55 protein-coding genes, 1 tRNA gene and 1 pseudogene (1 of these 57 cut by a window edge) are annotated in these 53,689 nt (G+C 70.1%); 31 read left to right on the forward strand and 26 right to left on the reverse strand.

The window, feature by feature from the left end; all coding sequences use genetic code 11:
• Positions 1-47: 47 nt before the first annotated feature.
• Positions 48-356 carry a ferritin family protein gene (locus AC1U89_RS06990; protein WP_479898997.1) on the reverse strand — a complete coding sequence of 103 codons (309 nt, stop codon included), beginning with the start codon at positions 354-356 and terminating at the stop codon, positions 48-50.
• A gap of 80 nt (positions 357-436) precedes the next feature.
• Between AC1U89_RS06990 and AC1U89_RS06995 the strand changes: the two genes are divergently transcribed.
• Entirely contained in the window at positions 437-2,146 is a 1,710-nt protein-coding gene (locus tag AC1U89_RS06995) for an alkaline phosphatase D family protein (RefSeq protein ID WP_479898998.1), read from the forward strand.
• Positions 2,147-2,294: 148 nt separating this feature from the next.
• Here the strand turns inward: AC1U89_RS06995 and AC1U89_RS07000 are convergent, their stop codons facing one another.
• The 3 genes from AC1U89_RS07000 to hisI form a co-directional block, all read right to left on the reverse strand.
• Complete coding sequence (locus AC1U89_RS07000) at positions 2,295-2,924, reverse strand: LysE family translocator (protein WP_479898999.1); 630 nt, start codon at positions 2,922-2,924, stop codon at positions 2,295-2,297.
• Between the two features lie 39 nt (positions 2,925-2,963).
• The gene (locus tag AC1U89_RS07005) at positions 2,964-3,770 is read right to left on the reverse strand and encodes a hypothetical protein (protein ID WP_479899000.1); all 807 of its coding nucleotides are present in this window, start codon (positions 3,768-3,770) and stop codon (positions 2,964-2,966) included.
• 161 nt (positions 3,771-3,931) lie between these two features.
• Positions 3,932-4,333, reverse strand: coding sequence for a phosphoribosyl-AMP cyclohydrolase (gene hisI, locus AC1U89_RS07010; protein WP_479899001.1), 402 nt, complete (start codon positions 4,331-4,333; stop codon positions 3,932-3,934).
• A gap of 63 nt (positions 4,334-4,396) precedes the next feature.
• On the opposite strand from hisI, the gene AC1U89_RS07015 reads away from it, so the two are divergent.
• Positions 4,397-5,242 carry a DUF817 domain-containing protein gene (locus tag AC1U89_RS07015; protein WP_479899058.1) on the forward strand — a complete coding sequence of 282 codons (846 nt, stop codon included), beginning with the start codon at positions 4,397-4,399 and terminating at the stop codon, positions 5,240-5,242.
• Between the two features lie 74 nt (positions 5,243-5,316).
• Here the strand turns inward: AC1U89_RS07015 and AC1U89_RS07020 are convergent, their stop codons facing one another.
• The gene (locus tag AC1U89_RS07020; protein WP_479899002.1) at positions 5,317-6,855 is read right to left on the reverse strand and encodes a UbiD family decarboxylase; all 1,539 of its coding nucleotides are present in this window, start codon (positions 6,853-6,855) and stop codon (positions 5,317-5,319) included.
• A gap of 131 nt (positions 6,856-6,986) precedes the next feature.
• Between AC1U89_RS07020 and AC1U89_RS07025 the strand changes: the two genes are divergently transcribed.
• Positions 6,987-8,843, forward strand: a complete 1,857-nt coding sequence (locus AC1U89_RS07025; protein WP_479899003.1) for a DUF4153 domain-containing protein — start codon at positions 6,987-6,989, stop codon at positions 8,841-8,843.
• A gap of 21 nt (positions 8,844-8,864) precedes the next feature.
• On the opposite strand, the gene AC1U89_RS07030 is transcribed toward AC1U89_RS07025, so the two are convergent.
• Together AC1U89_RS07030 and AC1U89_RS07035 are read right to left on the reverse strand one after the other, a co-directional pair.
• Entirely contained in the window at positions 8,865-10,655 is a 1,791-nt protein-coding gene (locus AC1U89_RS07030; protein WP_479899004.1) for an ABC transporter ATP-binding protein, read from the reverse strand.
• 46 nt (positions 10,656-10,701) lie between these two features.
• On the reverse strand, positions 10,702-10,992 hold the full coding sequence (locus AC1U89_RS07035; RefSeq protein WP_479899005.1) for a DUF454 family protein: 291 nt from the start codon (positions 10,990-10,992) through the stop codon (positions 10,702-10,704).
• A gap of 158 nt (positions 10,993-11,150) precedes the next feature.
• On the opposite strand from AC1U89_RS07035, the gene AC1U89_RS07040 reads away from it, so the two are divergent.
• Positions 11,151-11,279, forward strand: coding sequence for a hypothetical protein (locus tag AC1U89_RS07040; RefSeq protein ID WP_479899006.1), 129 nt, complete (start codon positions 11,151-11,153; stop codon positions 11,277-11,279).
• On the opposite strand, the gene AC1U89_RS07045 is transcribed toward AC1U89_RS07040, so the two are convergent.
• On the reverse strand, positions 11,276-11,509 hold the full coding sequence (locus AC1U89_RS07045) for a hypothetical protein (protein WP_479899007.1): 234 nt from the start codon (positions 11,507-11,509) through the stop codon (positions 11,276-11,278). The genes AC1U89_RS07040 and AC1U89_RS07045 overlap by 4 nt on opposite strands.
• A 228-nt stretch (positions 11,510-11,737) precedes the next feature.
• Here AC1U89_RS07045 and ubiA point away from each other — a divergent pair, with 228 nt between their 5' ends.
• Positions 11,738-12,745 carry a 4-hydroxybenzoate octaprenyltransferase gene (ubiA, locus tag AC1U89_RS07050; RefSeq protein WP_479899008.1) on the forward strand — a complete coding sequence of 336 codons (1,008 nt, stop codon included), beginning with the start codon at positions 11,738-11,740 and terminating at the stop codon, positions 12,743-12,745.
• A 57-nt stretch (positions 12,746-12,802) separates the two neighbouring features.
• On the opposite strand, the gene AC1U89_RS07055 is transcribed toward ubiA, so the two are convergent.
• Positions 12,803-13,153, reverse strand: coding sequence for a lysozyme inhibitor LprI family protein (locus tag AC1U89_RS07055; RefSeq protein ID WP_479899009.1), 351 nt, complete (start codon positions 13,151-13,153; stop codon positions 12,803-12,805).
• 81 nt (positions 13,154-13,234) lie between these two features.
• Here AC1U89_RS07055 and AC1U89_RS07060 point away from each other — a divergent pair, with 81 nt between their 5' ends.
• The 5 genes from AC1U89_RS07060 to AC1U89_RS07080 all read left to right on the forward strand — a co-directional run bounded on the left by AC1U89_RS07060 (position 13,235) and on the right by AC1U89_RS07080 (position 16,460).
• The gene (locus AC1U89_RS07060; protein WP_479899010.1) at positions 13,235-14,182 is read left to right on the forward strand and encodes a fatty acid desaturase family protein; all 948 of its coding nucleotides are present in this window, start codon (positions 13,235-13,237) and stop codon (positions 14,180-14,182) included.
• Positions 14,183-14,224: 42 nt separating this feature from the next.
• Positions 14,225-14,884 (forward strand): class I SAM-dependent methyltransferase, encoded by a 660-nt coding sequence (locus AC1U89_RS07065; protein ID WP_479899011.1) that lies wholly within the window; start codon positions 14,225-14,227, stop codon positions 14,882-14,884.
• A gap of 42 nt (positions 14,885-14,926) precedes the next feature.
• Positions 14,927-15,271 (forward strand): VOC family protein, encoded by a 345-nt coding sequence (locus AC1U89_RS07070; protein ID WP_479899012.1) that lies wholly within the window; start codon positions 14,927-14,929, stop codon positions 15,269-15,271.
• A gap of 206 nt (positions 15,272-15,477) precedes the next feature.
• Positions 15,478-15,918 (forward strand): YkgJ family cysteine cluster protein, encoded by a 441-nt coding sequence (locus tag AC1U89_RS07075; protein ID WP_479899013.1) that lies wholly within the window; start codon positions 15,478-15,480, stop codon positions 15,916-15,918.
• A complete protein-coding gene (locus AC1U89_RS07080) occupies positions 15,915-16,460 on the forward strand; it encodes a YkgJ family cysteine cluster protein (RefSeq protein WP_479899014.1) in 546 nt (181 codons plus the stop codon). Before AC1U89_RS07075 ends, AC1U89_RS07080 begins: the two co-directional genes overlap by 4 nt.
• On the opposite strand, the gene AC1U89_RS07085 is transcribed toward AC1U89_RS07080, so the two are convergent.
• The gene (locus tag AC1U89_RS07085) at positions 16,457-17,329 is read right to left on the reverse strand and encodes an NAD-dependent epimerase/dehydratase family protein (protein ID WP_479899015.1); all 873 of its coding nucleotides are present in this window, start codon (positions 17,327-17,329) and stop codon (positions 16,457-16,459) included. The genes AC1U89_RS07080 and AC1U89_RS07085 overlap by 4 nt on opposite strands.
• A gap of 46 nt (positions 17,330-17,375) precedes the next feature.
• Here AC1U89_RS07085 and AC1U89_RS07090 point away from each other — a divergent pair, with 46 nt between their 5' ends.
• Positions 17,376-17,720: an MmcQ/YjbR family DNA-binding protein gene (locus tag AC1U89_RS07090; RefSeq protein ID WP_479899016.1), complete on the forward strand. Its 345-nt coding sequence runs from the start codon at positions 17,376-17,378 to the stop codon at positions 17,718-17,720.
• Positions 17,721-17,785: 65 nt separating this feature from the next.
• Positions 17,786-18,625: an aldo/keto reductase gene (locus AC1U89_RS07095; protein WP_479899017.1), complete on the forward strand. Its 840-nt coding sequence runs from the start codon at positions 17,786-17,788 to the stop codon at positions 18,623-18,625.
• A 7-nt stretch (positions 18,626-18,632) separates the two neighbouring features.
• Here the strand turns inward: AC1U89_RS07095 and AC1U89_RS07100 are convergent, their stop codons facing one another.
• Positions 18,633-19,481, reverse strand: a complete 849-nt coding sequence (locus AC1U89_RS07100; RefSeq protein ID WP_479899018.1) for an alpha/beta hydrolase family protein — start codon at positions 19,479-19,481, stop codon at positions 18,633-18,635.
• Positions 19,482-19,522: 41 nt separating this feature from the next.
• The gene (gene ppk2 / locus AC1U89_RS07105; RefSeq protein ID WP_479899019.1) at positions 19,523-20,284 is read right to left on the reverse strand and encodes a polyphosphate kinase 2; all 762 of its coding nucleotides are present in this window, start codon (positions 20,282-20,284) and stop codon (positions 19,523-19,525) included.
• 46 nt (positions 20,285-20,330) lie between these two features.
• On the opposite strand from ppk2, the gene AC1U89_RS07110 reads away from it, so the two are divergent.
• Complete coding sequence (locus AC1U89_RS07110) at positions 20,331-21,047, forward strand: 16S rRNA (uracil(1498)-N(3))-methyltransferase (RefSeq protein ID WP_479899020.1); 717 nt, start codon at positions 20,331-20,333, stop codon at positions 21,045-21,047.
• A 39-nt stretch (positions 21,048-21,086) separates the two neighbouring features.
• On the opposite strand, the gene AC1U89_RS07115 is transcribed toward AC1U89_RS07110, so the two are convergent.
• Entirely contained in the window at positions 21,087-24,068 is a 2,982-nt protein-coding gene (locus tag AC1U89_RS07115; protein WP_479899021.1) for an autotransporter outer membrane beta-barrel domain-containing protein, read from the reverse strand.
• 259 nt (positions 24,069-24,327) lie between these two features.
• On the opposite strand from AC1U89_RS07115, the gene AC1U89_RS07120 reads away from it, so the two are divergent.
• Positions 24,328-25,686 (forward strand): glutamate--cysteine ligase, encoded by a 1,359-nt coding sequence (locus AC1U89_RS07120; RefSeq protein ID WP_479899022.1) that lies wholly within the window; start codon positions 24,328-24,330, stop codon positions 25,684-25,686.
• A 33-nt stretch (positions 25,687-25,719) separates the two neighbouring features.
• On the opposite strand, the gene AC1U89_RS07125 is transcribed toward AC1U89_RS07120, so the two are convergent.
• Positions 25,720-25,878: a hypothetical protein gene (locus AC1U89_RS07125; RefSeq protein ID WP_479899023.1), complete on the reverse strand. Its 159-nt coding sequence runs from the start codon at positions 25,876-25,878 to the stop codon at positions 25,720-25,722.
• Positions 25,879-25,991: 113 nt separating this feature from the next.
• Positions 25,992-26,546 (reverse strand): DUF427 domain-containing protein, encoded by a 555-nt coding sequence (locus AC1U89_RS07130; RefSeq protein ID WP_479899024.1) that lies wholly within the window; start codon positions 26,544-26,546, stop codon positions 25,992-25,994.
• 183 nt (positions 26,547-26,729) lie between these two features.
• Here AC1U89_RS07130 and AC1U89_RS07135 point away from each other — a divergent pair, with 183 nt between their 5' ends.
• Entirely contained in the window at positions 26,730-28,628 is a 1,899-nt protein-coding gene (locus AC1U89_RS07135; protein WP_479899025.1) for a peptide MFS transporter, read from the forward strand.
• A gap of 154 nt (positions 28,629-28,782) precedes the next feature.
• Positions 28,783-30,531 (forward strand): flavin monoamine oxidase family protein, encoded by a 1,749-nt coding sequence (locus tag AC1U89_RS07140; RefSeq protein ID WP_479899026.1) that lies wholly within the window; start codon positions 28,783-28,785, stop codon positions 30,529-30,531.
• Here AC1U89_RS07140 and AC1U89_RS07145 read toward each other — a convergent pair whose 3' ends face one another.
• On the reverse strand, positions 30,532-30,999 hold the full coding sequence (locus AC1U89_RS07145) for a cupin domain-containing protein (RefSeq protein WP_479899027.1): 468 nt from the start codon (positions 30,997-30,999) through the stop codon (positions 30,532-30,534).
• Positions 31,000-31,001: 2 nt separating this feature from the next.
• Positions 31,002-31,748: a hydroxyacylglutathione hydrolase gene (gene gloB, locus AC1U89_RS07150; protein WP_479899028.1), complete on the reverse strand. Its 747-nt coding sequence runs from the start codon at positions 31,746-31,748 to the stop codon at positions 31,002-31,004.
• A gap of 82 nt (positions 31,749-31,830) precedes the next feature.
• On the opposite strand from gloB, the gene AC1U89_RS07155 reads away from it, so the two are divergent.
• On the forward strand, positions 31,831-32,652 hold the full coding sequence (locus AC1U89_RS07155; protein ID WP_479899029.1) for a class I SAM-dependent methyltransferase: 822 nt from the start codon (positions 31,831-31,833) through the stop codon (positions 32,650-32,652).
• 28 nt (positions 32,653-32,680) lie between these two features.
• Positions 32,681-33,025 carry a P-II family nitrogen regulator gene (locus AC1U89_RS07160; RefSeq protein ID WP_029911471.1) on the forward strand — a complete coding sequence of 115 codons (345 nt, stop codon included), beginning with the start codon at positions 32,681-32,683 and terminating at the stop codon, positions 33,023-33,025.
• Between the two features lie 8 nt (positions 33,026-33,033).
• Here AC1U89_RS07160 and AC1U89_RS07165 read toward each other — a convergent pair whose 3' ends face one another.
• Together AC1U89_RS07165 and AC1U89_RS07170 are read right to left on the reverse strand one after the other, a co-directional pair.
• Positions 33,034-33,444: a GFA family protein gene (locus AC1U89_RS07165; RefSeq protein WP_479899030.1), complete on the reverse strand. Its 411-nt coding sequence runs from the start codon at positions 33,442-33,444 to the stop codon at positions 33,034-33,036.
• Between the two features lie 43 nt (positions 33,445-33,487).
• The gene (locus tag AC1U89_RS07170) at positions 33,488-35,044 is read right to left on the reverse strand and encodes an MFS transporter (protein ID WP_479899031.1); all 1,557 of its coding nucleotides are present in this window, start codon (positions 35,042-35,044) and stop codon (positions 33,488-33,490) included.
• 92 nt (positions 35,045-35,136) lie between these two features.
• Between AC1U89_RS07170 and AC1U89_RS07175 the strand changes: the two genes are divergently transcribed.
• Positions 35,137-36,669: a phospholipase D-like domain-containing protein gene (locus AC1U89_RS07175; protein WP_479899032.1), complete on the forward strand. Its 1,533-nt coding sequence runs from the start codon at positions 35,137-35,139 to the stop codon at positions 36,667-36,669.
• A gap of 21 nt (positions 36,670-36,690) precedes the next feature.
• Here the strand turns inward: AC1U89_RS07175 and AC1U89_RS07180 are convergent, their stop codons facing one another.
• The 3 genes from AC1U89_RS07180 to metX are packed head-to-tail and all read right to left on the reverse strand — an operon-like array spanning position 36,691 to position 39,253.
• On the reverse strand, positions 36,691-37,437 hold the full coding sequence (locus tag AC1U89_RS07180; protein WP_479899033.1) for an endonuclease/exonuclease/phosphatase family protein: 747 nt from the start codon (positions 37,435-37,437) through the stop codon (positions 36,691-36,693).
• Positions 37,434-38,099, reverse strand: a complete 666-nt coding sequence (metW, locus tag AC1U89_RS07185; protein ID WP_479899034.1) for a methionine biosynthesis protein MetW — start codon at positions 38,097-38,099, stop codon at positions 37,434-37,436. The genes AC1U89_RS07180 and metW overlap by 4 nt, the downstream gene beginning before the upstream one ends.
• Positions 38,096-39,253, reverse strand: a complete 1,158-nt coding sequence (metX, locus tag AC1U89_RS07190) for a homoserine O-acetyltransferase MetX (protein ID WP_479899035.1) — start codon at positions 39,251-39,253, stop codon at positions 38,096-38,098. The genes metW and metX overlap by 4 nt, the downstream gene beginning before the upstream one ends.
• 92 nt (positions 39,254-39,345) lie before the next feature.
• Here metX and AC1U89_RS07195 point away from each other — a divergent pair, with 92 nt between their 5' ends.
• Genes AC1U89_RS07195 through AC1U89_RS07215 form a run of 5 tightly spaced genes read left to right on the forward strand, consistent with a single transcriptional unit; the run spans position 39,346 to position 43,530 of the window.
• Complete coding sequence (locus AC1U89_RS07195; RefSeq protein WP_479899036.1) at positions 39,346-39,858, forward strand: SixA phosphatase family protein; 513 nt, start codon at positions 39,346-39,348, stop codon at positions 39,856-39,858.
• Positions 39,855-40,199, forward strand: coding sequence for a DUF952 domain-containing protein (locus AC1U89_RS07200; protein WP_479899037.1), 345 nt, complete (start codon positions 39,855-39,857; stop codon positions 40,197-40,199). The genes AC1U89_RS07195 and AC1U89_RS07200 overlap by 4 nt, the downstream gene beginning before the upstream one ends.
• Complete coding sequence (locus AC1U89_RS07205; RefSeq protein ID WP_479899038.1) at positions 40,196-41,272, forward strand: quinone-dependent dihydroorotate dehydrogenase; 1,077 nt, start codon at positions 40,196-40,198, stop codon at positions 41,270-41,272. Before AC1U89_RS07200 ends, AC1U89_RS07205 begins: the two co-directional genes overlap by 4 nt.
• The gene (locus AC1U89_RS07210) at positions 41,269-42,006 is read left to right on the forward strand and encodes a TVP38/TMEM64 family protein (protein ID WP_479899039.1); all 738 of its coding nucleotides are present in this window, start codon (positions 41,269-41,271) and stop codon (positions 42,004-42,006) included. Before AC1U89_RS07205 ends, AC1U89_RS07210 begins: the two co-directional genes overlap by 4 nt.
• Before the next feature lie 9 nt (positions 42,007-42,015).
• A complete protein-coding gene (locus tag AC1U89_RS07215; protein WP_479899040.1) occupies positions 42,016-43,530 on the forward strand; it encodes a sensor histidine kinase in 1,515 nt (504 codons plus the stop codon).
• Positions 43,531-43,670: 140 nt separating this feature from the next.
• Here the strand turns inward: AC1U89_RS07215 and ggt are convergent, their stop codons facing one another.
• The gene (gene ggt, locus AC1U89_RS07220) at positions 43,671-45,395 is read right to left on the reverse strand and encodes a gamma-glutamyltransferase (protein WP_479899041.1); all 1,725 of its coding nucleotides are present in this window, start codon (positions 45,393-45,395) and stop codon (positions 43,671-43,673) included.
• Positions 45,396-45,624: 229 nt separating this feature from the next.
• Here ggt and AC1U89_RS07225 point away from each other — a divergent pair.
• A tRNA-Arg gene (locus AC1U89_RS07225) sits at positions 45,625-45,701 on the forward strand.
• A 149-nt stretch (positions 45,702-45,850) separates the two neighbouring features.
• A pseudogene (locus AC1U89_RS07230) lies at positions 45,851-46,156 on the forward strand (DUF1244 domain-containing protein); the annotation flags it as partial.
• A 74-nt stretch (positions 46,157-46,230) separates the two neighbouring features.
• On the opposite strand, the gene AC1U89_RS07235 reads toward AC1U89_RS07230, so the two are convergent.
• Positions 46,231-47,070 (reverse strand): outer membrane beta-barrel protein, encoded by an 840-nt coding sequence (locus AC1U89_RS07235; protein WP_479899042.1) that lies wholly within the window; start codon positions 47,068-47,070, stop codon positions 46,231-46,233.
• Positions 47,071-47,212: 142 nt separating this feature from the next.
• Complete coding sequence (locus AC1U89_RS07240; RefSeq protein WP_479899043.1) at positions 47,213-48,226, reverse strand: SMP-30/gluconolactonase/LRE family protein; 1,014 nt, start codon at positions 48,224-48,226, stop codon at positions 47,213-47,215.
• Between the two features lie 243 nt (positions 48,227-48,469).
• Between AC1U89_RS07240 and AC1U89_RS07245 the strand changes: the two genes are divergently transcribed.
• From AC1U89_RS07245 to AC1U89_RS07265, 5 genes are read left to right on the forward strand one after another with little or no spacing between them, the layout of a single operon-like run.
• A complete protein-coding gene (locus AC1U89_RS07245; protein WP_479899059.1) occupies positions 48,470-48,823 on the forward strand; it encodes a MarR family winged helix-turn-helix transcriptional regulator in 354 nt (117 codons plus the stop codon).
• Between the two features lie 12 nt (positions 48,824-48,835).
• On the forward strand, positions 48,836-50,848 hold the full coding sequence (locus tag AC1U89_RS07250) for an FUSC family protein (protein WP_479899044.1): 2,013 nt from the start codon (positions 48,836-48,838) through the stop codon (positions 50,846-50,848).
• Positions 50,845-51,054, forward strand: a complete 210-nt coding sequence (locus tag AC1U89_RS07255; RefSeq protein ID WP_029911945.1) for a DUF1656 domain-containing protein — start codon at positions 50,845-50,847, stop codon at positions 51,052-51,054. Before AC1U89_RS07250 ends, AC1U89_RS07255 begins: the two co-directional genes overlap by 4 nt.
• Before the next feature lie 2 nt (positions 51,055-51,056).
• Positions 51,057-51,965, forward strand: a complete 909-nt coding sequence (locus AC1U89_RS07260) for an efflux RND transporter periplasmic adaptor subunit (protein ID WP_479899045.1) — start codon at positions 51,057-51,059, stop codon at positions 51,963-51,965.
• Positions 51,962-53,413 carry an efflux transporter outer membrane subunit gene (locus AC1U89_RS07265; RefSeq protein WP_479899046.1) on the forward strand — a complete coding sequence of 484 codons (1,452 nt, stop codon included), beginning with the start codon at positions 51,962-51,964 and terminating at the stop codon, positions 53,411-53,413. The genes AC1U89_RS07260 and AC1U89_RS07265 overlap by 4 nt, the downstream gene beginning before the upstream one ends.
• 161 nt (positions 53,414-53,574) lie before the next feature.
• Here AC1U89_RS07265 and AC1U89_RS07270 read toward each other — a convergent pair whose 3' ends face one another.
• On the reverse strand, positions 53,575-53,689 hold the 3' portion of the coding sequence (locus tag AC1U89_RS07270) for a CaiB/BaiF CoA transferase family protein (RefSeq protein ID WP_479899047.1). The gene runs 998 nt beyond the window's last position; 115 of the gene's 1,113 nt are visible here — the last part of the coding sequence; its start codon lies off the right edge, out of view; it ends in the stop codon at positions 53,575-53,577.

The following is a 53,689-nucleotide window of genomic DNA, read 5'->3' on the forward strand; positions in this document are numbered from 1 at the left end:
CACGGGTCCCGGGCACAAGGCCCGGGATGACGGTTGAAAGGGAGGAGCTATTTGCCCTCCGCCTCTTCCTCGCGCCCCGTGATCGAGCCGTCCTTGAACAGATATTCCCGCAGCTGCGCGTCGGTCTCCGGATCGCTGCGGCGCAGCCATTCCAGCACCATGGCCGCGTGCTCCAGCTCCTCACGGGCGTTGTGCAGCAGGATCTTGCGCAGTTCCTCGTCGTCGCAGTCGTCGGCCCGCTGGCGGTACCAGTCCACCGCCTCCAGCTCCTCGATCAGCGAGGTGATGGCGTAATGCTGGTTGAGCGTCTTGCCACGCAGCTTTTCGCGCGGGACGTGGAGGCCTTCGCTGGACATGCACCGTCATCCTACTGTTGTCTCCAGGGGCTAACGCACGAGAAGTCCAAGCGGCGCCGTGAACCTTCGGGGAGTTGAGCATGACCATCGACAGACGCCGGGCCCTGGCTCTCTTCGGCCTGGGCGGCGCGGGCGCGGCGGGCGAGGCGATGGCGGCGACGCCGCGCGCCCTGTTCGCGGGCCGGGCAGAGTTCCTGCACGGCGCGGCCTCGGGCGATCCGCTGGACGACCGGGTGGTGCTGTGGACCCGGATCACGGCCGAGGCGACGACCGCCCCGATCGCCGTGCGCTGGGAGGTGTCGACCGATCCCCGCTTCAAGACGCTGGTCCACAAGGGCGACGCCCGGGCGACGGCGTCCCGCGACTACACGGTCAAGGTCGACGTCACGGGCCTCAAGCCGGCGACCGACTATTTCTACCGCTTCCAGTACCTGCGGAACGGCAAGCCTTTCGGCAAGTCCGTCGGCGGCCGCACCCGCACCCTGCCCAAGGGCGCGGTCAAGGATGTCGTCCTGGCCGTGGCCTCGTGCAGCCTCTATCCGAACGGCTATTTCAACGCCTACGACGCCATCGCCAAGCTGCCGCGCGTCGACGCCGTGCTGCACCTGGGCGACTACATCTACGAATACGGCGCCGCGCCGGACGACTACGGCATGGCCTCGCCCACCGCCAAGACCCGCGTGCCCGATCCGCCGCGCGAGCTGCTGAGCCTGGAGGACTATCGCCGTCGCCACGCCCTCTACAAGACCGACCCCGCCTTGCAGGCCGCCCACGCCCGCGCCCCCTGGATCGTGGTCTGGGACGACCACGAGACCGCCGACAACAGCTGGATCGGCGGAGCCGAGAACCACCAGCCGGCGACCGAGGGCGACTGGGTCAAGCGCAAGGCGGCCGGCATCAAGGCCTATTACGAGTGGATGCCGATCCGTGAGCCGGCGGCCGGAACCCTGCCCGAGGCCGCCTGGCGCCGGTTCCAGTTCGGCGACGTGGCCACCCTGCTGATGACCGAGACGCGGCTGACGGCCCGCAGCCACCAGCTGGACTATGGCCGCGACCTGCCGGTCGTCGACGGCAAGCCCGACTTCGCCGCCTTCACCGCCAAGCTCAAGGATCCGGACCGCCGGATGATGGGCCAGGGCCAGGAGCAGTGGCTGGCCCGCGAGGTCGACGCCTCGATGCAGGCCGGCACGGCCTGGCAGGTGCTGGGCAACCAGGTGGTCATGGCCCGGGTGGTCCCGCCCGACCTGAAGGCGGCCATGGGCGACCAGGCCTACGCCGCCCTGCTGGCCCGGCTGCCGGCCTATGTGGCCAAGCCCGTCGAGGAGAGCCGGACCCTGGCGCAGGTCGGCGCGCCCGGCAACCTGGACGCCTGGGACGGCTATCCGGCCGACCGCGCGCGGGTCTACGACATCTTCAAGGCCAGCCAGGCCCGGCCGATCGTGCTGGCCGGCGACAGCCACGCCTTCTGGGCCAACGAGCTGTGGGACGATGCCGGGACCACCCGCGTGGCGGCCGAGTTCGGCGTCACCTCGGTGACCTCGCCCGGCTACAGCGACTACCTGCCTGGCGCGCCGCTGGGCCAGGCCTATGTGGCGGCCAACAAGGAGGTGAAGTTCACCGACCAGGGCGCCAAGGGCTTCCTGCTGCTGACCCTCGAGCACGGCCGGGCGACAGGCGAGCTGATCGCCGTCTCGACGATCCTGGACCCCAAGTACCAGACCCGGACGCTCAAGCGCTTCGTGATCACGCCGGGCGACAAGGGCGGGGTGAAAGCGCTGGCGGAGGGGTAGGCCCTCTTATTTTCCGCTCATCCCGGCGAATGCCGGGACCCAGATGGAATAGCGGTGTGTCTGACGCCAAGGGCGCTGAGCTCTTCCAATCAGCCCCTCAGATTTGGGATCTGGGTCCCGGCATTCGCCGGGATGAGCGGAGTTCCAATTACCGACGCTCGAAGGCCAATCGCACGCCGAAGGCCACGAAGACCCCGCCGGTCACCCGGTCCAGCGACTTGACCACGCCGGGCCGGCGCAGCGCCTTGGCGATCGGGGCGGTAGCCAGGATCAGGCCGCCGGCCCAGGCCAGGCCCAGGACCACGTGGATCGCCGCCAGCAACAGGCCGAAGGCGGCGGGGTTGGCGCCGGTCGGGATGAACTGGGGCAGGAACGACACGTAGAACACCCCGACCTTGGGGTTCAGCAGGTTGTTCCACAGGCCCTTGGCCAGGGCCGCGCCCAGGCCGCCCGACGGGGGACCTTCGCCCGCGCCGGCGTCGAAGCGCTCGCGCGGCTTGCGCAGCAGGTTGACGCCCAGCCGGACCAGATAGGCCGCGCCCGCCCATTTCAGGATCGTGTAGGCGGCGTGCGAGGCCACCAGCAGCGCCCCGGCCCCGAACGCCGCGGCCGCGCCCCAGACCAGGCAGCCCAGGCCGATCCCCACCGACACGGCCAGCGCGCGGCGCCAGCCCTCGGCGGCGGCCGTGCGCAGGATCAGGGCGGTGTCCAGCCCGGGCGTGATGGTCAGCAGGCCGGCGGCGATCCCGAAGGCGATCAGGGCTTGGAAGGTGGTCATGCGGGCTTTGTCCGCCGCCTCCCGGCCCGGCGCAAGCGGTCAGCCCGCGATGCGGCCGATCGCGGCGGCCACCGCCTGCCAGGCGGGCGATTCCGCGACCTGGACCTGGGTGGCGTGCAGCAGCACCATCAGTCCGCCGCCGATCAGATAGACCGGGTGGGGCTTGCCCCGGGTGCGCCAGTCCACCCAGAGGGCGATCAGCAGCAGCAGGTCGCCGATCAGGGCCGGCGGGACGGCGACGAACACCGGCGGGGCGAACACCGCGGGCAGGCCGGCCGGCGGGGCCGGAAGCGGCGGGGCGTGCGGCGCCAGGAGCGTCAGGAACCAGCGGGCGATCGGCGCGCCCAGCAGCGAGATCGTGGCCACCAGCAGCAGGCGTTTGTGGATCTCCGGCCGCTTCACGTAGACGATCGCCAGGGCGAACGCCCCGATGAAGAAGGCGATCTCGCCCATGCTCACCCAGGCGAAGGCCCGCACCCCGTGCGCCACGCCCGCCGGCTGGCCGGGCAGCGAGGCCTGGGCGATCCGCAGCGAGACGACGGCGGTCACCACGAACAGCATGGCGGTGGCGATGGCCACGCCGAGCACGCCCCAGGTGCGGTGGGACAGGGTCTTGCCCTGGGCCACCAGCCAGGTCTGGGTGCAGAAGAACGCCATCCAGGCGAACAGGACCAGGCCGTGGATGTGCACCAGCGGCGGCGCCTTGAACCTGCCCTGGACCATCGGCGCGAAATAGGTCGGCACGAAGCCGAGCACCGCGATGACCAGGCAGGTCAGCGCCATGAAGAAATAGAATTGCCGCGAGACGTTCGCCCGCGCGCCGGTCTGCAAGGCCGCTTCGGCCATGTGTCGCCCCCCTCAGGTCCCCGGATCAGGATGCCACAGGCCTGAGGGTTTGCAACTTTGGCAAAACGACGTTCGACAATGCGGAATCTTGACGCGATCTGCACGTCTTCCTGGCCGCCGGCTCCATGCGGGCGGCCCAGGCTGGCGCGATGAGAAGAGCCCTACGCCTCGCGCTCGACCAGCGCCCCGTTCTCCCAGACGCGGTAGAAGCACGAGCGGAAGCCCACGTGGCAGGCGCCGCCGTCGCCTTGCGGCCGGACCTTGATCAGCACGGCGTCCTGGTCGCAGTCGATCCGCAGCTCGGTCACGACCTGCAGCTGGCCGCTGGTCTCGCCCTTCTTCCAGAGGCTGTTCCGCGAGCGGCTGAAATAGTGAGCGATCCCGGTGTCGAGGGTCAGCTTCAGGGCCTCGTCGTTCATCCAGGCGAACATCAGGATCTCGCCCGTGTCGGCGTGCTGGGCGATGGCGGCGACCAGGCCGTTGGCGTCGAAACGCGGCGTGACGGCGGTTCCGCGCTCGAGCGCGGTCTTGTCGGCGGCGGGCGGGAAGATCGAGGAGGTCATGCAGCGACATATGGCGCCCTCTCGCCGGGCGTCAAAGACTGGATCAAGGCGCGGGTCGCGGCGCTGGACGGCTGGGCGCGGCCCTGGGCCGAGCGCGGGCGGCTGAACGGGTGGGCCTACGAGTTCCTGCTGTTCGGCCTGAAGCAGGCCTGGGCGTGCCTGTTCGGCGGGCTGATGCTGGCCCTGATCGTCGGCACGCATCTGGTCTGGCCGCCCGGCGCGCCGCTGGCTCGCTACGACTTCCTGGTGCTCGCCTCGGTGGCCATCCAGGCCGCCCTGCTGGTCCTGAAGCTGGAACGCCGGGACGAGGCCGTGGTGATCCTGGTCTTCCACGTCGTCGGCACGGTGATGGAGGTGTTCAAGACCGCCCACGGGTCCTGGATCTATCCTGAGCCGGGCCTGCTGAAGATCGCCGGCGTGCCCCTGTTCAGCGGCTTCATGTACGCCTGCATCGGCAGCTATATCGCCCGGATCTGGCGGCTGATGGACTTCCGGTTCGTGCGCTATCCGCCGGTCTGGACCACCTGGACGCTGGCGATCCTGGCCTATCTGAACTTCTTCACCCACCACTACGGACCGGACATCCGCCTGGGCCTGTTCGCCGCCTCGGCCGCTCTGTTCGGCCGGACCTGGGTGGTGTTCACGGTCGACCGCACGCCGCGCCGCATGCCGCTGCTGGTCGGCTTCGGACTGGTGGCCCTGTTCATCTGGCTGGCCGAGAACCTCGGCACCCTGGCCGGGGCCTGGACCTATCCCAGCCAGCGCCACGGCTGGTCGATGGTGCCGATCGGCAAGTTGGGGGCGTGGTACCTGCTGATGCTGCTCAGCTACGTGCTGGTGACGGCGGTGCACGCTCCCAGGCCCTCCCCCTGTGGGGGAGGTGGCGCGAAGCGCCGGTGGGGGGAGTGATGCGGCGGAGGCCCTATCCTCCCCCCTCCGTCGGCTGCGCCGACACCTCCCCCACAGGGGGAGGGGCTGGCGCTTCAGCCCTTCGCCTTCCAGATCGGCTTGCCGTCCCCCGGCAGGCCCAGCCGGGCCCACTTCTCGCTGACCGTATCGATCACCGCCTGGTCCATGCGGATCTCCTCGCCCCATTCGCGGTGCGTCTCGGGGGGCAGCTTGTCGGTGGCGTCCAGGCCGATCTTGCTGCCAAGACCGCTCTCGGGGCTGGCGAAGTCGAGATAGTCGATGGGCGTCGACTCGATCACCGTGATGTCCCGCGCCGGGTCCATCTTGGTGCTGATCGCCCACATCACGTCCTTCCAGTCGCGGGCGTTGATGTCGTGGTCCACGACGATCACCCACTTGGTGTACATGAACTGGCGCAGATAGCTCCACACACCCAGCATCACCCGCTTGGCGTGGCCCGGATAGGCCTTCTTCATCGACACCACGGCGATGCGGTAGCTGCAGCCCTCGGGCGGCAGCCAGAAGTCGACGATCTCGGGGAACTGCTGGCGGATCAGCGGGATGAACACCTCGTTCAGCGCCTCGCCCAGCACCGACGGCTCGTCCGGCGGACGGCCGGTGAAGGTGGTCAGGTAGATCGGCTGCTTGCGCATGGTGATCGCCGTCACCTGGAAGACCGGGAACTTCTCGACGCTGTTGTAGTAGCCGGTGTGGTCGCCGTAGGGGCCCTCGTCGGCGTATTCGTCGAGCAGGACATGGCCCTCGATGACGATCTCGGCGTGGGCCGGCACCATCAGCGGCACGGTCTTGGCGGGCACGAGGTCGACCTTGGCGCCGCGCAGCAGGCCGGCGAACTGGTATTCGCTCAGTGTGTCGGGCACCGGGGTCACGGCGGCCAGGATGGTGCCCGGATCGGCGCCCAGCACGGCGCAGGCGGGCAGGGGCTCGCGCTTCCCGGCCTTCTTGTGGCGGGCGTAATGCTGGGCCCCGCCGCGGTGGGCCAGCCAGCGCATGATGCAGCGGTCCTTGCCCAGCACCTGCATGCGGTAGATGCCCAGGTTGAAGTCGTCCTCGCGGTCCTTGCCCGGGCCCTTGGTGACCACCAATGGCCAGGTGATCAGCGGCGCCGGCTCGCCCGGCCAGCAGGTCTGGACCGGCAGCTGGGTCAGGTCGATGTCGCCGCCGGTCAGGACCACCTCCTGCACCGGGGCCTTCTTCACCGTGCCCGGCCGCATGGCCATCACGGTCTTGGCCAGGGGCAGCATGTCCAGGGCGTCCTTCAGGCCCTTGGGCGGCTGGGGCTGGCGCAGGAAGGCCAGGAGCTCGCCCACTTCGCGCAGTTCGCCGGCGGTGGTGCGCGGCTCGCCGCCCAGGGTGACGCCCATGGCCACGCGCTTGACCGTGCCGAACAGGTTGGCCAGGGCCGGCATCGGCGAGCGCGAGCCGTCGGGCAGGATCACGTTCTCGAACAGCACCGCCGGCCCGCCCGTGGCCAGCAGGCGCGTCTGGATCTCGGTCATCTCCAGCACGGTCGACACCGGCTCGGTCACCCGCACCAGCTCGCCCTTCGCCTCGAGGACGTCGATGAATTCGCGAAGCGAGCGATAGGCCATGCGGGACTCCTGGACGGCGCGGAACCTAGAGGCCGCCCCGCGTCGCGGCAAGCATGGCTCCGTAAGCTTCACCCTAGGCGCCGCGCGTTCGGCGTGATCTCTGGCTCCACGACATTCGAGGTTGCAGCAAGATGACCGACTTTCTCCGCGAGGCCGACCCCGTCGACGCCCGCGCCGTCCGCCGGGCGACGATCGTCCGCCTGGCCACGGGCCTGGTCCAGGGGCTGCTGCTGTACGGCCTCTGGCAGGCCGACAAGTCCAAGGTCTGGCCGGCCACCCAGCGCGAGGTCTACGCCGCCTTCCTGATGATCGCGCTGTTCGTGCCGTTCGTCGGGCTGGCCGGTATCTCGGCCTTGCGCCTGCGCACCCTGGCGGTCTGGAAGGCCGTGGTCGCCTTGACGGTCGCGGGCCTGGCCGCCTACGGCGTCTGGAGCGGCGATCCCGAGGCGCAAGGCGTCAACGGCATGGGACCGCAGACCTTCCTGGCCATCGCCGCCCTGGTCTTCATCGGCCACCACCTGGTCCAGCCGGCCGACATGGAGCGGCGACGGATCGCCCGCTTCCCGACCTATTTCGACGTCACCTGGAAGCACGGGGTGCAGGGGGCGCTGTCGGTGGGCTTCACCGGGGCCTTCTGGCTGCTGCTGTTCCTGGCCTCGGCGCTGTTCAAGCTGATCGGCGTCGACGCCATCGAGAAGCTGATCCGGCACGAGTGGTTCGCCTTCCCCGCCACCGCCGTGATGTTCGCCGCCGCCGTCCAACTGACCGACGTGCGCGCCAATCTGGTGCGCGGCGTGCGCACGGTGGCCCTGACCCTGCTGTCGTGGCTGCTGCCGCTGATGGCCCTGATCGCCGCGGCCTTCCTGCTGACCCTGCCGTTCACCGGTCTCGAGCCGCTATGGAAGACCAAGAGCGCCACGGCCATCCTGCTGACCGCCGACGCCTTCCTGATCCTGCTGACCAACGCCGCCTACCAGGACGGGACCGAGAAGACCGCCGTGGTGCTGAAATGGGCCGCGAGGCTGGCGGGCGTGCTGCTGGTCCCGGTCACGGTGCTGGCGGCCTATGGCCTGTCCCTGCGGATCGGCCAGTACGGCCTCAGCCCCGACCGGATCATCGCCGCCGCCTGTGTGCTGGTCGCGGCGGGCTACGCCGTCGGCTACACGGTCGCCGCCGCGCGGCCGGGCGCCTGGATGAAGGCGCTGGAAGCGACCAACATCGCCATGGCCTTCGTCGTGATCGCCGTGCTGCTGGCCCTGTTCACGCCGCTGGCAGATCCGCGCCGGCTGTCAGTGGAGGACCAGGTGGCGCGGTTGGAGAGCGGCAAGGTGAAGGCCAAGGACTTCGACTATCTCGCCCTGCGCTTCGACGACGGCCGCTACGGCCTGAAGGCGCTGGACAAGCTGAAAACCAACCCGGACCCGGCCGTCCGCGCCATGGCCGCCACGACCTCGAAGTACAAGGGGCGCTGGGAGGCGGTGGATGTCGAACCGGCCGCGCCGGCCAAGATCGACAATCGGCCCGAGAACGCCAAGCAGCTGAAGGCGGTGATCGTCTATCCGAAGGGATCGGTCCTGCCCGCCAGCTTCCAGCAGCAGTATCTCAAGCCCGACGCCATGCGCATCCCGTTCTGCGAGCCCGGCGACCGCTGCGTGGCGCTGCTGCGCGACGTCGATGGTCAGGCCGGGCCGGAGGTGCTGATCACCGGCGAGGGCGGCGACGACCACCGCATCGCCGTCTATCGCCTGCGTCCGGTCCAGAACGATTGGGAGGAGTACGGCTACTTCCTGCTGCCGGGCTGTCAGGGCGCGAGCGCCAGCGAGGTCTTCGCCTCGGGCGATCTCCAGGCCGTGCCGTCCTACATCAAGGACCTGGAGATCCGGGGGCGGCGCTTCCACCTGTCGTTCGAGCAGACCAACTGCGGTTGGTACGAGCCCGGGCAGGAAACCCTGGGGACGCCCGATCCGGTCTGGTCGAAGAAGAAGTGACGGCATGTCCCCGGCCGGGGTCTAGCCCACGCCCTCGCTGACCGCGTTCAGTCGCGCGTACACGCCCCCGGCCGCCTTCAGCTCGCCGTGGCGGCCTTCCTCGACGACGCGGCCGTTCTGGAAGACCAGGATGCGGTCGGCGCCGCGCACGGTCGACAGGCGGTGGGCGATGACGATGGTCGTGCGGCCGTGCATCAGGGCCTCGGCGGCGGCCTGCACCTGGCCCTCGGTCTCGACGTCGAGCGACGAGGTGGCCTCGTCCAGCACCAGGATCGGGGCGTCGGTCAGGAAGGCCCGGGCGATGGCCACGCGCTGGCGCTCGCCGCCCGACAGCTTGATCCCGCGCTCGCCCACCAGGGTGTCGTAGCCCTGGGGCAGGCGCAGGATGAAGTCGTGGGCGCGGGCCTTCTTGGCGGCGCTGACGATCTCCTCGTCGGTCGCGTCGGGGCGGCCGTAGGCGATGTTCTCCCGCAGAGTGCGGTGGAACAGGGCCGGGTCCTGAGGCACCACGGCGATGGCGCGGCGCAGGGAGCGTTGGGTCACCTTGGCCACGTCCTGGCCGTCGATCAGGATCCGCCCGCCCTGCAGGTCGTGCAGGCGCTGGACCAGCTTGACGAAGGTCGACTTGCCCGAGCCGGTCGGACCCACCAGGGCCACGCGCTCGCCCGGCGCGATCTCCAGCGAGAAGTGGTCGTACAGCGGCGCGCCGGCCGACTTGTAGCGGAAGGTCACGTCCTCGAAGGCGATGGCGCCAGGGCCGCGCACGAAATCGGGCGCGTGCGGGACGTCGGCGATCTGCGGGGCCAGGCCCTCCCAGGCGGCCAGGTCCTCGGTGTCGTCCAGGCCCTTCTGCAGCATGCGGATGTTTTCGCCCATGTTGCGCAGGTAGCCGCTCATCAGCATGAAGGCGGTGATGGCGAAGGCCACGTCGCCGGGCGTGGCGGTCCCTCGGCTCCAGGCGTGGATCATCGCCGCCGTCAGCCCGCCTTGCAGCAGCACCAAGAGCAGGTTCTGGCCCAGCCAGACATTGGTGAACTTGTGCCAGGTGACCATCACCGCCGTGCGCCAGGCGGCGGTGATCTGGGCCACGCGGGCGCTCTCGCGGGCCTCGGCCCCGAAGCTCTTGACCGTGGGGTTGGAGGTCACGGCGTCGGCCAGGGTCCCGCCGATCCTGGAGTCCAGGGCGTTGGACTTCAGGTTGGCCGGGCGCACGTAGCGGGCGGTGACCACCAGGTTCATCACCAGGTAGCCGGCGACCACGACAAGGGCCACGCCGCCGGCCAGCGGCTGGCGCAGCAGCAGCATCACCGACAGGCCGACCAGCACGATCAGGCTGGGGGCCAGCCAGATGGTCACCGCGTCGGTGACGCTGTCGTAGCCCCACATGGCGCGGGTCAGCTTGCGCACCGTGGCGCCGGCGAAGCTGTCGGCGTGCCAGTCGGACGAGAAGGCCTGGACGCGGGCGTAGCCCTCGTTGGTCATCTCCTCCATGTTGCGGGCGGCCAGCGGGATCCAGAACCGCATGGCCAGGTTACGGATCAGCGAGAAGCCCAGATAGACGCCGACGAAGGCCGCCCAGGCGACCCAGGCCGCGTCGATGGCCGACGGTCCCTTGGTGACGGTGTCGATCAGCCGGCCCGAAGCCCAGGGCAGGGCCAGGTCGAAGCAGATCGCCGCCAGGGTCAGGCCGACGCCGGCCAGGAACAGGCCCTTCCGGCGCAGCCAGAAGCGCGCGATGAAGCCCAGCACCCGGGCGTTGCTCAGGGCGCGGCGGCGTCCGCCTTCTTCGTCTTCGTCGATCGCGTCGGTCATGGTGGAGGACAGATAGGCGCTCGTTCCGCGCGAAGCGAGGCGCTGATCAAGCCTTCCGGGAGGTGTTGCCCCGGCGCCGCGCTCCACCGAACGGCCGCCAGCGCAGGTACCAGCGGATGGCCGGGCCGATGATCGGGGTGCGCAGCAGCGGCCGCACCGCGTGGGGCCGGGTCTTCAGGAAGCACATGACCGCGCCGATCCAGAACACCGTGGTCGGCATGCCGGGCACGAAGGCGCCGACCGCCCCCGTCGCGAACAGCGCCACGCCCAGGCCGTCCAGCACCCAGTGGACGGGGCGGGAGAGGCGCTTGCGGGGCGGACGGGGGGCGTCGGTCATGAAGCTGGAATGTGGGGGATGAAGGCGCGGACGGGAAGGCTTTGTCGGCCTCAGGGTTCCACCCGAGGCAAAACCAGGGATTCCCTGATGGCTAAGGCAGCTTGACCGGTATCATTGTGCCGGCCGTCCACTGTCCTGCAGGCGAGGAGCCGAGGCCCATGAGGATCGACCGCCCGGGAACCCAGAGGATCGCCATCGCGGCCTATCTGGCGGCCTATCTCCTGGCCTGCCTGCTGGTCCTGGCCCTGGCCATGACCCTGCCGCTGGCCGGGCCGAACGGGGTCTAGGCGAAGCGCAGGTGGCTGAACCGGTCGCCGCGCAGGCCCGCGCGGATGCGGCCGCCGAACTTCGTGCCCGAGGTCAGCCGCGCCACCATCCCGACGTCGCCGGCCCGTTCGAAGGCGCGGGCGGCGGCGGTCCACAGGGCGGTGGTGACGGGGTGCGGCGCCACGATCCCCGCGGCCAGGCCGACGGCCAGCAAGGTCCAGGCTTCCAGTCGATCGATGAAGGCGGTCATGTCGGAAACCTTTCGAAAGCGAAGGAGGCGGGCCGCCGCGCTGGGGGGAGGAAACGGCGGCCCGCCTGGGGCTGCGAACCGGCGGGGGATCACCGTTTCGCTGAAGACACTTTGGTCGCTTCCATTCGATCAATCCAATTGATCGTTTTTCGGATCGAGATCGGAAGTCTCTATGGCTCCGGTTCGGCGCGGTTGCGCGAGGCGGGAGGCCGGGGCTAAGCCTTGCCCATGAGTTCTCCCGATACCGCCATCCTGCCCGACGCCGCCGCGGGCAACTGGGTCGACCGCCACGCGCCGCCGGCCCTGCGGCCCTGGCTGAAGCTGGGACGGTTCGACCGGCCGGCGGGCATCTGGCTGCTGATGCTGCCCGGCTGGCAAGGCATCGCACTGGCGGCGGCCGGCAAGGGGCAGTGGCCCAATCCGTGGCTGCTGATCGCCTTCTTCGTCGGAGCGGCCCTGATGCGGGCGGCCGGCTGCGCCTTCAACGACATCGTCGACCGCGATTTCGACGCCCAGGTCAGCCGCACGGCCATGCGCCCGATCCCGGCCGGCCTGATCAGCGTCAAGCAGGCCTGGGCGTTCGTGGTCGGCTGCTGCCTGGTCAGCTTCCTGATCCTGCTGTGCCTGAATCCGCTCTGCCTGCTGCTGGGCGTGCTGTCGCTGGGGCTGGTGGCGGCCTACCCGTTCATGAAGCGGATCACCTGGTGGCCCCAGGCCTGGCTGGGCCTGACCTTCAACTGGGGCGCCCTGATGGGCTTCGCGGCGGTCGCGAGTTCGGGGATGTCGACCCTGGGCCTGATCGTGACCCTGTTTGGGGGAGCCGGCGGCGGCGCCTGGCACTTCGGCTTGAGCTGGGCCGCCGTGCTGCTCTACGCCTCGGGCGTCTTCTGGACCCTGGGCTACGACACGATCTACGCCATCCAGGACCTCGAGGACGACGCCCTGGCCGGGGTGAAGTCGTCGACCCGCCGCCTGGGCGCGCACGTGCAGAAGGGCGTGCTGGCCTTCTACGCCGCCAGCTTCGTGCTGGTGATCGCCGCGGCCTGGGCCGGGGACGTGGGCCCGCTGTTCCTGCCCCTGGCGGCCCTGGTCGCCGTCCACCTGTCGCGCCAGGCGGCCCGGGTGCGCCTGGACGACCCGGTCGGGGCCCTGGCCCTGTTCAAGTCCAACGCCCAGGTCGGGTTCGTGCTGTTCCTGGCCCTGGCGGCGGGGATGTGGAAGCCACCGGGGCTTTAAAATCCCTCTCTCTGTGAGAGAGGAGTTCTAGGGCGCGCCCCCGTTCAAAGCCGCCCCCTAGAACGGCCCCGCGTGGTAGATTCGCTCGGTGGTCTTCTCCAGCTCGCCCAGCCGCCGGTCGTAGAGGCGGATCAGGCAGGATCGGTTGGCCCCGCACCGGCGCCGCTCGGCCAGCCACTGGCGCTGCTGGTCCTGCAGGGCGTCGCGGCCGCCCATGGCCAGGGTGTGCTTGTTGATCTCGTAGAGCACCGACATCCGCACGTCCTTGTCGTTCAGCGGCAGGTAGGCGCAGACCGCCTTCTCGTCGGCGGCCTTGGCCCGCAGGCAGTCGAAGCTGGCGGCGTGGGCGAGCGACGGGGCGGCGCCGGCCGCGAGGGTCAGGGCGAGGGCGATCAGAAGCGGGCGCATGGCGGTCTCCGGGCGGACTTCGAGGGGGCGTGACGTCGGGTCATTCTGTCAGCCTGACGCTGAATGTGGCATGATCGTTCCATGGCCGTCGCGTCCCGCATCAAGCCGCAGGAACTGTTCACCCCCGAGGAATGGGCGCCGCTGTCGGCGCGCTCCAGCTGGCGGGGCCTGCTGATGGTGGCCCACGCCTGGGCGGTGATCGTCGCGGCGGGCGCGATGTTCGTGATCTGGCCCAATCCCCTGACCTACGTCCTGGCCGTGATGCTGATCGGCGCGCGCCAGTTGGGCCTGGCGATCCTGATGCACGAGGCCGCCCACGGCGGGCTGCATCCGAACCTCAAGGTCAACGACTGGGTCGGCGAATGGCTGTGCGCGGCCCCGACCGGCGCCTCCCTGGCCAAGTACCGGCCCTACCACCTGACCCACCACAAATACGCCCAGCAGGCCGAGGACCCGGACCTGGTGCTGTCGGCGCCGTTCCCGACCACCCGCGCGTCCCTGCGCCGCAAGATCGTCCGCGACCTGACCGGCCAGACCTTCTTCAAGCAGCGGTTCGGTCCGCTGCTGGGGAAGATGAAGGGCGCGGGCGACCAGCCGAAAGGCGCGGTCTTCGCCGGCGAGGTCGCGCGCCAGCGGCCGTTCCTGCTGTGGAACCTGGGCCTGCTGGTCGTGCTCAGCGCCGCGGGCCTGTGGTGGGCCTGGTTCGCGCTGTGGATCGTGCCGATGGCCACCTGGTTCCCGCTGGTCACTCGCCTGCGCAACATCGCCGAGCACGCCCTGGTGGCCAAGGACGAGCCCGATCCGTTCCGCCACGCCCGCACCACTTCGGCCAACTGGATCGAGCGCGCCCTGATCGCGCCCTACCACGTCAATTTCCACGCCGAGCATCACCTGTTCATGCACATGCCCTGCTGGAACCTGCCCAGGGCCCACCGGCTGCTGGCGAAGAAGGGCCTGACCGAGGGCATGCTGACGGCGCCGGGCTATCTGACCGTGCTGAAGGCCGCGTCCAGCCGGGTCCCCGCCTAGACGGACCTCGCCTCGGGGCCGTCCGGGTGCTCTAAGGCGGCCATGATCGACCAGACCCTCGCCGGCCGCCGCGCCTTCATCCTGGAGAACACCCGGGTGCAGGCTCCGCCGCACACGCCGGAGCTTCAGTTGCACCTGGCCGACGAGATCACCCCGATCTGGAAACTGACCGAGGAGGCCCTGGCCGAGATCGGCCTGCCGCCGCCATTCTGGGCCTTCGCCTGGGCGGGCGGCCAGGCCCTGGCGCGCTACATCCTCGACCATCCCGGGATCGTCGCCGGCAAGCGGGTGATCGACTTCGCCAGCGGTTCGGGCCTGGTGGCGATCGCGGCGATGAGGGCGGGCGCGGCCAGTGTGCTGGCGGCCGACATCGACGTGTTCTGCGAGGCGGCGATCGGCTTGAACGCCGCGGCCAACGGCGTCGAGGTCGCCTTCACCGAGGTGGACCTGCTCGACGCCCCGCCCCCGGCCGCCGATGTGATCCTGGCGGGCGACATCTGCTACGAGCGGCCGATGGCCGAGGCGGTGATGGCCTGGCTGGGCCAGGGACGGGCGGCCGGCGCGGCCGTACTGATCGGCGACCCGGGCCGCACCTACTTCCCCAAGGACGGCCTGGTGAAACTGGCCGAGTACCAGGTGCCCACCACGCGCGAGCTGGAGGACATGGCCGTCAAGCGCACCAGCGTCTGGACTCTGCCGTGACGGCGATCTAGAACAATACGAGAACATTCAGGGAGGCGCGGCATGCGCGAGGACGGCAAGATCGACTATATCGAGTGGCGCGCCGGCGACCTGCCGGCCACCAAGGCCTTCTACGCCGCCGCCTTCGGTTGGAGCTTCGTCGACTACGGTCCCGACTACGCCGCCTTCGAAGGCCAGGGCGCCGACGGCGGCTTCTGCACGCCGCAGGAAGGTTCGACCGACAAGCCGCTGGTGGTGCTCTACGCCCACGACATCGAGGCCATGCTGGCCAAGGTGACGGCGGCGGGGGCGGCGATCACCAAGCCGATCTTCAGCTTCCCCGGCGGCCGCCGCTTCCACTTCACCGATCCGTCCGGCAACGAGCTGGCGGTGTGGAGCGAGGGCTAAATTATCCGCTCATCCCGGCGAATGCCGGGACCCAGATCTCAAAGCTGGGTCGCTGATTGGAAGAGCTCGGCGCTGTTGGCCTCAGCCACACCGCCATGCCATCTGGGTCCCGGCGTTCGCCGGGATGAGCGGATTTTGAAGCGCGCGAAAAACCGTCACGAAACCGCGATAAATCCGTCTCCGGACGATTTACGGGGCGAGCGACGGTGGACCAGGCCAGGACCTGCGGCGACTGCGGGATGTGCTGCAAGCTGATGGGCGTGGCCGCCATCGACAAGCCGGCCCACGCCTGGTGCGGCCACTACCGCAAGGGCGCCGGCTGTGCGATCTACGCCGACCGGCCCCAGGCCTGCGCCGACTACGCCTGCTACTGGCTGAACGCCCCCAACCTGGACGACCGCTGGCGCCCCGACCGGGCCCGCTTCGTCCTGCATCGCGAGGACGAGGGCCGGACCCTGGTGGTCGAGGTCGATCCCGCCGCGCCGGACGCCTGGCGCAAGGCCCCCTTCCACGACACCTTCAAGGCCTGGGCGGCGCGCGGCGCGGCCCAGGGCCTGGCCCTCAACGTCCTGGTCGGACGGCGAGGCTATACGATCCTGCCCGATCGCGACGTCGATCTGGGCCTGGTGCGCGAGATCCCGGCATGAGCGAAACCGCTTCCCTTCCGCCGCTGACCGCGGCCCCGTCAAAGTCGTGCGGCGACTGCGGCATGTGCTGCAAGGTCCTGCACATCAGCGAGCTGAACAAGCCCGCCGGCCAGTGGTGCGGGGTGTTCCGCAAGGGCTCGGGCTGCGGCGACTACGAGGCCCGGCCCCAGGCCTGCAGGGGCTTCCACTGCCTGTGGCTGACCTCGGAGAAGCTGGACGCCGCCTGGCGGCCCGACAAGGCCGGCTTCCTGATGTACCCCGACCGCGACGGCAAGCGGCTGAACGTGGTGGTCGATCCCGGCAAGCCCGCCTCGTGGACGCGCGAGCCCTACTATTCGCGGCTGAAGGCCATGTCGCAGCGGGCCTATGACGGCTACGAGCTGCTGATCTGCATCGGCGACCGCCGCGTGGTGATGTTCCCCACCGAGGATGTCGACCTGGGCGTGCTCAATCCCGACCACAAGCTGGTCAGCGGCTATGTCGACAAGGACGGCGCCAAGGTGCCATTCGCGATGGTGCTGAGCGACGTCGAGGCCTCCTAGAACCTCGGCCGGAAATCCCTCGGCTTCCATCCGAAGTCAGCCCGCGCCGGGGCGTCGTCGAAGGTCAGGTCCTGGGCCATGCGGTCGGCCATGGTCGCGGTGGCGCCGGGATAGAACGGCTTGGCCAGGGTCAGCAGCAGGCGGAACAGCCAGGCGGGCAGGGACAGGATCAGCGGCCGGCGGCCCAGGCCCTGGTAGATCCGCTCGGCCATCACGCGATAGGTCAGGGTCTCGCCGCCGACCAGGTCATAGGCCTTGTCCCGCGCCGCTGGGGCTCCGGCCGCGGCGATCGCCCCGCCGGCCAGGTCGTCGGCATGGACCGGCTGGCGCAGGCCTTCGCCCCGACCCGACAGCGGCAACACCTTGAACCGGCGGATCAGCCCGGCCAGGCGGCTGACATTGCCGTCGCGCCCTTCCAGATAGATCAGGGTCGGGCGCAGGATCGTCCAGGCCACGCCGTGCTCGGCGCAGAACGCCTCGACCTTGGCTTCGGACTCCGCCAGGGCCTTGGCCACGGCCCGCTCCGAGGCCTCGGTCGAGTCCAGCTTGGTGAAGCGGCTGGTCGAGGAGAAGGCCACCAGCCGGGTCATGCCGCGCGCCTTCAGGGCGGGCAGGGCCTGGGGCAGCAGCCAGATCGGCGACAGCGAGAACACCGTGGCCACCGGCGGCAGCTCGTCGGCCAGGTCCGGGTCGGCCAGGTCGCCGTCGATCCAGCAGACGTCGTCGCTGGGCGGCCGCCGGCTCAGCGAGATCGGCGTGGTCCCCAGGGCGTTCAGCCGCGCCAGCAGGAACTGGCCGATCAGGCTGGTGGCGCCCAGCACCAGCACGGGCGAGATCAGATCGGAGGATGAGGTGGTTTCAACGTCCATCCTTCCCCTATAGTCGCGCCGCAACCGGCGACCCAGGACTTTGGTCATGACCTTCGAGGAAGTGCGCGCCTTCGCCTTCGGATTGCCCGGCGTGACCGACGGGACGGCCTACGGCCATCCGTGCCTGAAGGCGCACGGCAAGTTCCTGACCCGCGTCTGGGACGACGGCGACACCCTGGTCTGTCCGGGCGTCACGCTGGACGAACGCGAGATGCTGATCGAGGCCGAGCCCGGGACGTTCTTCGTCACCGACCACTACAAGAACTACCCCTACGTCCTGATCCGCCTGTCGCGGGTCGAGGCCGGAACGGTGGAGGGTTTCCTGGAACGCCGATGGCGGGCGACCGCGCCGAAGACGCTGCTCAAGCGTTACGATGCGGAGAAGGCCTGACGCGGACGGCGCCAGGGCCTATATCGGCCTGACCCTCAAGTCCCAGCCGCCTTCGGGAGATCCCCATGCCCCATTCCATCCCCGACATCCGCGCGGGCGACGTGGCCATGCCGGTCATCGGCCTGGGCACCTGGCAGTTGGACGACGGTACGGCCCAGCCCCTGGTCGAGAAGGCGCTGGAACTGGGCTACCGCCACATCGACACCGCCCAGGCCTATCGCAACGAGCAGGACGTCGGGGCGGCCCTGGCGGCCACCGGCGTGCCGCGCGACGAGATCTTCCTGACCACCAAGGTCTGGGTCGACCAGTTCGCCCAGGGCGACCTGCAGCGGTCGGTCGAGGGCAGCCTCAAGCGCCTGAAGGCCCCGCAGGTCGACCTGCTGCTGCTGCACTGGCCCAAGCCCCGGCCGGCCCTGGCCGAGACCATGGCGGCGCTGAACGACGTCCACGCCCGGGGGCTGACCCGCGCCATCGGCCTGTCGAACTTCCCCTCGGCGGTGATGGCCAAGGCCCAGGCTGCCTCGGAGGCGCCGGTCGCCACCAACCAGGTCGAGTACCACCCCTACCTGTCGCAGAAGACCCTGATCGCCAAGGCCAAGGCGATGGGCTCGACGATCACCGCCTGGTCGCCCCTGGCCCAAGGCAAGGTGGCCGACGATCCGGTGCTGGTCGAGATCGGCGAGGCCCACGGCAAGACGGCCGGCCAGGTGACCCTGCGCTGGCAGGTCCAGCAGGGCGTGGCGACCATCCCGCGCACGCGGAACCCCGGCCGGCTGGCCGAGAACTTCGACATCTTCGACTTCGCCCTGTCCGAGGAGGAGATGGCGCGCATCTTCGCCCTGGCGCGGCCGGACGGGCGGCTGGGGAACTGGCTGGACCCGGCGTTCGAATGGGACGCGGATTGAGTCCGGACTAGAACGGCGTCAGCTGGACGGTCTGGGGCAACTGGACCTTCACCGGCCCGCCCTCGTTCAGGGTCTTGGCCGCGACGGCGCGGAGGATCGCCGAAACGTCGGCGCTGTCGGGCGAGTGGCCCGCCCCTTGGATCGTGAACATCGCGCCGGTCCTGTGCGCCGCCGACGCGGCCTGGCCCAGCGCCCGGCCGTTGGCGAAGGGCACCGTGTCGTCCGCCGTGCCGTGGATCAGGTAGTAGGGCTCGTCCAGCGTCGGAACCGCGCCGAGGTTGTCGTAGCGGTCGGCGATCAGCAGGCGGACGGCGGCGGGGGCCATGGAGCGGAGGTCGGTGAACGTGCCGATGGTCACCAGCGCGTCCAGCTTCTGACGCCGGGCCAGGCCGAAGGCGACGCCGCCGCCCAGGCTGTGGCCGACCACGATCACCTTGCCGCCGCCCGCCACGACGCGGGCCCGGGCGTAGAAAGCGTCGGCGTCGGCGGCCAGGCCCGCCTCGCTGGCCTTGCCGGGGTTGCCGCTGTACTCGCGATAGTCGGCCGCCACCACGCCGTAGCCTTCGGCGATCAGGGGCGCCAGCCACGTCATCGACCGGGTCGCGGCCGAGCCGTTGCCGTGCAGCACCAGGAAGGTCGGCTTGCCGTCGCGCGGCGCGATCTCGGCGCCCTTCAGCGTCAGACCGTCGGCCGTCCGGACGGTGTCGATCACGGCGCCCGGCGGCAGGACCGACGGGTCCAGCGGGGCGGTCGGCGCGGGATAGATGCGCTCGTGGATCTGGGCCCTGACGGGAACCGAGACGAGCAGGACGCCGGCGGCGAGGCCGACGGCGACGAGGAGGGCGGGACGCTTCATGCGGCGATGCTATGCGGCCCAGCTTGAAGCGCAACCCCGCCCTACTTCGCCAGCCGGCCGTCCGTCAGCGCCGTCGGTTCGAACCGGAAGATCACCTCCGGGTCGGGATGCTTGATCCCCTTGAGCAGCTTCTTCGGGGCCGAGACGTGCAGCAGCCAGCGCAGGATGTTCAGCCGGGCGGCCTTCTTGTGGTTGGCGCGCACGCACACCCACGGGGCGGGGACGGAGTGGGTGCGCATCAGCATCTCGTCGCGGGCCGCCGAATAGTCGTCCCACTTGGCCTGGGCCACGGCGTCCAGGTCGCTGACCTTGAAGGCCTTCAGCGGCTCCTCGCGGCGGGCCTTCAGGCGTTCGGCCTGGGTCTCCTGGTCGATGTCCAGCCAGAACTTGGTCATCTTGACCCCGTTCTCCACCAGCATCAGCTCGAAGGCCGGCACGTCGCGCAGGAACTGCTCCTGCTCGTGCGGGGAGGAGAAGCCCATCACCCGCTCGACCCCGGCGCGGTTGTACCAGGAGCGGTTGAAGACCACGGCCTCGCCGGACGCCGGCAGGTGCCGGGCATAGCGCTGGAAGTACCACTCGCTGCGCTCGCGATCGCTGGGCGCCGGGAGGGAGATGACCCGGGTGGCGCGGCGGTGGGCGTGCTCGGTCAGGCGGGCGATGGCTCCGTCCTTGCCGGCCGCGTCGCGGCCTTCGAAGACGGTGACCGTCTTCCAGCCTTCCTTGATGGCCAGCTTCTGCAGGCCGATCATCGCCAGCTGCAGGTCGCGGAGTTCGGCTTCGTAGTCTTCCAGCTTGCTCATGCGGTGACCCTACCCCCGTCCCGTTCAGTTGCGCTAGAAGGACGCCATGATCCGCCTCTTCGTTCCCCATCCGCTCAAGGCCGGCGCCGGCGTCGCGCCCAACATCGACCAGTCGCGCTACCTGACCGCCGTGATGCGGCTCAACGTCGGCGACGAGATCCTGGTGTTCAACGGCCAGGACGGCGAGTGGCGCTGCAGCCTGACCGAGGCGGGCAAGCGCGGCTGCCTGTTGAAGGCCGAGGAACAGACCCGGCCCCAGACCTTCGGCCCCGACCTCGACCTGGTGGTCGCCATGGTCAAGCGCGGCCGGGTCGAGACCATCGTCGAGAAGGCCGCCGAGCTGGGCGCGCGCCGGGTGCGCCTGACCCAGACCCGGCGGACCAATGTCGACTTCCTCAAGCTGGGTCGCCTGGACGCCATCGCCATCGAGGCCGCCGAGCAGACCGGCCGGCTGGACGTGCCCGCCGTCGACGACCCGCAGAAGCTGGACAAGATTCTGGATGGCTGGGACGCGGAGCGGAAGCTGATCTTCTGCGACGAGGGCGGCGACGCGCGGCCGCTGATCGAGGCGGCCAAGGAGGCCCCGGCGCCGGCGGCGATCCTGATCGGCCCCGAAGGCGGCTTCGCGCCCGAGGAGCGTGAGAAGCTGCGGTCCCTGCCGTTCGTGATCCCGGTGACCCTGGGCCCGCGCATCCTGCGCGCCGACACCGCGGCCATCGCGGCCATGACCCTGTGGCAGGCCGCCGCCGGCGACTGGCGCTAGGCCCGGTTCGAGTGGCGGCCTCCTGGGATCAGGCCGGGGTCAGAAGGCGAAGCTGACCGTGGCGGCGCCGGCATGTTGCTGCTGGCTCCGGGCGATCGCGCCGTCATAGGCGATCTCCGCGCGCCAGGCCCGGCCGACGAGGCCCAGTCCAAGGCCGACATGCGCGGCGTCACGCGCCGCCGACAGGCCTTGAACCGAATAGGTATGGCCAGGGTTCGTCGCCAGGGCGAGCGTTCGGCGATCGCCGCCGGCGTCGAGTTCATGCTCCCACGCCAACTCGCCCCGGGCGAACAGGCGGCTTGCGCCCATCTGGCCTTCCGCATGGGCTCGCAGGCCGGCGGTGGCGACGCTTCGGAAGGATCGCAGGTCCGGCGACGACAAGGCGGTCTCGCCGCCGGTCTCTTGGAAGCCGGACAGCCGCAGCATCGTGCTCGACACCCCAACGAAGGGCTCAGCGTCGAGCCTTCTGGCGGTGAGGGGAAAGGCGACCTCGGCGAACAGGTCGCTGGACCAGCCGTGAGACGTGCTCTGGAGATGGTCGTTGATCGTCCCGAAGGCGACGCGACGCTCGGATTCGAGATGAAGCCGGGTCAGGCCCACGCCGCCGCGCGCGACCATCGAACCCCGCCTGGCCTGGCCGTACAGGGTCGGGCCGACATAGGTGTTGGACAGGCGGCCCTGGCTTGACGTCACATCCTGATCCCCGAAACCGAGCGCGGCCCCGACGCGCACGTCGGCGGCGGGATCGAGATCGATCCCCACGGCGAAATCGCGAGCGCTGGCCCGGCTCGACGCCAGGTCGCCCGACTCGTCGTAGCGGGCGCTGTCGGTGGACGCCGTCGCCCAGACCCGCCGGCCGGGTCGCTGATCCCGCACCTGCCGCAGGATGGCCAGGCGTTCGAAGCGGCCTGTCTCGAACAGCGCCGTCAACGCCGTCGCGTGGAATTCCCCCGAAAGCTGGTCGAGCGCGGCGGGGATCTGTTGCTCGGGCAACCAGGCGACTTCGTCGAGCAAGGCCGACGATCCGGGAAGCGCGGCCACCGCGCCCGCCACGGAGCGCTGATTTTCGCTGACGGCGAGCCCGACGAGACGCTCCTGGTCGAGGGTCAGCACCACGTCGACGGAATCGGGATTGTAGTCCACCGAGGCGTCGACGAGCGCGGGCAGTCCCGCGGATCGCACCTCGCCGAAAGAGCCGCTCAACCGGCTTCCCTCCAGAATCCGCCAACTGGAGCCGATCCGATACCGCTGGGGCGCGAAGCGGAGATCGAGCGCGCCGCCCTGGAGCTGGGCGACGCCGCCGGCCGACAGGCGGTCGGAGGAGCCGCCGGCGAGGTCGACCACATAGAGCGAATTCGCGCCGAGGGTCAGTCCGCCGGCGATGCTGATCGTCGCCGTGCCGGAGCCGGGCGCCACGCCGCCGCCCTGGGCATCGAGCGCGCCGATCCGCCCATTGCCGCTGAGCAGACCGGCCGAGACCACGAATGCGGCGGGCGTGTCCACACCAGCCAGCTGGACGCCGCCGGCGGTGATCAACGCGGTTCCCGAGAACGGCTGGGGGCCGCCCAGCACCACGGTCCCCGAGCCGGTCTTCCGCAGCAACCCATGCCCCGACAGGACACCGGCGAAGACGCCGTTGAAATTCTGGTTCAGGCTGAGCTCGCCGTCGTTGACGACCATGCCATTGATGCTTCGGGTGTCGCCCGCCAGTCGGCCGTCCGCGGCGATCTCGAGGCCGCCGGCGAAGCTGTTGGCGCCGAGCAGGGTCAGCAGTCCGCCGCCCACCACCTTCAGGCCGCCAGGGCCCGTGACCGGACCGCTCAGGCCGATCGCGAAGCCCTTGGTGTCGAGCACAGTCGCCCCTTCCAGGACGATCGCACGCCCCGCCACGATGTCGGTCACGCCGTAGAAGGTCGTGCCGTCATGCGCCGTGAACGGGGCGGCGCTTGCGACGAAGTTCGCGTCCAGCGGCACCATCAGGCCATCGGCGAAGCGCACCAGTTCGCCCGCCCGATAAAAATACCAGTCGTGCCCGACATTGAACGCCGACTCGTAGGGGCCGACCTCCCACACCACGCCGTCGGCGGTCCGCAGGAAGGTCCGGTTGCCGAGGGTGTAGGCCAGTTCGCCGAATTCCGAGATCTGCAGGATCGCGGTGCTGGCCCCCAGATTGGTCAGCGCGCCCGAGGGGTTGCGGATGTAGAGCGTTCCCCGGTCGCGGAAAGCGACCCAGCCGTTCCGGACCTGGTAGTCTTGGCCGGGCAGGCCCTCAGCCGTGCTGAGCACGATTTCGCTGACGCCGTCGCTCAGCAGCATCTGAGCCTGGGAAGCACAGCATGTGTTCCGCCGGTTGAAGACGAACAGCGCGCCATCGGTCCGGGGGTAGTAGTTGAGGGAATTGTGGGTGTCGGTGATGCGGCGCGTCACCACGCCGTCGAACGTCTCGATGTTGTAGTCGGCGGCCTGGGAGTTGGGGGCGAACGAGCCATTGCTGGTCCAGTAGGCGATCACGCCGTCAGCCAGGACGTCGAGCTGGTAATTGCCATTGTCGCCCGGCGCCTGCGTCACCAGACCGGTCGTGGTGTCCAGGCGATAGACGAAGTTCGGGGTGGCGACGCCCGTAACGGCGTTCAAGCCGCTGAACACGGCGTACTGGCCTTCCACGCGCAACGAAAGGTTGGAATTCAACGTGCCGACGCGCACCAGCCCGTTGGTGTTGAAGTTGAACAGCGTGCTGCTGATGGCGCCCTGGACGTCAGCGGCGAAGGCCGCGCCGGTCGGGCTGAGATAACCATAGAGCGGCGTGAATTGCGGACCGGCGCCGATCAGGGTCTCGGTCCCGTTCGCCGCCCGGATGCGAACCTGATGAGGATCGACGTTTGGGATGTAGAGGATACGCGATCCGTCGCTGTCGAGTATCTCGCCGTCCACCGTCGCGACGGCCTGGGTCTGCGCGGCGGCCGTCCCGGCGCACCACGCCAGGACCATGGCCGCCAAGATTTTTATCGTGATGCCCGACATAGGCGCGCCCTGAACAACCCTAAGGTTATGTCGTCCGCAGTTTTGGCCACAAAGCGTTTGGCGCGCAATCGCCTCCCGAGTTCAAGAGGCCTGGCCGGCTCCGTCTGGACGGGTCGCGATCGAAACGCCCTCCGTTGCGAAAGGCTGGGCGGCCCCCTTGAGGTTCGCTAAGAAAACGCCCAACTGCGCAGCACGACAGTTTGCGGGCGGGTCGGAGGAGCGTTCCTCCCTCTGGATGCGTGTTTTGGGAGGGTGGCCGATGGCCGAAGCCGTGAGCCAGGAGCGTCCGCTGACGCTGGACGATCTGACCGCCTATTTCGCCAAGGGCAGCAAGCCCAGGGACCAGTTCCGCGTGGGCGCCGAGCACGAGAAGTTCGGCTTCTATCTGAAGGACCACACGCCGGTCCCCTATGAGGGCGACCGGGGCGTGCACGCCTTGCTGACCGGCCTGCAGCGCTTCGGCTGGAAGCCGGTGATGGAAGGCCCGACGATCATCGGGCTGGAGCGCGCCGGCGCCAATGTCAGCCTGGAGCCCGGCGGCCAGTTCGAGCTCAGCGGCGCGCCGCTGCTGACCATGCACGACATCTGCGACGAGACCGGCAAGCACCTGGACGAGGTCAAGACCGTCGCCGACGAGCTGGGCCTGGGCTTCCTGGGCCTGGGCTTCTCGCCGCTGTGGAAGCGCGAGGACGTGCCGGTCATGCCCAAGGGCCGCTACGTGATCATGCGCAAGTACATGCCCAAGGTCGGCAATCTGGGTCTGGACATGATGCTGCGCACCTGCACCGTGCAGGCCAATCTCGACTTCTCCAGCGAAGCCGACATGGTCGCCAAGTTCCGCATGAGCCTGGCCCTGCAGCCGATCGCCACGGCCCTGTTCGCCAATTCGCCGTTCACGGAAGGCAAGCCCAACGGCTTCCTGTCGGCCCGGGCCAACGTCTGGACCGACACCGACGCCGACCGCACGGGCCTGCTGGACTTCGTGTTCGAGGACGGTTTCGACTTCGAGCGCTACGCCCGCTACGCCCTGGACGTGCCGATGTACTTCGCCAAGCGCGGCGACAGGTACATCGACCTGGCCGGCCGCAGTTTCCGCGACTTCATCGACGGCAAGATCCCGGAGCTGCCGGGCGAGCACGCCTCGATCAAGGACTGGGCCGACCACACCACCACCCTGTTCCCGGAAGTGCGGCTGAAGACCTATCTGGAGATGCGCGGCGCCGACGCCGGGCCCTGGAGCCGTCTCTGCGCCCTGCCGGCCCTGTGGACCGGAGTCTTCTACGACGACGCGGCCCTGGCCGCGGCCTGGGATCTTTGCAAGCATTGGACTGCAGAGGATCGTGCCGGCCTGCGCCGCGACGTGCCGAAACTGGGCCTGAAAGCCAAGGTGGCCGGGCGCACGGCCCAGGACGTGGCCAAGGACTTCGTGGCCATCGCCAAGGCGGGCCTGAAGAACCGCGCCCAGCTGAACGGCGGCTTCCTGGACGAGACGATCTATCTGGGCGACCTGGAAGAGATCGCCGCGACCGGGATCACCCCGGCCGAACGCCTGCTGTCGCTCTATGAGGGCGCGTGGAAGGGCGACATCAACCGGGTGTTCGAGGACTTCGCCTACTAGCGGAGCCTATCGAGGCGGAGCGAGCGCGCGGTCCTAAAAGATCGCGCGGGCCGCGGCGATGATCCCGACCCAGGCCATCAGGCTGGCCGCCACCGCCGCCAGCCGGCCCCAGGCCAGCTTGACGCGGGCGGGGCGCGATCGCGCGGCGCCGGACGGCGGCCGCAAACGGGAATCATAACCGACGTAAGCCACGACGTTTCTCCCTGGACGCCTCTCTGGAGGAGGCTTTCACGCTAAGCGCTGGGATCATTGCAGCGCTTGAAAGGTTAACGAACGCTTTACACTTGTAGTCGGTGGAACGTGGCTCAGATTGATCCGGTTCCCTCATAGGGCTTGGAGATGTGCGGGGGGCCGTCCTCGCGGATCTCGTCGCCCTCCCAGGCCTCGTCGTCGGGCATAGAGACGTTGGCGTCCCAGTGCTCGGCCTGGCTGGAGCCCGAGCCGCTGTCGGTGTGGCGCACCACCTCGTTGACGTCGACCGCCCGGGTCTCGGCCGCGGTCAGGCCGGCGCGCTTGAAGTCGACGTGCTCGGGATAGAAGGCCAGGCGGCCGGCGATCTGGCTGACGCCGGGCAACGGGGTCTCGTACGACCAGACGGCGTTCTCGATGATCTTGGCGTCGCGGCTGATCGTGTAATAGCTGGCCTGGCCCTTGTGGGGGCAGTGGGTGACCTTGTCGGTCTTGTGCAGGAAGCCCATGGCCACGTCCGAACGCGGGAAGTAGCGCACCGGGGCGTAGTCGGCTTCGTGCAGCAGCAGGACATCGCCGCTGTCGGCGATCTCGTGGCCTTCGAAGAGCACCTCCACCCGCCCGTCCTCGCGCGAACAGGTGATGGGATGGTCCGAAGTGGGGCTGGTCATGGCCAATTCTCCCGTCTGGCAGGGCGTCGATTAAGAAACGCGCGGGACGGGCGGCGGGCTCCGAGGCGGCAAGCCATTGCTTGTGAAACGCAAAGCGCCGTGATCTTCTCCCCGCCGATTGGGGAGGGGAGGGCGAAACCACCTGCTGGGCGCCCCGCCGCTTGTACGTTTCAAGGTTCGTGAATGAATATCGTCGTCGCCGTCGGCATCCTGGTCACTCTCGTGACCGGCGTGCCCGTGCTTATCCAGCTGCTGCGGGGCCATCCGCGCGGTCTGATCATCTGCTTCCTGGCCGAGATGTGGGAGCGGTTCTCCTACTATGGCATGCGCGGGCTGCTGATCTTCTACCTGACGCAGCACTTCCTGTTCGATTCCAAGACGGCGGGCGGCCACTACGGCTCCTACACCTCGCTGGTCTACATCGTGCCCCTGCTGGGCGGTTTCCTGGCCGACCGCTACCTGGGCACCCGCAAGGCCGTGGCCTTCGGCGCCATCCTGCTGGTGGCGGGCCACCTGACCATGGCGGTCGAGGGCCGTCCGGCCACCCAGATCCTGGACTACGCCGGCCACACCTACGAGTTCCAGGTCAAGGGCCGCGGCGAGGAGCGGGTGGCCAAGATCGTCGTCGGCGACAAGCCCTATGAGGTGGCGGCCAACGACAAGGGCGACTTCGAGATCAAGAACCTGCCGGCCCAGTCGGTCCTGCCCTCGGTGCTGCCCAAGGGGCAGTACAAGCTGGGCGTCAAGGATCGCGATCCGCTGTACCTGAACATCTTCTGGCTGGCCCTGTCGCTGATCATCGTCGGCGTGGGCTTCATGAAGGCCAATGTCGCCACCCTGGTGGGACAGCTCTATCCGCAGGGCGACCCGCGCCGCGACCCGGGCTTCACCCTCTACTACTACGGCATCAACCTGGGCTCGTTCTGGGCGGCCATCCTCTGCGGCCTGCTGGGCGTCAACCTGGGCTGGAACGCCGGCTTCGGCATGGCCGGCATCGGCATGCTGGCCGGCTTCGTGATCTTCGTGCTGGGCAAGCCCTGGCTGCTGGGCAAGGGCGAACCGCCCGAGTTCGCCAAGCTGAAGGCCCCGGTGCTGGGCCCGCTGAACCGCGAGGGCCTGATCTACGCCGCCTCGCTGGGCGTGGTCGGGCTGGTCTTCTTCCTGGTGCAGTACACGCCCGTCGTCAGCGCCACCCTGATCGCGGGCAGCGTCCTGTCGGTGGCCTACATCCTGTGGTTCGCCTTCGTGAAGTGCCAGAAGGTCGAGCGCGAGCGGCTGCTGCTGGCCACGGTGCTGGTGCTGGGCGCGGTGGTGTTCTGGGCCCTGTTCGAACAGGCCGGCTCGTCGCTGAACCTGTTCGCGGCCACCAACGTCAACCTGACCCTGCTGTCGCACCCGGTGCAATGGCTGGGCGGGGCGGTGGTGCTGGGCGCGCCCGAGCAGCTGGCCGCGGCGGGCATCGACCCGGCCGGCAAACTGTGGGTCAACACCGCGTTCAACGCCGCCCAGACCCAGGCGATCAACGCCGGCTGGATCCTGATCTTCGCCCCGGTCTTCGCCGCCCTCTGGACCTTCCTGGGCGGTCGGGGCAAGAACCCCGGCCCGATGGTCAAGTTCGGCCTGTCGCTGATCCAGGTGGGCGCGGGCTTCCTGATCCTGCTGGTCGGGGCCCACTTCGCCGACGGCGCGTTCCGCATGCCGCTGATCTTTCTGATCGTCATGTACATGCTGCACACCTCGGGCGAGATGTTCATGTCGCCGGTCGGCCTGTCCCAGATGACCAAGCTGTCGCCGCTGTCGATCGTCTCGTTCGTGATGGCGGTCTGGTACATGGCGCTGTCCATGGGCAACCTGGTCGCGGGCTTCATCGCGGGCATCGCCTCGACCGAGACCATCGGCGGTCAGGTGCTGGACCCGGCCGCGGCCCTGGCCCAGTCGCTGCTGGTGTTCAAGATCGTCGGCCTGATCTCGATCGGCATCGGCGTGGTGTTCCTGGCCCTGTCGCCGATCCTCAAGAAGTGGTCGCACGGCTCGGACGACACCAATCCCGAGCCGGGCGAGCCGGCCTCGATCGCCCCCTAAGGCGGTCGATCCAGACAAGAAAGGCCCCGGAGCGATCCGGGGCCTTTTTCTTGGCTGCCATCCGGTTGACGCGAATATTTCGTCAGCGCACGCTAAGGTCGATTCATCCTTGGTCGATCAGGGCGGCGCGAAGCCGCCGTCTCGGGAGGGCGGCATGGGAACGGCCTACACCATCTTCGGCGCGGGGCCGGCGGGCCTCTACACGGCCTGGCGGCTGGTCACCGGCGGCAAGGCCGTGGCGGGCGACAGCATCGAGCTGATCGAGTGGGGCGACTACGCCTTCGACGGCCCCGGCTCGGGCACCCGCCTGCCGGCCGGTCGGATCGTGACCCACTTCTGCGACGACGACCCGACCCAGTCCTACATCGAGGCCGGCGGCATGCGGTTCATCGAGTGGGACGGGACCCAGGGCCACCAGCTGGTCACCCTGACGATCAACCTGCTGGGCCTGGGCGGTTCGGTGGTGCCGTTCAACACCACGACCGACCCGCTGCTGTATCTGCGCGGCGAGCACATCTACCAGAAGAACCTGGCCACCCAGAACGCGCCCTACAACACGCCGGGCAACAACGCCGCCCCGGCCGCGACCCTGTTCGCCAATATCTCCAACCTGATCACCGGCGTGCCCGCGCCCTCGACGCGCACCGCCCAGTGCCAGTTCTACGGCGACGGGACCCTGCCCTCGACCTTCAACTCGTTCGTCTACGCCCCCGGCTCGACGGCCGGGAACATCGGCTACTGGAACATCTTCTACGACCAGGCCGGCAACGAAGGGTACGAATACGCCTCGGACGCCGGCGGCTACACCTCCAACGTCATCAACTGGAACGCCGCCAACGCCGCCGTCTACAACAGCGAGTTCGCGCCGGGCGGCCAGTTCAAGACCGTGCAGGGCGGCTATTCCCAGGTCTTCGTCCAGCTGTTCCAGCAGACCCGCGCGGCGGCGCAGGAAGCCGGGGTGGACTTCTCTCTGCAGGCCAACACGCGGCTGCACTCGGTCTGGCTGGGCGATGACGGCGTGATCAACTACCGCCTGGCCACCGCCGCCGACCCGTTCAAGGGCGGGCCGACCCTGACCACGCCCAACGCCTTCCTGGCCATGCCCCCGGCCTCGCTGGACCTGGTGGCCGAGGCCACGCGCTACGCCGACCTGCCGGACGGCGCGCTGGACATCATGAACCAGCGGCCGGTGCAGCTCTACATGGACGGTGTGATCCGCCAGCCGTCGATGCGGGTGATGCTGTTCTTCGACAGCCCCTGGTGGGAGACCTGCCCCTATCCGCCGGACCTGACCAGCGACGGCCTGCCCAACACCTTCGGCCCGACCATCACCGACCTGCCGCTGCGCCAGGTCTACTATTTCGGCAACAACAGCGACGGCAATCCCAACCCCGTCTACGGGGTGCTCGCCTCGTACGACGACATGCAATACGTGCAGTTCTGGCAGGAGCTGGAGCTGCACGTCGACGAGCGCCGGACCATCCCGCTGGAGGAGGACTACCAGGTCCTCCACAAGCCCGCGACGGCCAACGAGACCATGATCCGCATGGTCCTGCTGGAGCTGGCCAAGGTCCACTACGGCGACCCGAACGACGCCTACAAGATCCCGTACCCGGTCTCGGCGGTGTACAACGACTTCTCGTTCAACCCGTTCGGGGCGGGCTACCACGCCTGGGCGGCGCACTACGACATCTGCGACGTGATGCAGAGGATCCGCCAGCCCACCGGCCTGGTGGACGGCGCGCCGGCGGCCAACCTGTTCATCATCGGCGAGGCCTATTCCAACGACCAGGCCTGGGTGGAGGGCGCGTTCTGCACGGCGGAGTCGGCGCTGGTCGACTACTACGGCATGACCACCATCGCCGACACGACCAACTATCCGCTGATCTGCGCCTGCGCCTGACTAGGGCCGGCGCGGCGTCTGGGAGTGGGGCCGCCAGTCCTTGGGGGCCAGTTCGAAGCCGTCGAACTCGAAGCCGGGCGAGACGGTGCAGCCCACCAGGGTCCAGGCCCCCTGGCTGACGGCGGTCTGCCACCAGCCGGTCGGCACCACCGCCTGCGGCCGTGCGCCGGCCTTCAGGTCGGGACCCAGGACGTGGGCGGTCGCGCCCTGGCCGTCGGGGGTGGACAGGGTCAGGGTCAGGGGCGCGCCAGCGTAGTAGTGCCAGACCTCGACCGCGTCGATCTTGTGCCACGCCGACTGCTCGCCGGCCTGCAGCAGGAAATAGATCGCCGTCGAGGCCGGGCGACCGTCCTCGGTGGGGGTGTCGCGGAAGCTCTGTCGGTACCAGCCGCCCTCGGGGTGGGGCTGGAGGTCCAGCATGCGGATGATCTCGTTGCTGCTCAGGTCGCTCGGGATATCCAAAGACATGCTCACCCCTTGAAGCCGTCCTTTGCGGCCCGAATCTCGCCGAACGCCTCGGCGGGGCCCAGATGGGGCCGCAGCAAGGGTGCGCGCAAGAACGGATTGGTGGCCTTTTCGATCCCGATGGTGGTCGGCACGGTGGGCTCGCCGCGCTCGCGGGCCGCGAACACCGCCTCCGCGCGATCCTTGAGCGCCGGTGCGTCGTCCACGGACAATGCGAAGCGGGCGTTCGAGGCGGTGTATTCGTGGGCGCAGTAGACGGTGGTGTCGTCGGGCAGGGCGGTCAGCTTGGACAGCGAGCCCCACATCTGCTGCGCCGTGCCCTCGAACAGCCGGCCGCAGCCCAGGGCGAACAGGGTGTCGCCGACGAAGGCGATCCCGTCGGCGGCGTCGTGATAGGCGATGTGGCCCAGGGTGTGGCCGCCGGTGTCGATCACGCCTAGAGCCGTGTCGCCCAGCATCACCGTGTCGCCCTCGACCACGGGCCGGTCCAGCGGGGCGATGCGGGTCACCTCCTGCGGGCCGACGATCGTCGCGCCGGTGGCCGCCTGCAGGGCCGCGTTGCCGCCGGCGTGGTCCGGATGCCAGTGGGTGTTGAGGATCAGGTCCAGTTTCCAGCCCAGCTTGTTCAGCTGGGCCAGGATGGCGTCGGCGTCCGGCGTGTCGATGGTCGCCACGGTCCCGGTGGCGTCGTCGCGCACGAGAAAGCCGTAATTGTCCGACAGGCAGGGGAACTGGTGGACGGTCAGCGACATGCTCTCGACTCCGGACTGGTGTTGGACGTGACGCGACCGGCCCGCCCGCCTACATAGATGAAGCCATCGATCGGGAGACTCAATGCGCCGCGACGTGCTCGATCTCAGAGCCTTCTACGCCAGCCCGCTCGGACGCGCGGCCCGCGAGATGCTGGGCCGCAAGGTCGAGGAGGCGTGGGGCGACGCGCGGGGCCTGGACGTGCTGGGCCTGGGCTACGCCACGCCCTTCCTCGACAAGGCCCGGCCCCAGGCGCGCCGGGTGGTGGCGGCCATGCCGGCCGCCCAGGGCGTCGAGGTCTGGCCCAACGGCGGGGCTAACGCCGCCACCCTGGTCGAGGAGACGGGCCTGCCGTTCGCCAACGCCATGTTCGACCGCATCCTGGCCGTCCACGCCCTGGAGGAGGCCGACGATCCGGCCGCCGTCCTGCGCGAGCTGTGGCGGGTGATGGCGCCGGCGGGCCGACTGATCGTCGCCGTGGCCTCGCGCGACGGCCTGTGGGCCGGGGCAGAGAGTACGCCCTTCGGTCACGGCCGCCCCTTCAGCCGTCACCAACTGGAGGCCCTGCTGCGCGAGGCCGACCTGGAGCCCGCCGGCTGGACCCGGGCCCTCTACACCCCGCCCTTGCCCATAGCGGCGCGTTGGGCCGAGGGTTTCGAGCAGGTGGGGGCCCGCCTGTGGCCGCGTTTCGCCGGCCTGATCCTGATGGAGGCGGTCAAGCAGACCTTCGCCGTCAAGCCGCGCGGCAGCCGCGCGCGGGTGCGGGTGTTCGCGCCGGGGGTGCTCGCCCCCTCGCCCGGCGGCCCCGCTCCGGTCAGGACGGCGCCTGTTCGAAAGGCGCCGCGTGATCTAAATGCCGCAAAGCCCTTGGAGCCATCGATTCCCGGGCCTAGCCTCAAGTCGTAGACCAAGCCCTCTTTGCGGGAGCCGCGCCATGAAGATGATCGTCGCCGTAATCAAGCCCAGCCGTCTGGACGCCGTGCTTGAGGCGGTCACCGAGGCGGGCGCCTCGGGCCTGACGGTCACCGAGGTGCGCGGCTACGGCCGGCAGAAGGGCAAGACCGAGGTCTATCGTGGCGCCGAGTACGAGGTGAAGCTGCTGCCGAAGGTCAAGCTGGAGATCGCCGTGGCCAACGACGTGGTCGAGCCGGTGGTCGAGGCCCTGCAGCGCAGCGCCAACACCGGCAAGATCGGCGACGGCAAGGTGTTCGTCATGGACCTGGAGCAGGCCCTGCGCATCCGCACCGGCGAGCGCGACGCCGCGGCGATCGCCGGCTAGGCCTGCGCTCAGCCGGGCAGGCCGTCGAACCTGGGCGCGTCCGCGAGGCCCTGTTCCCAGGCCGCCTGGTCCGCACAGCAGATGTGCGCGGTCGGCCGGATGGAGGGCGTGGTGTCCAGGCTCCCGGCCGGCGTGACCAGCAGGGCGCCGTCCATCTGCACCCTCGGCAGCGCCGAACCGCAGGTCCCGCAGAAGCTTCGTTGATGCCGCGTTGCCGGCAGCTGGTAGGTCCGGACCAGGTCCGCGCCCGACAGCCAGGTCAAGGTCGCCTGGGTCGAGAACAGGTTGGCCGCATGGGCCGATCCGGTGTCCTTGCGGCAGCGCGAGCAGTGGCAGAGGAAGAAGCTCTCGAACGGACCGGCGATCTCGAAGGTCACGCCGCCGCACAGGCAGGAGCCGGCGGTGATCTGATCGGGCATGCATGCGGCTCCTGTCTTGGGAGGCGGAGTCTTGGGGCGGACGCTAGCCTTCCAGCTCTCGCAGGTCGCGCCCGCGCGTCTCCGTCCCGAACCAGGCGACCAGCACCAGGGCCAGCGCCAGCGGCGCCATGATCATCAGGGCGGCCACCTTCAGCGGCGGCACGGCCGCCAGGATGCCCAGGAGCTGGGCGATCAGCCCGCCCGACTTGCTGCACGCCGCCACCCAGCCCGTGGCCCGGCCGCGCACCCGCAGCGGGAAGCTCTCGGCCGTGTAGGGCAGCAGGATGGCCAGCAGGCCGTTGGTGCCGATGATCATCAGGGCGACCGGCAGGACCGGGCTGACGCCGGGGCCCAGGGTCAGGACGCCCGCCACGCCCAGGCCGCTGATCGCGATCGTCGCCGCCAGCGACCACTTGGTGCTCCAGCGGCTGTAGAGGAAGGCGCAGACGAAGACGGTCGGGAAGGCGATCAGCGCCGACTTGGCCAGCAGTTGGCTGGAGACGCCCACACTGTGGCCCTCGGCGACCAGCTCGGCCGGCAGCCACAGCAGGAGGCCGAAATTGACCAGGCCCCAGGCCACGGCCGCGATGCTCAGGGCGGCGGTCTTGCCGAGGAAGCGCCGCTCGACCGGCGGCGGGGTCAGGACGTGGTGATGGTCCTCGGGCGTGTCGGCCTTCTCGCGGACCACCGAGCCGAACCGCTTGAGCACCGTCTGGGCGGCGTCCATGCGGCCGATGGCCATCAGGAACTTGGCCGATTCCGGGATCAGGCCCGACAGGGCGATCAGGATCAGGCCGGTCGGCAGGTTCAGGAACCACATGATCCGCCAGCCGAACACCGGCTGCAGCCAGGCCGAGCAGCCGGACGAGGCCAGGTAGCCGCCCACCGCGCCCAGGCCGCCCACCAGCACCAGGGCCCAGCCCCGATGCTTGGACGGCATGGTCTCGGCCAGCAGGGCGTAGACCACGGGCAGCAGGCCGCCGGCGGCCGCGCCCATCATGAAGCACATGCCGACGTTCCACCAGAAATCGGGCATGGCGCCGCAGATCGAGGTGCCGACGAACATCACCGCCGACAGCAGGATCGAGGCCCGCCGGCCGAAGATGTCGGCCAGGGCGCCCCAGATGATCGAGCCGGCCACCGTGCCGGTCAGGGCGGCGAAGGGCAGCCAGGCCACTGTCGCCTTGTTCACCCCGTATTCCTTGATCATCCCCGGCACCACGAAGCCCAGGCTGGCCGGCTTCATGATGTCGATGATCAGGGCCACCACCAGCACCAGCATCAGGCTCCAGTGGGCCAGGCCCAGGGGCGCGTCCTCCGGCGGGGTGACCTCGATCGTGTGTTCCAGGTGATGGTCGACCCCGCGCCGGGGCAGCAGGCCCCAGCCGGCCAGGGCGCAGCCGGGCGGGATGATCAGCATCCCGATCGTCATGCCCAGGTCCATCTTCATCCCGGCCAGCTGGTAGCCGATGTCGGCGCCCATCAGGTACATCGGCAGGTGCAGGACGACGCCGGCGGTAACCACCAGGCAGCCCAGCCAGAAGGCCCATAGGCGCTTGCGGTCGGCGAGGACGTGATGGGCGGGCGTCTGCGTTGTCATGGGCGTCCAACAAACATGCGGGAGACTTCTGTCCAAGCGCAGCCATAACATGGGTCCGTGCGTTGACGAATTTCCGTGGCACAAGGGACGACATGGCCGACGACGCATCCTCGCTGACCTCCGCTTCGCTGATGAGGCCGGGCTCCACCTGCTGGCGCGTGGAGCAGGCCGACCGGCTGGCGCTGTTCATCGACAACGACGAGGCGTTCGACGCGCTGAAGTCCATCCTGCTGTCGGCCAGGAAGTCGATCTGGATCCTGGCCTGGGTGTTCGATCCCCTGACCCGGCTGGACCCCGACCGGGTCCGCAAGAGCCGGGACCCCGCCCATGTCGACCGCATCGGCTTGCTGCTACGCCGACAGGCGGCGCTGAACCCCGGTCTGGACGTGCGCATCCTGGTCTGGGACATGCCGTTCCCGATCGCCGCCTCGCAGCTGTTCGGCCCGCACCGCGGCCAGGTGTTCTTCACCGGCTCGCGGGTCAAGTACCACCTGGACAACACCCTGCCGGCCAGCGCCTGCCATCACCAGAAGGTGGTCGTGGTCGACGGCTCGGTGGCCCTGGTCAGCGGCGGCGACATCGGCGTCGACCGCTGGGACACCACCCAGCACCTGGACAACGACCCCCGCCGCCGCCTGCCCACCGGCCACCACTATCCGGCCCGCCACGAGGTGGCGTCCCTGGTCGACGGCAAGGCGGCCGAGGCCCTGGGCGACCTGTTCATCGCCCGCTGGCAGCGGTCGACGGGCGAGGCGCTGGAGCGGTCGGAAAAGGCCGAGGAGGCGCCCTGGCCGGACTATCTGATCCCCGACCTGCGCAACGTCCCCGTCGGCGTCTGCCGCACCCAGCCGGCGTGGAAGGGCGAGCCCGAGGTCAACGAGTCGATGCTGATGCACCTGGCCAGCATCAAGGCCGCCAAGCGGCTGGTCTATCTGGAGAACCAGTACCTGACCTCGCCGATCATCGTCGAAGCCCTGGCCGAGCGGCTGGCCGAGCCGGACGGGCCCGAGGTGGTCACTGTCGGCCCGGCCCACAGCCCCAGCTATTTCGACCAGATGACCATGGACAGCGCCCGCACCTCGGCGATCAACCGCCTGCGCGAGGTCGACGTCCACGGCCGCTTCTCGGCCTTCAGCGCCCGCACGCCCAAGGGGGCGACGATCATCGTCCACTCCAAGGTGGCGATCATGGACGACCGCGTGCTGCGGCTGGGTTCGGCCAATCTGAACAACCGCTCGGTCGGGCTGGACACCGAATGCGACATCGCTTTCGAAGGGACCGACGAGATTAGCCGCGCCGCCGTGCGCGCGTTCCTGGGACGGCTGATCGGCCACTTCCTCGACCATGAGACCGAGCACGTGCTCGACACCTACGACCGGCTCGGCGGCCTGGCGGCGACGATCAACGAACTGGACCGCCGGGGCGGCTTTCCGCGCCGCCTGGCGCCGGTGCCGATCAAGTCGCTGACGGGCGTCCAGCAGTTCATCGCCGACTGGAACCTGGGCGACGCCCTGTCGCCCGTCGACGCCTGGCGCCCCTGGGGACGCCGCCGCCGGCTCAAGAAGGAGCTGCACCGCCTGATGGCCGATCCCCGGCCGGAACTGCCGGATCACCTGCAGGACTGATCGGGGGCATGTCCCCGGCCGTCAGGCGCCCGTGATCTCCAGGTCGATCACCAGGGGCAGGTGGTCCGAAGCCGTTCGCGCCAGGGGGCCGTAGGGCGAGCGCACGCCCACCGTCTCCAGGCCCTTGGTCAGGAAGACGTGGTCGATGCGCATGAACGGGAAGTTGGATGGGAAGGTCGCCGTCGGGGTGCGTCGCCAGGTCGGGCTCTGGGTCTGGGCGTCGCGCAGGGCGGCCTTCAGCAGGCGATAGGTCGCCGAATAGGGCGTGGCGTTGAAGTCGCCCAGCAGGATGCCCGGCGCCTTCCAGTCCTCGTGCGTGATCCAGCCCTCGCCCAGCAGGGCCGCGGCCTGGCGCTTCTGCTCCTGGGGCACCAGGCCCAGATGGGTGTTGATGATCTGCACCGGCGTGCCGCCGACGTCGACGCTGATCCAGATCGCGCCGCGCGGCTCCAGGCCCGGGATCAGCGGGTACAGCGGCAGGCCGTCGGCCTTGACCTTCTTCTCGGGCAGGGCGGTCAGGATGGCGTCGCCGTAGAGCTCTTCCTCCACGGCCATGGCCGGATGGAAGTGCGAGCGCATCTTCAAGAGTTCGGCCAGGCGGTGGGCCTGGTCCACGCCTTTGGTGCGGGCCCGGCGGACGTCCAGTTCCTGAAGCGCCACCACGTCGGCGTTTTCCGCAGCGATGACCTCGGCCACACGCTCGACGTCGAGCCTGCGATCCGTGCCCACGCAACGGTGGACATTGTAGGTCATGAGACGAAGCTTCATCCGTCGAAGAGATCGCCTGAGGGGGCTGGAGGTTCCGTGGGGGCGGCGCCGGCGAGCGCGGGATTGCGGCTGAGCATGAACAGGCAGGACTCGGCCCGCCAGTTCTCGAGGGCCTTGGTCGGGTCGATCTGGCGGGCCGGGCCGTCGCCGGCGAAGGCGGCGCAGGCGTCGATGCGCACGTCCAGGTCCTCGGTGAGGGCCAGGAAGTCGGCCAGGGTGCACAGGTGGATGTTGGGCGTGGCCCACCAGGGCAGGGGCAGGGCCTGGGTCTCGGGCATCCGCCCGCGATGCAGCAGCGACCAGCGCACGCGCCAGTGGCCGAAGTTCGGAAACGACACCACGGCCCGGTCGGCGATCCGCAGAAGTTCGTCCAGCACGTGGCGCGGCCGGCGCGTGGCCTGCAGGGTCTGGGACAGGATCGCGTAGTCGAAGGTGCGGTCGGGGAAGTGGTCCAGGTCCTGGTCGGCGTCGCCCTGCACCACCGACAGGCCGCGCGACATGCAGGCCGCCACGCCCTCGGCGCTGATCTCCAGCCCCCGGCCGTCGACCTGCTTCTCGTGGGTCAGCAGGTCCAGCAGCACGCCTTCGCCGCAGCCGACGTCCAGCACGCGCGAGCCCGGACGGACCAGGCGCAGGATTTCCCTGAAGTCTTGGCGGATCATGTAGCCAGGCCCCGTTCGCGTTCCACCGAGCTCAGGAAGCCCTGCAGGGCCGCGTCCATCACCGGCTCGTCCAGCAGGAAGGCGTCGTGGCCCTTGTCGCTCTCGATCTCGACGAAGGCCGCGCGGCAGCCGGCGGCGGTCAGGGCGCGGACAATGTGGCGGTTCTCGGCGGTCGGATACAGCCAGTCACTGGTGAAGCTGAGCACGCAGAAGCGCACGTGGCGCGCGCCGGCGAAGGCCTGGGCCAGCACCCCGCCATGGCCGGCGGCCAGGTCGAAATAGTCCATGGCCCGGGTGATGTAGAGGTACGAGTTGGCGTCGAAGCGGTCGACGAAGCTGGCCCCCTGGTGGCGCAGGTAGCTCTCGACCTGGAAGTCGGCGTCGAAGCCCCACGACAGGCCGTCGCGCTGCAGCTCGCGGCCGAACTTCCGCTGCAGGGCCGGCTCGGACAGATAGGTGATGTGGGCGGCCATGCGGGCGACGGCCAGGCCCTTTTCCGGTCGCGACTTGCCCTGGGCGTAGGCGCCGTTCTTCCAGTCGGGGTCGGCCATGATCGCCTGGCGGCCCACCTCGTGGAAGGCGATGTTCTGGGCCGAGTGGCGCGAGGCCGAGGCCACGATCACGGCGCTGAACAGCTTGTCGGGATAGTCGGCCGCCCACTGCTGGACCTGCATGCCGCCCATCGAGCCGCCGATCACGGCCAGCAGGGTCTCCACGCCCAGGGCCTCGATCAGCATGGCCTGGGCCCGGACCATGTCGGCGATGGTGATCACCGGGAAGCTCAGCCCGTAGGGCTGGCCGGTGGCCGGGTTGGTCGAGGCCGGGCCGGTCGAGCCCGCGCAGCCGCCGATCACGTTGGAGCAGATGATGAAATGCCGGGCGGGGTCCACCGGCTTGCCGGGGCCGACCAGCCGGGTCCACCAGCCGGGCTTGCCGTTGGTCGGGTGAACGCCGGCCACGTGCTGGTCAAGGCTGAGGGCGTGGCAGATCAGGACGGCGTTGGTCCCGTCCTCGTTCAGCGTGCCCCACGTGCGGTAGGCGATTTCCAGGTTTTCCAGCTTGCCGCCGGAGTCCAGCAGCAGGGGGCTATGGGCCGGGAACCGCCAGGTTCCGCCCTCCGACAGCACCTGTCCCGCGAAGTCGAGTTCAGCCATGTCGCCTTGGACCGCTTGGCGCCCCCCCTGTCAACCATGGCCTTCGTCAACCACGCGCTTCCGGAGCGCTCCGGTGAAGGCTATGGAGGATCATGGACCGACTGATCCTCATGCGCCACGGCAAGGCCGAGCCCCACGCCGCCTCGGGCGGCGACTTCGAGCGCGCCCTGGCGCCGCGCGGCCAGAACGACTCGGCCCTGATGGGCAAGGTCCTGGCCAAGGCCGGCCTGTCGCCGGACCTGGCCCTGGTCTCCTCGGCCCGCCGCACGCGCGAGACCTGGGAAGCGGCCGCCCCGGCCTTCTCCGACGCCCGGTCCGAGCTGCGCCGCGATCTCTACCACGCCGAGGCCCAGGACGTGCTGGCGGCGATTCGCGAGGAAGCCCCCGACAGCGGGACGGTGATGGTGGTCGGCCACAATCCCGGCCTGCACGAGCTGGCCCTGCGCCTGGCCATGGGCGGCCCGGCCGATCCCGCCAAGCTGGCCCAGCTGCGCGGCAAGTTCCCGACCGCCACCGTCGCGGTCTTTTCGATCGCCCCCGATGGAGCCCCGACCTTGAGCCACCTGTTCTATGCTTCGGAAAACGGCGGACACGGCGGCGAATGAGCAAGATCTACAAGATCCTCCCGAAGGCCGAATGGGACGCGGCCCGGGCCTCGGGGACCTTCGGCGGCTCGGCGGTCGACCTGGCCGACGGCTTCATCCACTTCTCCGGCCACGACACCGCCCAGAAGACGGCCGAGCTCTATTTCAAGGGCCAGGAAGGCCTGATGCTGCTGACCGTCGAGGCCGACGACCTGGGCGAGGCCCTGAAATGGGAGGCCTCGCGCGGCGGGGCCCTGTTCCCGCACCTGTTCCGCGACCTGAACGCGGACGAGGTGATCGACGAGCGGGCGCTGGCGCTCGACGCCGACGGCGTGCCGATCCTGGGCGAGCTGCCCGCATGAGCCTGCACGACATCGCCGCCCGCGCCCTGCACGCGCTGGACCCCGAGGACGCCCACGGCTGGGCGATCAAGGGGCTGAAGATGGGCCTGGGCCCGCGCCAGCACGACGTGGACGACCCGATCCTGGCCTGCACGATCGCGCACCTCCCGCTGTCCAACTGCGTGGGCCTGGCCGCCGGCTTCGACAAGAACGCCGAGGTCCCCGCCGCCATGTCCCGGGCCGGCTTCGGCTTCGTGGAGTGCGGCACGGTCACGCCCCTGGCCCAGGCCGGCAATCCGCGCCCGCGCCTGTTCCGCCTGACGGAAGACCAGGCGGTGATCAACCGCATGGGCTTCAACAACGAAGGGCTCGAGCCGTTCGCCGCGCGCCTGTCGGCCCTGAAGGCCCGCGGCGTCTCCGGACATCGCCCGCCCATCGTCGGCGCCAACATCGGGGCCAACAAGGACGCGACCGACCGCGTCGCCGACTACGTGACCGGCCTGACGCGGCTGTGGGGCCTGTCGGACTATTTCACCGTCAACATCTCCTCGCCCAACACCCCCGGCCTGCGCGCCCTGCAGACCAAGGCCGCGCTCGAGGAGCTTCTGGGCCGGATCGCCGAGGCGCGGGGGCTGCTGAAGGCGGCCGGCACGGTCGATTATCCGATCTTCCTGAAGGTCGCGCCCGACCTGGCCGACGACGAGGTCGAGGCCATCGTCGAGACCACCGCGGCCAACGGCCTGAACGGGATCATCGTCAGCAACACCACCATCGCCCGCCCCGACCATCTGGCCTCGGCCCAGAAGGGCGAGAGCGGGGGGCTTTCGGGCAAGCCGCTGCTGACCGCCTCGACCGCCGTGCTGTCCTGCTTCCACGCGGTCAACAAGAGCCATCTGGCCTTGATCGGCGCCGGCGGGATCGCCAGCGGCGCCGACGCCCTGGCCAAGATCCGCGCTGGGGCCTGCGCGGTGCAGCTCTATTCGGCCCTGGTCTACGGCGGCCCGGGCCTGGTGCAACGGATCAAGGCCGACCTGGCCGCCCGCCTGCGCGCCGAGGGCTTCGCCTCGGTGACCGACGCGGTCGGCGCCGGATGACGCCCGACACCACCCTGGCCTGGCTGCGTCGGTTCGGGCCCCTGGGCGCGCTGCTGATCCTGCTGGTCGTCGCCCTGGCCAGCGGCCTGGCGGGCAAGCTGGACCTGGCCACCCTGCAGGCCCACGGCCAGGCCCTGCAGACCTACGCCGCCGCCAACCCGCTGAAGGCCGCGGCGATCTATGTCGTGATCTACGTGGCCACGGTCTCGGTCTCACTGCCGGGCGCCCTGATCCTGTCGCTGACCGGCGGCTTCCTGTTCGGCCCGATCGGCGGCGGCCTGGCGGCGGTGACCGGCGCGACTGGCGGCTCGACCGTGGTCTACCTGGTCTGCCGCACGGCCTTCGGCGATTTCCTGCGCCGCAAGCCCGGCGCCCTGCTGGCCCGGATCGAGGAGGGCTTCAAGGCCGACGCCTTCTCGTACCTGCTGACCCTGCGCCTGATCCCGGCCTTCCCGCTGCTGCTGGTCAATGTCGCCTCGGGCCTGATGAACATCCCGGTGCGGACCTACCTGCTGGCCTCGTTCCTGGGGATGGTGCCCAGCTCGTTCGTCTATGCCGGCATCGGCGCGGGCCTGGGCCACATCTTCGCCAGCGGTGAGCCGGTGACGATGCACACCCTGTTCTCGCCGCGCATCTATCTGCCGATCGTGGCGATGGGCGCACTGGCCCTCCTGCCGCCGCTTTGGCGCTATTGGCGACGCCGACGCGTTGCCGAAGCCCCAGACCTGAAGTAACCCAGACAGATGACCGAGCCGGTCACGCCGTCCGTTCCGGAAAAAGCCAAGCCAGGGCGTCGCTTCCCGTGGCCCGGCGGCCTGTCGGCGCGCCTGCTGCTGCTGACTGCCCTGTTCGTGGCGATCGCCGGCGCGGTCATCCTGCCCCCGGCCATGGCCTATCTGGAAGAGCAGTGGCTGCTGGACCGCGTGCGGGCCGCCGAACTGGCCTCGACCATCGCCGACGCCGACCCCGAGCGGCGGGTGACCGACCGGGTGTCGCAGCAGCTGCTCGACCAGGCCGGGGTGGTGATCGTGGCGCTCGAGGTCGACGGCGCCCGGCGCCTGGTCCTGCCCACCGAGCCGCGCGGCCTGAAGATCACCACGCCCTATCTGGTCGACCTGCGCCGCCAGAACCCCGGCTCGTGGCTGGCCGCGCCGTTCTTCACCCTCAAGAGCAAGCCCGGCAGCATGGTGCGGGTCATGGCCGAGCCCCGGTTCCGCCAGGAGGCCGAGTTCGTCGAGATCGTCCTGCCCGACGCCCAGCTGAAGGCCGAACTGGTCGCCAACCTGGGCCGCCTGGCCGGGGTGACGGTCTTCGTCGCGGCCCTGGCCGGCGGACTGATCTATCTGTCGCTGAACTTCCTGCTGGTGCGGCCCATGCAGCGCATCACCCAGGCCATGGAACGGTTCCGCGCCGATCCCGAGGATCCCGCCGCCCGGGTGGTGGTCTCGCGCCGCCGCGACGAGATCGGCCGCGCCGAGCGCGAGCTGGACATGATGCAGACCGACCTGATCACCGCCCTGCAGGCCAAGGCTCGCCTGGCGGCCCTGGGCGAGGCGGTGGCCAAGATCAACCACGACCTGCGCAACATGCTGACCAGCGCCCAGATGGCCTCCGACCGCCTGGCCGCCCTGGGCGACCCCAAGGTGGCCCAGGCCCTGCCGCGCCTCGAGCGGGCCCTGGACCGCGCCATCACCCTGGCCAGCGACGTCATGGCCTACGGCAAGTCCAAAGAGCCGGCGCCCGCCCTGCGCACCACGCCGCTGCGCGCCGCCCTCGACATGGCCGCCGAGGACTCCGGCCTGCAACCCTCCGGCGTGGCCCTGGAGACGGTGATCGACAGCCGTGAGCAGGTGATCGCCGACCCGGACCAGCTGCACCGCATCCTGACCAACCTGCTGCGCAACGCCCGCGAGGCCATCGAGGGCGCGCCCGATCGCGGCGGCAAGGGCCGGGTGTTCGTCGAACTGCGCCGGGCCGAGGGCATGAGCGTCCTGCGGCTTTCGGACGACGGTCCGGGCGTGCCGGAAAAGGCGCGCAACAACCTCTTCCAGCCGTTCGTGGGTTCGGTGCGCCGCGGCGGCACCGGCCTGGGCCTGGCCATCGCCCGCGAGCTGGCCCAGGGCCACGGCGGTGACCTCGCGCTCGTCGAGACCGGACCGGGCGGCTCGGTGTTCGACCTGACCCTGGCGGGCACGCCCGAGCCCCTGCCGGAAGCGCCGCCTGAACCGGCGAAGCCGAAGGCGAGGTCAAAGCCTTGAAACCAACCGCTCATCCCGGCGGACGCCGGGACCCAGATCCTAAGGCTGGGAAGCGGACGGGATAGGCTCAGCGCTCTTGGCGTCAACCACACCGCTATCCCATCTGGGTCCCGGCATTCGCCGGGATGAGCGGATCCTAGTTACAGCCCCTTGGCCACGCCTTCGCGCCGGGGATCGGCGCCGCCTTCCAGCACGCCGCCCGGCCGCACGATCACGCCGTGCAGGCCCGAGCCCTCGACCTGGCCCGTCCGGATCGCCACGCCGCGCGCCTGCAGGGCCGAGGTCATCTGCGGGCCGAACCGCTCGACGTCGGCCGAGAACATGTCGCCGCGCGCCACCAGGTTGGGCAGGTTGATGGCCTGCTGCATGGTCAGGCCCCAGTCGAACACCCCGACCATGGCCTTGAGGTTGTACGACAGGATCGCCGAGCCGCCCGGCGAGCCGACGGCGGCCAGGAACTTGCCGTCCTTCAGCACGATGATCGGCACCATCGACGAGCGCGGCCGCTTGCCGCCGGCCACGGCGTTGGCCCCGGGGGCGCCGTCGCCGTCATGCGGGTCGAAGTTGAAGTCGGTCAGCTGGTTGTTGAGGAAGAAACCGCCGACCATCCGGCCCGAGCCGAACACGCTCTCGACCGTGGTGGTCATCGACACGACGTTCCCCTGAGGATCGACGATGACCATGTGGGTGGTGCCGGCCGGTTCGTGGGTGCTGTCGGGACCGACGACGGGCGCGCCCTTGGGCAGGCCGAAGGACGGGGCGGGGCCGGCGGTGTCGGTGATCAGCTTGGCGCGCTGCGCCACATAGGCCGGGTCCAGCAGGCCGTCGATCGGCACCTTCACGAACGACGGGTCGCCGATGTAGCGGTCGCGGTCGGCGTACATCACCCGCTCGGCCTGGGCCAGCAGGGTCCAGGCCACCGGGTCGGTCGGGCCGCGCTGGGCGATGTCGGTGTGGTCCAGCATCATCAGGGCCTGGATCACCGACACGCCGCTGGACGACGGGTTGGGCACGCAGACGGTGTAGACCTTCCACGGCCGGCACAGGGCGTCGGCCGAGCGCGGCCTGTAGGCCTTCAGGTCCGCCAGGGTCATGCTGGAGGCCAGTTCGCCCTGGTGCAGGCGGTCGACGATCTTCTGGGCCAGCGGACCCTCGTAGAGGGCGCTGGGGCCCTTGCCGGCCAGGTCGCGCAGAGTGGCGGCGTAGGCCGGGTTCTTCAGGGTGTCGCCGGCCTGGTAGAGCTGGCCGTTCGGCTTGGTGAAATAGGCGATCACGTCCGGCGCGGTGTTCTGCGGCACGCGCTTGCTGTTGATCATGCCGGCCAGGCGCGGGCTGACCGTGAAGCCGCCGTCGGCCAGGCGCTCGGCGTCCTTGAACAGGGTGCTCCAGGCGGCCTTGCCGTGCTCCTTCTGGGCCTGGGCCAGCATGCCCACGGCGCCCGGCACGCCGGTCGAGCGGCCCGACAGCACCGCGGTCACGAAGTCCAGCGGCTTGCCGTCCGGACCCATGAACAGCTGCGGCGTCGCCCCCTGGGGCGCCTTCTCGCGGCCGTCATAGGCGGTCACCTTGCCGGTCTTGGCGTCGTAGAAGACCATGAACGAGCCGCCGCCCAGGCCCGAGCTCTGCGGCTCGACCAGGCCCAGCACCGCCTGAACCGCCACCGCCGCGTCCACCGCCGTGCCGCCGTCGCGCAGCACCCGCAGGCCCGCCTCCACCGCCAGGGGATTGGCCGCCGCCACCATGCCGCTGGGCTTGTAGGCGGGGGCTTTCGCGACGCCCGCGCCCTCGGCGGGCGGCCGGGCCTCCGCCGAGAGGGGCGCGCAGCCGGCGATCAGGGCGAGGAGCAGCGGGGCGATCAGGCGCATGGCGAACTTTCGTCGAGGGACTCGGGGCACATGGGCCCTGGTCATGGAACGGGAAGCGCGCGAACGCGATCCCCGCACGGCCAAGGTCGTCCCTCTCAAGAAGGGAGCGGAGCCTTGCGGGTCAAGGCCTGGAAGCCCTTCTCCACAAACTTCGCGCATTCTGCATCAAAAGGCGCTTGCGTCCCCGGATCGTCCGGGCTATCTCCCCCGCCTCGCCGAAAGGCAGTGCGCGCCCGTAGCTCAGCTGGATAGAGCATCAGACTACGAATCTGAGGGTCGGACGTTCGAATCGTTCCGGGCGCGCCATTTTCTTACAGGAAAATCCCAGTCGATGTGATCCCGTCCGCGGGATGCGTTCGGCTGTCTGTGTCCGTTCGCGGGTGTTGCCGTCCGGATCGTGAGCGGCCAAATGAGGCCCGGGACGAATCCCGACCAGCCGCCGCGAGCAAACGACCATGACCCAGCCCATCGACGACCGTCTCGCCGCCGCCGCCTTCCGCCGGCTGGTCGAGCATCTGCGCCTGCGCACCGACGTCCAGAACGTCGACCTGATGGGCGTGGCGGGGTTCTGCCGCAACTGCCTGGGCGACTGGGTCAGCGAGGCTTCCGAGGGGACGCTGAGCAAGGACCAGGCCCGCGAGGCGGTCTACGGCACGCCGCAGTCGGACTGGAAGGCGCGCCACCAGGGGGCGGCGACGCCCGAGCAGCTGGCGCGGATGGAGGCCAGCGTGGCGCTGAACGAGCGGCTGCGGGCCGAGCGCGAGGCGCGGCTGGACGAGGCGCTGGACGAGAGCTTCCCGGCCAGCGATCCGCCGTCCATGACCGATCCGAGCCGCTAGAAAGCGACCTGGGCGAAGAGGGCCGGGCCCTTGAAGGTGTAGGACACCTCGCCGTTCCAGCGCTCCTTCTCGATGCCGAGATTGTAGTCGACGTAGCGGTACATGACGCCGATATCGACATTCTTCCAGACGCGGTAGGCGGCGCTGGCCTGGACGTTGACCAGGCGGCCGTCATAGTCCGAGACCTTGAGCGACAGGTAGTCGGCCCGCCCGTTCAGCGTGATCTTGGGCGTGGCCTGATAGGTGCCGTAGAGGCCGACCGTCGGCAGGGGCGCCAGGGCGTCGCGCTTGCGGCTCTCGGTCGAGAGCGCGGCCGCGCCCACATGGCCCTGGCCCTTGAGGCCGACCGTGAACTGGGTGACGTGCAGACCGACCACGACGCCCACGTCGGCCTTGTCGTTCTTGACGAAGGAATAGCCGACCGCCAGCCGATAGACGTCGGTCTTGAATTCGCTGTCGATGGTCACGCCCGCCGGGAAGGTGACGTCGTCGAAGGTGAGATCGCGGCTGGCGGAGGTCGAGGCGCTGCGGTTGAGGGCGTAGTATTCGCCGACCACCGTCCAGCGGTCGCCGATCCTGGCCCCGCCGAAGAGGGCGGGCAGGGACTTGCGGTCGCTCAGCTTCAGGTCGGATTCCAGGTCGATCTGCGTGCCCCGGGTGCCGGCGGCGTTGCTGACCTCGACCGTGGTGTCGATGTCGGGCCAGAAGGCCTGCACCTGCAGCCAGTAGCGGTCGTCCACGGCCTGGGCGTGGGCGGACGAGGCCACGGCGAAGAAGGCCGCGCCGATCGCCGCCCCCATCGTCAGGAAGCCGGTCTTCGTGGACGATCGGGGCATGGCGTGTCTCCGCTTGTACCCGTCAAGCTGAGCGTGGAGGGGCCGTGAACCAATCGGGAGAATTCTCAATTCCCCTCGGGATTTTACATTAGCGGGGCGCGGGGTTTGTCCGGAGCGTCGCCGGGCCCCGCCGCGCGCGCCGTCAGAGGGCCAGCTTCTTGGCCTTCACCTTGACCCGGATCACGCGGTGGTTCGACGACATGTAGAGGTGGCCGTCGGCGGCCAGTTCGCAGTTGGAGATCACGTCGTCGGCCCGGATGATCCCGATCCGCTTGCCCGCCGGGGTGAAGATCGAGATGCCGTCCTTGCTGGAGGCCCAGAGGTTGCCGCCCCGGTCGACCTTCAGGCCGTCGCCGCCGTCGATGCCGGTGGCGGCGCGGTCGACGAACTGCCGGCGCGCGGTCGGGGCGCCCTTGGCGTCCAGGTCCCAGGCCACCCAGCCGGACTTGCGGTCGGTGGCGTAGAGGGTCCTGCCGTCGGGCGACAGGCCGATGCCGTTGGGCTCGACCGTCCGGTCGATCATCGTCACGACATTGTCGGTGCCCAGGCGATAGACGCCCGAATAGTCGGTCTGGCGGTAGGGCGAGCTCCAGTCGCCCTTCAGGCCCCACGGCGGGTCGGTGAAATAGATCGCGCCGTCGCGGGCCAGGACCAGGTCGTTGGGACTGTTGAAGCGCTTGCCCTCGAAACCGGCGGCCAGCACCGTCTTCTTCTGGGTCTTCAGGTCGATGCGCGAGACGCAGCGATTGCCGCTGTCGCCGATCACCAGGCCGCCGCGCGCCAGGATCAGGCCGTTCGAGCCGGCCTCGCGCAGGCTGCTGGTCTCGGGACCGGCATAGCCCGAGGGCGTCAGCCAGACCGCGCCGCCGGCCGCGGGCGTCCAGCGCAGGATCTTGTTGGCCGGCACGTCGGAGGCCAGCAGGAAGCCGTCCTTGCCGCCGACCCAGGCGGGGCCCTCGCTCCAGGTGAAGCCGTCCAGCACCTGCTCGACCACGGCGTCGGCGTCGACCAGGGCGTCCAGGGCCGGGTCCAGGCGTTCGACTCGGCCGACCACCGGGAAGGTCTGCATCGCGGCGCGCGCCAGGCTGGGGGTGGCGGTCAGGGCGAGGAGCGCGGCGGCCGCGCCGCGACGCGTCATCGGAAGGGTGGGGTTCACGGCGGCGCTCCTGGCTTATTCGACTCCGCTGTTGTGCCTCGGGTCGGGCCGAAGCGCCACTGGTCACTGACAGCCTTGTCATTATCTAGATAGGATGCTATCTAATATCGATAGCAAGCTACCTATCTAGAATCCATGACCCTGACCCTCCGCCTTCTCGACGAACGCGCCTTCACCGGCTCGCTGCTGCGCCTGGCCCGCATCTATCGGCGCGAGGTCAACCGCGCCCTGGCCGAGCACGATCTGTCGGACGCCCGCGCCCTGCCGGTGCTGCACATCGCCCGCTCGGGCGGCGGCATGCGCCAGGGCCACCTGGCCGAGGAGCTGGGGGTGGAGGGACCGTCGCTGGTCCGCATCCTCGACCAGCTGTGCGCCGCCGGCCTGGTCGAGCGCCGCGACGATCCCAAGGACGGTCGCGCCAAGACCCTGCACCTGACGCCGGAAGGCGACGCCCTGGCCGTGATCGTCGAGGACGCCGTCCAGGAGGTGCGCACGCGCCTGCTGGCCGGGGTCAGCGCCGAGGACCTGGCCGCCACGGTGCGCACTTTCGCGATCTTCGAGGCGGCCCTCGAGGCCGCCCACCGGCAGGAGGGCTGACGCCGCTCCGCCATGCCCAAGTTCGACAGATGGACGCTGCTGTTCTCGGTGAACAGTTTCGCGGCGGCCATGCTCGCCCTCTATATCGGTTTCGCCCTGGGCCTTCCCCGGCCGTACTGGGCGATGACGACCGCCTATATCGTCAGCCAGCCGCTGGCCGGAGCCGTGCGCTCCAAGGCGGTCTACCGGCTGCTGGGGACCCTGCTGGGCGCGGCGGCCGCCGTGGCCATGGTGCCCAACCTGGTCAATGCGCCCGTCCTGCTGTGCCTGGCCATGGCCCTGTGGGTCGGCGGGTGCCTGACCGTGTCGCTGCTGGACCGCACGCCGCGCTCCTACATCCTGATGCTGGCCGGCTACACCGCCGCGATCATCGGCTTCCCGGCCGTGAACCAGCCTGGCGGCATCTTCGAGATCGCCGTGTCGCGCGTCATCGAGATCGGCCTGGGCATCCTCTGCGCCACCCTGATCCATAGCCTGGTCTTCCCGCGTCCGGTCGGGACGGTGCTGCGCCAGCGGCTGGCCGCCTGGCTGGGCGAGGCCGACCGCTGGGCGCTGGACGTGCTGAAGGGGCGGGACGGCGAGGCCCTGGTCCGCGACCGCCAGCACCTGGCCGCCGCCGCCAGCGAGATCCACCTGCTGGCCGTCCACCTGCCGTTCGACACCTCGCGGCTGCGCGAGACCACCGGCGCGGTGCGGGCCTTCCACGACCGCATGCTGCTGCTGATCCCGCTGCTGTCGGGCCTGGCCGACCGCATGGAGGCGCTCAAGGACGTCACCGACCCTGTCGTGCGCGAGGCGCTGGACGCCGTCGCCGCCTGGATCGAGGCCGGCGCCCCGCGCGAGCCGGGCCTGGCCTTGGTGGAGCGCTTGCAAGGCCTGGCCGGCGCCCGCCGCGACGCCGACTGGTCGGGCCTGCTGATCGAGAGCCTGCTGGTCCGCCTGGCCGAGGCCGTCCAGGCATTGGGCGAGGCCCACGCCCTGATGGTTCGCCTGTGCGACCCCGACGCGCCGCTGTCACCCGCCCTGGAGACCGCCGCGGCCACGGCCGGCCGTCGCAAGCTGCACGCCGACCTGCCCCTGGCCCTGTTGTCGGGCGGGGCGGCGGTGATCGCCATCCTGCTGTCGTGCGCCGCCTGGATCGGCCTGGGCTGGGGCGACGGCGCGGCCGCCCCGGTGATGGGCGCGGTGTTCTGCTGCTTCTTCGCGGCCATGGACGACCCCGTGCCGGCCATCAAGAATTTCGGCCTGTTCTCGCTGCTCTCCCTGCCGCTGGCGGCGCTCTACATGTTCGCCATCCTGCCGGCGATCGACGGCTTCCCGCTGCTGCTGGCGGTGATGGCCCCGCCGCTGGTGTTCCTGGGCCTCTACATCCCCAATCCCAAGACCATGGGCGCGGCCCTGGCGGTGATCATGGGCTTCGCCAACGCCATGGCCCTGCAGGAGAGCTTCAGCGCCGACTTCGCCGGCTTCCTCAATGGCAATCTCGGCCAGTTCGTCGGCCTGTTGGCGGCGATCATGGTCACGGCCGGGCTGCGCTCGATGGGCGCGGACGCCAGCGCCAGGCGCCTGCTGGGCCGCACCTGGACGGGCCTGGCGCGCCTTGCCCGCGCCAAGACCGCGCCCGAGCCCACCGCCTTCGCCGGCGTGCTGGTCGACCGCCTGGGCCTGCTGACCCCCAAGCTGGCCGAGACCGGCTCGCGGGGAGACCTGGTCGGCGTCGACGCCCTGCGCGACCTGCGGGTGGGCATGAACCTGGTCGCCGTCCAGGCCGCGCGGCCCGACCTCGACCGCGCCAGTCTCGACGCCGCCCTGGACGGGGTGGGCCAGCGTTTCGCCGCCCTGGCCGCCGGCCGCACGCCTCCGCCGGACGCCGACCTGCTGATGAGCCTGGACACCGCCCTGCGCGACGTGGCCAGCGCGACGTCCGACGGCCAGGTGCAGGGCGTGACCGGACTGGTCGGTCTGCGCCGCAACCTGTTCCCCGAAGCCCCGGCGCCGAACCTCGCCATGGAGCAAGCCCGATGATCGGCGAGATCAACCTCGACGGCGTCCTGCTGTCCTCCGTCCTTGTCTCGGCCCTGATCGCCCTGGCCGCCGCCTTCGTGCTGCGGCGGGTGCTGTCGTGGGCCGGCGCCTACCGGTTCGTCTGGCACCCGGCGCTGTTCGACACCGCCCTGTTCGTCATCCTCTGGGCCGCGGTCATCGCGGCCCCCCTGCCGATCGATCTCTGACCATGCCCAATCTCAAGACCGTCCTGCTGACCGGCGCCCGTTTCGCCGTCACCGCCGCCGTCGTCGCCGCCGCCGTGGTCGGCGGGCGCGCCCTGTGGACCCACTACCAGGTCGATCCCTGGACCCGCGACGGCCGCGTCCGCGCCGACGTCGTCCAGGTGGCCCCCGACGTCTCGGGCCTGGTGACCAAGGTCGAGGCCGTCAACGACCAGACCGTCAAGGCCGGCCAGCCGCTGTTCTATGTCGATCGCGAACGCTACGCCCTGGCCCTGCGCCAGGCGGACGCCAATGTCGCCGCCGCCCGCGCCACCCTGGCCCAGGCCCGCCGCGAACTGGTCCGCAACCGGACCCTGGGCGAGCTGGTCGCCGCCGAGAGCACCGAGCAGAGCGCCTCCAAGGTCGAGCAGGCGCAGGCCGCCCTGGCCCAGGCCGACGCCGCTCGCGACGTCGCCAAGCTCAATCTCGAGCGCACCGTGGTCTACGCCCCCACCGACGGCTTCCTGTCGGACCTGACCCTGCGCACCGGCGACTATGTCACCGCCGGCAAGCCGGTCCTGGCCCTGATCGACAGCCGCTCGTTCCGGGTCGAGGGCTATTTCGAGGAGACCAAGCTGTCGGGCCTGAGGATCGGGATGCCGGTCAGCGTCCGGGTGATGGGCGAGGACCGACCACTGAAGGGCCACATCCAGTCGATCGCCGCCGGCATCGAGGACCGCGACCGCGTGGCCGGCGCCAACCTGCTGCCCAACGTCAACCCGACCTTCAGCTGGGTGCGCCTGGCCCAGCGGGTGCCGGTGCGGGTGGCCCTGGACCAGACGCCGGCCGACCTGCGACTGATCGCCGGCCGCACGGCCACGGTGGCCGTGCTGCAGGCGGACGGGCGCGGCGTGGCGACGGGAGCCGGCCGATGAGCGCCCTTCGGTCCTTGGCGGCGGCCGCCTCCCTGCTGGCCCTGGCCGCCTGCACGACGGTCGGTCCGGACTACAAGGTTCCCGTCGCCGCGAAGGTCAACGCGCCCTCGGCCCAGGGGGCCTTCCTCGAGAGCGCCAACCCCGCCGTCAGCCAGGCTCCCGTGCCCGACGGCTGGTGGAAGCTCTATGACGACCCGGTGCTGAACGGCCTGGTCCAGGAGGCCCTGACCGCCAACACCGACCTGCGGGTCGCCGCCGCCAACCTGGCGCGCGCCCACGCCGTGGCCGCCGAGGCCGATGACGCCGGCGGCTTCTCGGCGTCGGCCTCGGCCGCCGCCGCCCACTCCCGCGAGTCCGGCGAGCAGTTCCTGCTGGCCGAGCAGCTGCCGGTCGAGAACCTGGCCGACGTGGGCGTGAAGGTCTCCTACCAGGTCGACCTGGTGGGCCGGATCAAGCGCGCCTCGGAAGCCGCCCACGCCGACGCCGAGGCGGGCCAGGCGGCCCTGGACCTGGCGCGGGTCAGCGTCGCCGCCGACGTCGCCCGGGCCTATGTCGAGGCCTGTTCCAGCGGCCACGAACTGGCCGTCGCCCAGCGCACGGTCGACCTGCAGACCAGGAGCCTGGAGGTCACCGGCAAGCTGGTCTCGGCCGGTCGCGGGACCAGCCTGGACGTCACCCGCGCCAAGGCCCAGCTGGACCTGTCGCGCGCCGCCCTGCCCACCTTCGAGAGCCGCCGCCGCGCGGCGCTCTATCGGCTGGCCACTCTGACCGGCCGGACGCCGGCCCAGTTCCCGCGCGAGGTCGAGGTGTGCGTCGCCCCGCCGAAACTGTCCCAGCCCCTGCCGGTCGGCGACGGCGCGGCCTTGCTCAAGCGCCGGCCGGACGTCCGCGCCGCCGAGCGCGGCCTGGCCGGGGCCACGGCGCGGATCGGGGTGGCGACCGCGGCCCTCTATCCCAGCGTCTCGTTCGGCCTGGGCGGCGGCTCGACGGGCCTGCTGGCCGACATCGGCACGGCGCCGGCCAACCGTTGGGGCCTGACCTCGCTGATCAGCTGGACCCTGCCGGGCGAGGGCGAGCACGCCCGTATCCGCGGCGCCGAGGCCGGGGCCGACGCGGCCCTGGCGCGGTTCGACGGCACGGTGCTGAACGCCCTGCGCGAGACCGAGACCAGCCTGACCGTCTACGCCCACGAACTGGACCGCAACGCGGCCCTGCGCTCGGCCCGCGACGAGGCGGCGACGGCCGAGGCCCAGGCCCAGACGCTGTATCGCGCCGGCAAGAGCCCCTACCTGACGGGCCTGGACGCCCAGCGCACCCTGGCCTCGGCCGAGGCGGCCCTTGCGGCCTCGGACGGAGCGCTGGCGGCGGACCAGGTGAACCTGTTCCTGGCCCTGGGCGGGGGCTGGGAGAACGCGCCGGCGGTGAAGGTGGTGCAGGCCGCGCGGTAGTCTTGCGCCCTCCTGCCGGCGAACACTTGCCCCCTACGGATCGCTTCGCGATCGTCTTCCCCCGCAGGGGGAAGAGGTGCGGCGTGCATTCGTCCTCCGCCCCCTATGGGGGCGGACAGACCGCGTAGCGGTCAGGTGGGGGCAAGTGGGTGAGCCTCGGACTAATTTCGTCGCCACCCCTCGCCACGATGCTCGTCCAAACCCGGCGCCTTGGGCTCCACCCGTCCAGGCTCCTCCCGGAACTGGATCGGCGTCCCGACCACGGCATTCCCTTCG

This window comes from Caulobacter sp. 05T431 (genome assembly GCF_056665975.1).

Excerpts from the sequence above, each read along its gene's own strand:
- AC1U89_RS07130 (WP_479899024.1), bottom strand. The coding sequence starts at position 26,546 with ATGACCAGCCCCACTTCGGACCATCCCATCACCTGTTCGCGCGAGGAC.
- AC1U89_RS07025 (WP_479899003.1), top strand. The coding sequence starts at position 6,987 with ATGACCGACTTTCTCCGCGAGGCCGACCCCGTCGACGCCCGCGCCGTC.
- AC1U89_RS07215 (WP_479899040.1), top strand. The coding sequence starts at position 42,016 with ATGACCGAGCCGGTCACGCCGTCCGTTCCGGAAAAAGCCAAGCCAGGG.
- AC1U89_RS07095 (WP_479899017.1), top strand. The coding sequence starts at position 17,786 with ATGCCCCATTCCATCCCCGACATCCGCGCGGGCGACGTGGCCATGCCG.
- AC1U89_RS07170 (WP_479899031.1), bottom strand. The coding sequence starts at position 35,044 with ATGACAACGCAGACGCCCGCCCATCACGTCCTCGCCGACCGCAAGCGC.
- AC1U89_RS07020 (WP_479899002.1), bottom strand. The coding sequence starts at position 6,855 with ATGGCCTATCGCTCGCTTCGCGAATTCATCGACGTCCTCGAGGCGAAG.
- metX (WP_479899035.1), bottom strand. The coding sequence starts at position 39,253 with ATGGCTGAACTCGACTTCGCGGGACAGGTGCTGTCGGAGGGCGGAACC.
- AC1U89_RS07060 (WP_479899010.1), top strand. The coding sequence starts at position 13,235 with ATGGCCGTCGCGTCCCGCATCAAGCCGCAGGAACTGTTCACCCCCGAG.
- AC1U89_RS06995 (WP_479898998.1), top strand. The coding sequence starts at position 437 with ATGACCATCGACAGACGCCGGGCCCTGGCTCTCTTCGGCCTGGGCGGC.
- AC1U89_RS07255 (WP_029911945.1), top strand. The coding sequence starts at position 50,845 with ATGATCGGCGAGATCAACCTCGACGGCGTCCTGCTGTCCTCCGTCCTT.
- AC1U89_RS07110 (WP_479899020.1), top strand. The coding sequence starts at position 20,331 with ATGATCCGCCTCTTCGTTCCCCATCCGCTCAAGGCCGGCGCCGGCGTC.
- AC1U89_RS07035 (WP_479899005.1), bottom strand. The coding sequence starts at position 10,992 with ATGACCGACGCCCCCCGTCCGCCCCGCAAGCGCCTCTCCCGCCCCGTC.
- AC1U89_RS07200 (WP_479899037.1), top strand. The coding sequence starts at position 39,855 with ATGAGCAAGATCTACAAGATCCTCCCGAAGGCCGAATGGGACGCGGCC.
- AC1U89_RS07260 (WP_479899045.1), top strand. The coding sequence starts at position 51,057 with ATGCCCAATCTCAAGACCGTCCTGCTGACCGGCGCCCGTTTCGCCGTC.
- AC1U89_RS07000 (WP_479898999.1), bottom strand. The coding sequence starts at position 2,924 with ATGACCACCTTCCAAGCCCTGATCGCCTTCGGGATCGCCGCCGGCCTG.
- hisI (WP_479899001.1), bottom strand. The coding sequence starts at position 4,333 with ATGACCTCCTCGATCTTCCCGCCCGCCGCCGACAAGACCGCGCTCGAG.
- AC1U89_RS07140 (WP_479899026.1), top strand. The coding sequence starts at position 28,783 with ATGGGAACGGCCTACACCATCTTCGGCGCGGGGCCGGCGGGCCTCTAC.
- gloB (WP_479899028.1), bottom strand. The coding sequence starts at position 31,748 with ATGTCGCTGACCGTCCACCAGTTCCCCTGCCTGTCGGACAATTACGGC.
- AC1U89_RS07175 (WP_479899032.1), top strand. The coding sequence starts at position 35,137 with ATGGCCGACGACGCATCCTCGCTGACCTCCGCTTCGCTGATGAGGCCG.
- AC1U89_RS07040 (WP_479899006.1), top strand. The coding sequence starts at position 11,151 with ATGAGGATCGACCGCCCGGGAACCCAGAGGATCGCCATCGCGGCCTAT.
- AC1U89_RS07205 (WP_479899038.1), top strand. The coding sequence starts at position 40,196 with ATGAGCCTGCACGACATCGCCGCCCGCGCCCTGCACGCGCTGGACCCC.
- AC1U89_RS07115 (WP_479899021.1), bottom strand. The coding sequence starts at position 24,068 with ATGTCGGGCATCACGATAAAAATCTTGGCGGCCATGGTCCTGGCGTGG.
- AC1U89_RS07250 (WP_479899044.1), top strand. The coding sequence starts at position 48,836 with ATGCCCAAGTTCGACAGATGGACGCTGCTGTTCTCGGTGAACAGTTTC.
- ubiA (WP_479899008.1), top strand. The coding sequence starts at position 11,738 with ATGAGTTCTCCCGATACCGCCATCCTGCCCGACGCCGCCGCGGGCAAC.
- AC1U89_RS07155 (WP_479899029.1), top strand. The coding sequence starts at position 31,831 with ATGCGCCGCGACGTGCTCGATCTCAGAGCCTTCTACGCCAGCCCGCTC.
- AC1U89_RS07145 (WP_479899027.1), bottom strand. The coding sequence starts at position 30,999 with ATGTCTTTGGATATCCCGAGCGACCTGAGCAGCAACGAGATCATCCGC.
- AC1U89_RS07195 (WP_479899036.1), top strand. The coding sequence starts at position 39,346 with ATGGACCGACTGATCCTCATGCGCCACGGCAAGGCCGAGCCCCACGCC.
- AC1U89_RS07235 (WP_479899042.1), bottom strand. The coding sequence starts at position 47,070 with ATGCCCCGATCGTCCACGAAGACCGGCTTCCTGACGATGGGGGCGGCG.
- AC1U89_RS07265 (WP_479899046.1), top strand. The coding sequence starts at position 51,962 with ATGAGCGCCCTTCGGTCCTTGGCGGCGGCCGCCTCCCTGCTGGCCCTG.
- ggt (WP_479899041.1), bottom strand. The coding sequence starts at position 45,395 with ATGCGCCTGATCGCCCCGCTGCTCCTCGCCCTGATCGCCGGCTGCGCG.
- AC1U89_RS07030 (WP_479899004.1), bottom strand. The coding sequence starts at position 10,655 with ATGACCGACGCGATCGACGAAGACGAAGAAGGCGGACGCCGCCGCGCC.
- AC1U89_RS07085 (WP_479899015.1), bottom strand. The coding sequence starts at position 17,329 with ATGGACGTTGAAACCACCTCATCCTCCGATCTGATCTCGCCCGTGCTG.
- AC1U89_RS07180 (WP_479899033.1), bottom strand. The coding sequence starts at position 37,437 with ATGAAGCTTCGTCTCATGACCTACAATGTCCACCGTTGCGTGGGCACG.
- AC1U89_RS07055 (WP_479899009.1), bottom strand. The coding sequence starts at position 13,153 with ATGCGCCCGCTTCTGATCGCCCTCGCCCTGACCCTCGCGGCCGGCGCC.
- AC1U89_RS07080 (WP_479899014.1), top strand. The coding sequence starts at position 15,915 with ATGAGCGAAACCGCTTCCCTTCCGCCGCTGACCGCGGCCCCGTCAAAG.
- AC1U89_RS07005 (WP_479899000.1), bottom strand. The coding sequence starts at position 3,770 with ATGGCCGAAGCGGCCTTGCAGACCGGCGCGCGGGCGAACGTCTCGCGG.
- AC1U89_RS07135 (WP_479899025.1), top strand. The coding sequence starts at position 26,730 with ATGAATATCGTCGTCGCCGTCGGCATCCTGGTCACTCTCGTGACCGGC.
- ppk2 (WP_479899019.1), bottom strand. The coding sequence starts at position 20,284 with ATGAGCAAGCTGGAAGACTACGAAGCCGAACTCCGCGACCTGCAGCTG.
- AC1U89_RS07090 (WP_479899016.1), top strand. The coding sequence starts at position 17,376 with ATGACCTTCGAGGAAGTGCGCGCCTTCGCCTTCGGATTGCCCGGCGTG.
- AC1U89_RS07070 (WP_479899012.1), top strand. The coding sequence starts at position 14,927 with ATGCGCGAGGACGGCAAGATCGACTATATCGAGTGGCGCGCCGGCGAC.
- AC1U89_RS07045 (WP_479899007.1), bottom strand. The coding sequence starts at position 11,509 with ATGACCGCCTTCATCGATCGACTGGAAGCCTGGACCTTGCTGGCCGTC.
- AC1U89_RS06990 (WP_479898997.1), bottom strand. The coding sequence starts at position 356 with ATGTCCAGCGAAGGCCTCCACGTCCCGCGCGAAAAGCTGCGTGGCAAG.
- AC1U89_RS07165 (WP_479899030.1), bottom strand. The coding sequence starts at position 33,444 with ATGCCCGATCAGATCACCGCCGGCTCCTGCCTGTGCGGCGGCGTGACC.
- AC1U89_RS07100 (WP_479899018.1), bottom strand. The coding sequence starts at position 19,481 with ATGAAGCGTCCCGCCCTCCTCGTCGCCGTCGGCCTCGCCGCCGGCGTC.
- AC1U89_RS07160 (WP_029911471.1), top strand. The coding sequence starts at position 32,681 with ATGAAGATGATCGTCGCCGTAATCAAGCCCAGCCGTCTGGACGCCGTG.
- metW (WP_479899034.1), bottom strand. The coding sequence starts at position 38,099 with ATGATCCGCCAAGACTTCAGGGAAATCCTGCGCCTGGTCCGTCCGGGC.
- AC1U89_RS07065 (WP_479899011.1), top strand. The coding sequence starts at position 14,225 with ATGATCGACCAGACCCTCGCCGGCCGCCGCGCCTTCATCCTGGAGAAC.
- AC1U89_RS07120 (WP_479899022.1), top strand. The coding sequence starts at position 24,328 with ATGGCCGAAGCCGTGAGCCAGGAGCGTCCGCTGACGCTGGACGATCTG.
- AC1U89_RS07210 (WP_479899039.1), top strand. The coding sequence starts at position 41,269 with ATGACGCCCGACACCACCCTGGCCTGGCTGCGTCGGTTCGGGCCCCTG.